Source organism: Oceaniferula flava, assembly GCF_016811075.1.
Taxonomy (GTDB): domain Bacteria; phylum Verrucomicrobiota; class Verrucomicrobiia; order Verrucomicrobiales; family Akkermansiaceae; genus Oceaniferula; species Oceaniferula flava.
Genome location: NZ_JAFBGL010000008.1, coordinates 57,672 through 115,191, shown reverse-complemented (window position 1 = coordinate 115,191; position 57,520 = coordinate 57,672). Strand labels below are relative to the sequence as shown.

Genomic DNA, 57,520 nt, shown 5'->3' with positions numbered 1-57,520 from the left:
ACCTGACCGATGAGCCAGACGAGGCCGACTAACAATAGTCCGATGATCAGAATGGCAAGACCTGTGAGTGCGCGCCAGAGGGTGCGGCGTTGGAATGAAGATGGGTAACGAGAGTTCACGGAAAGCTGGATAGGTTGATCTTGGCCGCTGGGCGGATAGGTTTCGTTAGGGGATGATCTGAAAATAATGATTTGCGGAGGAAATGCGATGGTAAAATCGTGATCGGATTGGAACGCGGGTCGCGGACTGTTAGGCCGTGATTTTCAATCCAATGACTCCGGCGAGCACCATGGCGAGACAGATCATGCGTCCGGCGTTGAGCGATTCCTCAAAAAAGCAAACTCCCCAGATCACGGTTCCAATGATGCCGATCCCCACCCAGACGGCGTAGGCGGTTCCAATTGGGATGGATTTCATCGCCACCGAGAGCAGGCCCACGCTTCCGAACATGATGGTCAAGGTGAGCGCCGTGATCCACGGACGCGTGAATCCCTCGGTGTATTTTAGGCCAACAGCCCAGCCGATTTCTAACATGCCTGCCAAAATGAGGATGATCCAGTTCATGGGGTGGGTTTTACTCGTGATGATCGATACGGTTGATAATTGGGTTGAAAACTATCAGTCGGGCATGACTTGTCCAAGGTGAAAAATGAAGCGTCAGCCGAGGAAGTGGCATTTGACGTTTCGGTGGGTTCTGTCTATCAATGCCAGCATGAACGAGGTCGCAGCTGCAGAGAAAATTCTCGATACCATGCTTACCAAGCTTGGCTTCCAGGTGGAGTATGAACAGACGTCCACTGAGGATGGTCCTTGTCTGAATATCCTGACCGACCAAGGGGCGCATCTGATTGGGAAAAATGGCAGTCGTCTCGAGGACCTGCAGTATTTGATGAACCGGATCCTGAACCGGCATTATCCGGAGGCAGCACGGGTCAAGGTGGATTGCGACCACTACCGAGCGCAGCAGGAGACCGAACTGGTGGAGACCGCGCGCGACACCGCGCACCAGGTGCTCGAGGATGGGAAACCGCGCCGTCTGCAGCCGCTCAACGCCTACTATCGTCGGATCGCGCACAATGCCATGGCGGACATCGAAGGCATCAAGACGAGCTCGCCGAAAGCCAGCGCACGCTATAAACGCATCCAGATCGAAAAGATCTGATCCGAAGCGCCCAACCTTCGCTTTTTTATGAAAACACACCGTCTCGTGATGCCGGGAGATTTGAACCAGTATGGGTTCCTCTTCGGTGGCAAGCTGCTTAGCTGGATCGATGAAGCCTGCTGGATCGCCGCCTCCATGGACTATCCGGGGCATCGATTTGTCACCATTGCGATGGACAAGGTGGAATTCCACCACGGCGTCAGCGAGGGGGTGATCTTGGAGATCGACTGCCAACGGAGCAAAATCGGCACCACTTCCGTCAGCTACCAAGTCTCGGTCATTCGAGGCAGTGGCGATGACCCGACGGAGATCTTTTCCACCTGTGTCACTTTTGTGAACGTGGATGAAACCGGCCAGAAACAGCCGATTAAATAACATTATGAATCGCATCGAAGTCGTAGACATCATTCTCGCCCTGGAACTCTCGGAAGACCAGCAGGCGTGGCGCAAGAAAATCGCCCGCAAACTGCGAGTGCATCCCAAGCAGATTGTGGAAATGCGGCTGCGCAAGCACTCGATCGATGCGCGCCAGCGTGACATCAAGGTGCAGCTCCGCATCGAAGTCGGCATTGGTATGGAGCTGGAGCCAGAGCCAGAATATCAGGCGAATTACACCGCGGTGGCGGAGTCGGCGAAGCGCATCATCATCGTCGGCTGCGGCCCGGCCGGCATGTTCGCCGCCTTACGGGCCATTGAGTTGGGCTGCAAACCGGTTGTGCTGGAGCGGGGGAAAGACGCTTCGGCGCGTCGCTTCGACCTCGGACCGATCATGCGTCAGGGCAAGGTGATCGAGGACTCGAACTACTGCTTCGGCGAAGGTGGGGCGGGAACCTACTCGGACGGCAAGCTCTACACCCGCGCGACCAAGCGAGGCCCTGTGCACGATGTCTACCAGACACTGGTCGCCCACGGTGCTCCGGCACGCATTCTCACCGATGCTCATCCGCACATTGGCTCGAATCTCTTGCCCAATGTGGTGATGGCCATGCGCAAAAGCATCATCGATGCCGGAGGGGAAGTGCACTTTGGCGCCAAGGTGGTGGAGTTTCTCAAGGATGAAAACGACCGACTTCGAGGGGTCGGCACCGCGGATGGTCGGGAGTTCACCGGTCATGCCGTGATCCTGGCCACGGGCCATAGTGCTCGTGACATCTACTCTCTGCTGGCGAAGCAAAAGGTGCTGCTGGAGAAGAAGACTTTTGCCGTCGGCGTGCGCATCGAGCATCCGCAGCCATTGATCGATAGCATCCAGTATCACTACCAGCGCGGCACCGAGCGGCCGCGGATCCTGCCTGCGGCGAGATACCGGCTTGCCTGTAAAATTGGTGGTCGGGGAGTGCATTCGTTTTGCATGTGTCCCGGCGGCTTTATTGTGCCTGCAGCCACGGAAAACGATGAGGTGGTGGTCAATGGCATGTCCCTGGCGCGCCGCGACTCACCCTTTGCCAACAGCGGCATGGTGGTCAGCGTAGATCCCGAGGACACCGCGGACTTCGATTGCGAGCACGGCATTCTCTCGGGGATTGCATTTCAGAAATGGATGGAAGTTCTGGCATCGAAAACCGGTGGAGGCGTGCAGAAGGCTCCCGGCCAGCGTGTCACCGACTTCCTCAACGAAAAAATCTCGGCCAGCTTGCCGGATACCAGCTATTTCCCGGGTCTCACCTCGGCGCCGCTGCACGAGATCATGCCCAAGTTCATTGCCAGCCGGATGCAGACCGGACTTAAAAAGTTCGGCAAAGGCATGCGGGGATATATCACCGAGGAGGCGGGTCTGCTGGGCTTCGAGACTCGCACCAGTAGCCCTTTGAGAATTCCTCGTAACGAAGGCGATCTGCAGCATCCGGAACTCGAGGGCCTCTACCCCTGTGGCGAAGGTGCCGGCTATGCTGGCGGTATCATTTCGGCCGCGCTCGATGGCATGAAGTGTGCCGAAGCGGCGGCATCCTAGCATGGTGCGACTCCCCACAAGCTAGGGCGCGCAGCGTCCTCTGTGGGGAACTGTGTCCGGGGATCTCACCTTGCAGACACACCGATGCGGATGCAGTTGGATGAGGTGCTTCAATGGCTTTAGCCTTCGGAAGAAACGATCCTGAATGTGGATCGTGGTGGGAGACTCAAGGGTCTCACGAGTGGGAGGAAAAGTAGCCCTACCAGGACTCGAACCTGGAAATGCGGAATCAAAATCCGGTGTGTTACCAATTACACTATAGGGCTCTTGGAGCAGGGCGGGTGATTCGGTTGAAATCGTTTCTCCCTGCGGACGGCGGAGTCTCTACGCTGACTCGTGATTCTTTGCAATAGCGAAATGATTAAAAAATGCATCTTTCTTCACGATGGAGGCGTGAAATACTCGAATAATCAGCATTAGGGTGTTCATTTTGTGAGGGTAAGCGAGGGTCGCTTCGTGGGTGTGAAAAAATCATTTTTTTTGCCTCATAGTCAGCTCAGGCAAAGGAAATCTCTTAATTGGCGTCGGAAGAAAAGCGTGACAAAGCATCGCCGACTACCTATCAATAAGGGCAGTTCGACGAGAACCGCTTCACCCTGCATTGATAATTACGATTTCGACCTCGTTGCGTCGTCACATCATCCTCCATCTCATTATGACTCTTAAGAATCCACTGCTGTTAGTTCTGATTTCCGCGACCACGATGTTTGTCGCCTGTTCGGCCAAGGAAAAGGCCCCGAAGAAAACGACCACGAACAATCCGAGCTACCGCACAGCAGCCCAGAAAGCGCCAGCTTTGCGCAATCCGAACATCAATTTGCCTAGCAGCTTGCCTGGTGGAGTAGGGGTCACACATTCGCGAGGACGCACTACCTTGCCCTACGTCGCCATGACTTATGACGATGGCCCGCACCCGCAGAACACACCACGCTTGCTCGACATGCTGCGCAAACGCAACATCAAGGCCACATTTTACGTGATCGGTCGCAGCGTGAACCTTTACCCGCAAATTACTCGCCGCATCGTGGCTGAGGGTCATGAGATCGGGAACCACACCTGGACTCACCCCAAACTGACCGCACTGAGCGACAGTGCTGTGCGCAGTGAGCTCAATCGCACACGCGATGCCATCATTGCCAGCACCGGCGTGAAGCCACGCACAATGCGTCCTCCCTACGGAGCGCTACGCCAGGATCAACGAGCTTGGATTTACAAAGAATACGGCTACCCCACCATCCTGTGGAGTGTCGATCCAGAAGACTGGAGACGCCCGGGTGTTTCCGTGGTCACCTCACGCATCGTCAACAATACCCGCAATGGTGGCATTGTGTTGGCGCACGATCTTCACAAACCTACCGTTGATGCCATGCCCGGCACCTTGGACGGCCTGCTTCGCAAAGGCTTCAAATTCGTCACTGTTTCCCAGCTGCTGGCGCTTAACCCCTCCACGGCTGCAACTCGCTAAGGCGGTTGCTCCGTGCCTGAACCTCCCTGTCACAAGTCCGGTTGTTGCCTGCCTTGTTATTCTGAAGTTTCCATAGACGACTATGTTTGGAGAAGAGTATTTCAAAACCCGCAAACGTCTCACCGACGTTGTTCTGCGTGTGCTTGAACTGGCCGAAAAAACCGGCGCCGAGAAAACAGACCTGCTGGAAAATGACATCACCAAGGGACTCAGCAATCCCTTCCTTTTCGTCGTCTGCGGCGAGGTCAATGCGGGCAAATCAACTTTGCTAAACGGCTTGTTTGGCGCTGATGTCTGCAAGACCAATGTGCTGCCCGAGACCGATCGGGTGCAGTGGTATCGCTACAAAGAGCAAAACGAGGACAAGCTGATCACACCTATTCTCGAGGAACGCTATCGAGCGGTCGACTTCCTCATGGATTTCAACCTGGTGGACACCCCCGGAACGAACTCCGTGGTGGAAGGTCACCAGAAGATCACCGATCGCTTTCTGCCGGTCTCTGATTTGATCTTTTGGGTTTTCCCAGCGAGTAATCCATGGGGAGCTTCAACCTGGGATTTCATTTCCAAGCAGCCGCCCGAGATGCTGGAGAAATCGATTTTCATCATCCAGCAGGCTGACCTGCGCGATGAGAAAGATCTGGATGTCATCCTCGGCCACATGCGCGACTTGTCGCAAAAACGCATCGGACTGGTGCCGCCAATTTTCCCGGTTTCAGGTAAACTGGCCATGCAGGCGAAGCTTGATCAGCCATTTGGCGACGGGCTTTGGCGCGAAAGTGGATACCCGGCGCTGGAAAAACATATCTCTGAAATTGTCACCGATTCGCCGGCACGCCGCAAGGTGCTCGGCAGTGTACGCGATGCCGCCACCACGGTGCTGCGTAACATCGAGGATATGATCGAGCTACGCACCCGCCTGCTCGAGGAAAACGAGAGCTTTCTCCGCGAAATTGAAACTGAGGTGGACAAGGAGCGCGTTTCGCAATCGTCCGATTTCTCCATCAAGTTCGCCGGTATGCGCGAGGTGTTCACCTCCCAGAGCGAAGAAATCAAGGCCTTGATCCAGCGCCAGCTGGCAGTGGGTCCCACCCTGCAGAGCTTCTTCTCGGCAGAGAACATTCCTAAAAAAATCGAAGCATCCTTGGTGGATTCGGTGAAAACAGCGGTGGAACAACAAGCCAGTGATGACGGCAAGCACCTCGTGGAAGAATGCCGCAAGCACTGGGAGACCGTGCGCCCTCGCGTGCTCGAAAAATTATCAATCCCGCTGCGCAGCTTTGAAGAAGAAACCGGTGGCTTCGGCGAGACCCGTGAACGTTTCATCACTCGCATGGGACGTGCCGCACGCCAGGCGGTGGTGAATTTGAAAATCCGTGGTGGTCTGGACATGCAGCTGGCAAACCGACGAGCCCATTTGAAAAAATGGCTCTACATGGTGCTGATTTTCCTCATGGCCTCCGGGGTGACTGGCGCGATGAAAATCCCACCGGACCCCTACATGGCGCTCGGCCTGCTTGCCTTCTCGGTGATCTTTTTCATCGGCTTCATCATCCGTGCCAAGAGCACGCGACAGGAAATCCTGCAGTCGTTCGCGGAGCGACTCGATGACGCCAAGATCCCATTTGCCGATGCCCTCGGTGGCGACTACCGCGACGGGGTGCGTGATTTTTACATCGAATACGGTAGCTTGCTGGAAAGCGTGCGCCGTCACATCGCCAATGCCAAGCTGGAGCTCCAGCCGAATTTGGAACAGTGGAACTCCTTGTTCCTTGAACTCAAAGAAATCGAGCAAGACCTTTAACCGATCAAGCGCCCCCGGTGAGCGGGGAGCGCAACGATCCATTCAATATTATATGCGCCGAAGAGGAAGAGAAGGGGAAGCCCGAGAAAATAAACACGTGCGTCGATCCGGACGACACGATGCAAGATCCGAGTCACCACAAGGCGGCGGAAAACGGGGGAAATCCAGACCGGAAGAAGATCTTTACGAGATTCTTGAGCAGCACGAGTCGCCGCTCATTCTTATCCTTGATTGCGTCCAGGATCCGCACAATCTGGGCGCCATTCTGCGCACTGCAGATGGCGCGGGGGCTGTGGCCGTGGTCGCACCCAAGGATAAATCCGCAGGAATCACCGATACCGTGCGCCGCATTTCGGTGGGGGCGGCTGACAGTGTGCCATTCATCCAAGTCACCAACCTGGCACGCACTATGCGCAAACTTCAGGAACAGGGCGTCTGGTTGATCGGCACCAGTGATGCCGGAGAAGGCACGCTCTACGAAGCCAAGCTCACCGGTCCTTTGGGGATCGTGATGGGGGCTGAAGGGACGGGGATGCGCCGACTTACCGAAGACTGCTGTGATTTTCTCATCAAGATCCCAATGGCCGGCAGCGTCGAGTGTTTGAACGTTAGCGTAGCCACTGCCGTTTGCCTCTATGAGGCGGTTCGGCAGCGCTCGCTGGAAGTTTAGAGAGAGCCGTGGGCTCAGGAGATGGTGGCCACTTCGACATTGAGGTCGTCACTGAGGCCTTCAATTGCTGAAATCAGCGCGTCGTCATCGGTGCTGTCTGGCAGACAGACGGTGCCTGAAGCGTGGAAAATCGGGTGCCCGGACATCGCGGCACTTTCGATCGCGGTGTTAAGTTCTTCGATGTTCGCCCCGGCTTTGGAGATCACCTTGGCCAGCTGGGTGACGATGCCGGGACGATCGTTGCCGAAGATATCGACCTTCAGGCAGCGGGTGTAAGGGTAGTCGGAGAGGTCGCCTTCGTTGTGGCAGGACACCTGAATGCCTTCCTCGCTGAGGATTTGCAGGTGTTTTTCGAGCTCCTTGGCCGCGTCTGGGCTATCGCAGCTGACGCGGACGATGCCGGCAAACTGCCCGCCAAGACGTGCCATGCGACTTTCCAGCCAGTTGCCACCACCGCTGGTGACAATGCCTGAGATACGACTCATAATGCCCGGACGATCGTGGGCGCAAACGGTGAGAACTATTGATGTTGCCATGATTCCGTCACTATGAACGGAAGGCTGAAAAGATGCAAGCTAGAGCTGGGTCACCAACTGTTATTTTACAATCACAGGAGTGCCAATTTGTGCATTTTCGTAAAACTTGCGTGCCATGTGGTCCGGCAGGCGAACACAACCATGCGATGCGGCGTAGCCAGGGATATAACCGGTGTGCATACCGATGGCTCCGTTGAAGCGGAGGAAGTTGAACATCGGGGCGCGGACGAAGACTTCGCCCGGACCGGCGCGGTGCTTGCGGGTATCGGCATCGTCATTGACCACCTGCCCGGTAGCGACGTTTTTGATCACCCCGTAGAGGGACGATCGGTGATCGACATCTTTTTCCGTCACCTTGAAGCTGCCGGCTGGCGTGTGGCGACCTTCGGTGCCGGTGGAAATGGGGGTCATGCCCACCAATTTGGGACCACGGTAGAAATAGGCTTTCTGCTCGGCGCGGTGGATTACAATCTTGGGAGGCCCTTGCACTCCGTCGCCATCCCAGTATCCCTTCACTAGCTCTGGATTGTTGCCCGCGTTGTCCGGTTGCACCTGCTTGGCACGCTGGCCGTATCCTGCGAGGTATTGGCTGGTTCCGCCTCCTGCTGGGTAGGGTGCGCATTGGCTCAGAAAAGCAACGGCGATTCCGGTGATGACAAGGGTGAGGATGGTGGAAATTTTCATGGTCGGTGACAGCGAGTAGTGGCTTCTGGTGACGGTAGCGTCAGTAACAATGAGATTTGTGCAAGGCATGGTCTTGTCACAATCTTGTTGTGGTTTTATCGACGGGTCAAGCTGAGTGCTATGCGAACATCTTGCTTTTTTCTATCCAGTCGCCCCAAGATACGGCATTCGCTGCCAAATCTTTCTTATTGCACCCTTCTGGCTTCAGAGGTATCGAAACGCACAGCCAATCCGGCTGCTAACTCATTCTACTACTACCATGCCTAACTACGATTATCGTTGCGAGAAATGCGGAAATGTCTTCGAAGTTTTTCAAAAGATGAGCGATGCTAAACTTGAAACCTGTCCGGAGCCCGATTGCGATGGCGCAGTCAAGCGACTCCTCGGCACGGGCGCGGGTGTGATTTTCAAGGGCAGCGGGTTTTACCAAACAGACTACCGCAGTGATTCCTATAAAAAAGGTGCCAGCAAAGACGGTGGCGGGGCCGCCAGTAAGCCCAAGTCTTCCGGTGGACATTCTTGTGGCAGTGGCTGCGGGTGCTGATCGCTATTTAGCAGCTCTACGATCTAATTTGACAATCAGGCACACTCCTTCGGTGAGTGTGCCTTTTTTATATGCAGTGGTCAGCAATCTAAGCTTTGGCTCTCAAGCCTGTGCGATCTCATTGAGCGATTGCAGCCAGGCGAGGTCTGGTGCGTGTAGCTTGGCTTCGCGGTGGGATGAGGCATCGGCGAGGCAAGTGGCATAGACGTCTGAGATTGCTTGTGCTGTCAGCTTCAACTTTAGAGCTTCTCCGGGCGTGTCGAGCTGGCTGCTGCATGGTAATTGCGGGTCGTGGTGAGGATCCTCCGAGGCCAGTGATTCTTCTAACAATGCGAGGGTGTGATCCACGACGATCTCCGGCTGGATCCTCTTCAGCTCTTTGGTGGCTTGAACGATCGCTTGTTGTTGATCTTTCTCGACCTTCCGTGTCCGCAGCCAGTCGCTGACGTGGTTGAGGCCGTGTTTTGAAAGTTTGGAACTCAGCGAGGGTAGGATCGCTTTGGCGGCAATACCTACTCCTAACAGGGGGTTCACCACTGCCACCACACCGCCGATAACCACCAGGCCTCCGGTGATGAGGTTGGATTGTTTGTCGATCTCGTCGGCCATGAGGTCGAGCCGATCCGCCAAGGGGGCGGAGAAATCCATTGAAGACTTGTTCTCTTTGCTCAGCTGCTCGGTGATCAGCGCTTCGAGCGTCTCCGCAGTTCCTTCGGCAGGAAGGTGGAAAATGCGAGCTTTTGGCAGGGCGTTTTCAGGACCCACACCGATCGGCAAGACGCGCCGGGTCACCAGCGCATAGGCGCAGGGGCTCAGGCGGTAGGGGACGAGAAAATAATGGCTCTCGTCGCGATCAGTGAGCTCGGATGTCTCCTGCGCGAGCACGGAAGCCACCAGCGGCAGCGAGCCGATGCGACTGCGGAAATAACCGATGCCGTCGTCTGCCACTTTTTTAGCTGCTTCTGCCAAATCGGTGGCCGTGCTCACCACGGGATCGAAGATCTGTTTCATGCCGGATGGCTTGGTGCTAACGACTAGAAGGGGCGGGCATAGCCGTTGCAGCGATTGTGCCAGCCTGGGGTCCAGCGTTTCTCACCTCGGGCGGGAGGCGAGTTGCGGACGCGGCGATCGAGACAGCGTTTGGCGGCGGCAGCAAACTCGGCGGCTGCCGGTTGTCCGGCGGGCACGTTCTTCATGTCCATCAGCACCCACATCAGTCCCCAGCCTTGGCCCTTGTAAGTTTCGCGTGGGTTGGTGCCGTCGCCCTTGAAGTTGACGTAATCGACCAAGGCGTAAATGCCATTCGAGGTGGTGGCCACCTTGTTGTAGTTCGCCTGAATGCGGGCGCGCTGCGCAGCGGGAGCGGCCTTCATGATTTTCGGTAGGGCTGCGCGAGATTTATAGGCAATGAACTCGGTCTGCACATTGACATTGGTAGCCAACCATTGGCGGAGTCCGGTGAGGCGCGGGCCATTGAAGTCGCGCTGGAAAGCTGCTTTGTTAGGCCATGGACAATCGGGGGCATAAGCGACAGCTGGCAGACGGTGACCACGGGCAGTGGCGTAGCGGACAAACTCAGGAAATGTCTCGGTCCACCGACCATTGAAGCCTTTGGGATACCAGATGAAGTGACCGATTCCGAGGGAGGGGAACTCTTCACCATCGTTCCAGTGGGTCAGGCCTGTGACCTTGCCGGCCGACTCGTTTTGCCAGATGCGTTTTCCTATCGCTGCTTTCTGCGCAGCTGTGAGCCGGACCGAAGCGGCTGCCGGGACTGGTGCTGCGGCGGAAACTGGCGGGGCGACACTGGGCGAGCATGCGATAAGCGTGGCCGAGAGAGAAAGAATGGTTAGCGAGGTATAAACTTGCATGATGCCGCCACGATACGCTCAAATGCGCCTGTTCCAAGAAGTTTTCCATGCCAATCATTGTCAAATATCTAATCACTGCCGCCATGGTGGTGCTGGTTTCCGAGTTTGCTAAACGCAGCGATAAGTTAGGCGCTCTGATCGCCGCCTTGCCGTTGGTTACGGTGCTGGCAATGACCTGGATGTTTTTCGAAATGAAAGGCGTGGAGCAGACAGAAAAAATTGCCAATCACGCGTGGTATACATTCTGGTATGTGATTCCCACCCTACCGATGTTCTTGCTGATGCCGTGGATGCTGCGTCGTGGTGTGCACTATGGCTGGACCCTACTCGCCGCATGTGTGCTGACGGCGGTGCTCTTTGTTCTCACCGCTTGGCTGATGAAGCGCTTTGGGATCGAGCTCATGTAGCCTCAGTGTGCGTAAAAAAAAGACCTCCTACCCGCATGATGCAGGGAGGAGGTCTGAAAAGATAGTTGCTTAAAGCGTTCAGTGAACGATGTGCACTGGAGTGCCGACTTTGGTCTTGGAGAAGATCGTTTGCACTGCAGGTTTGGGCATCCGGATGCAGCCGTTTGAGCCTGGGTAGCGATGCACGTAAGCGCTGTAGTGCATGCCGACGCCACCATTGGTCAAGCGCATCCAATAGGGCAGCGCGGAGCCCACATAGCGATCGTAGCGACCACGGTATTTCCGTCGGTCGCCACGGTAAACCTTACGTCCGTTGCGGTAGAGAGATCCGAAGATCGTAGAGCGTTTGGTGACGATTTTTTCTTTGATGGCAAACACTCCTGCGGGCGTGCGCTTTCCGGCTTTACCGGTGCAGCAAGGAAGGTCCATGGCGACCAGGTTCTGCACGCCGTCGGTGACCAGAAGTTGAGCACGCTGATCGGAAAGGTCGATTCTGACGCTGGTGTTGCTGCTGTTGGCCTTCGCCAGCACTTCCTCATTGCGATAGACCTCGTGGTTTTTCCGATAGTCGGTGCGCTGGGAAAATAACTGGTGTTGTTTCTGGGCTAGATTGGAGCTGGATGAACAGCTAACCATCAAGGTAGCCAAGGCCCCGAGAAGGCCGAGGGAAAGCAGGCGTTTCATGCGATTGTAGGGGGGAGCAGAAAACGACTAGCGCACGATGCTGACGCGGGTGCCAATGCGGGTTTTGTCAAACACCGTGGAGACCACCTTGTAGTAGGTGCGGATGCAACCGTGTGATGCGGGGTGACGTGGCACGTTGCCCTTGTGCATGCCGATGCCATCCCAAGTCAGACGCATCCAATAAGGCATCGCGGCACCCACATACTTTCCTCCTTCAGGAACCTTGTCCTTGCGGCTGTCAGCATTGGATTTAACCAAGTTGCCCTCGGCATCATAGATTTTTCCATAGGTGGTGGAGCGCTTGTCCGATTTAATTCTTTCCACAATGCGGAAGTTTCCTGTGGGCGTTGGGTAGTCGGAGCGACCCGTGGCGACTGGGTAATCCATCGCCAGTTCAGTGCCATTCATCAAGTAGCCACGCTGATCGGAGAGATCGATGCGGATGCTCGCATTTGAGGAATTGGTGCGGGCCAAGACGGCTTCGTTTTTATAAACTCCGTAATTACGCGGATAACCCTTTTGCGCTTTGAAGTGCTTGTAGCTCCCTGGCTGGTAGGGGTTCACATGGACCGCACGAAGAGGTTTCGTTTGATTGGGGTTAGGTGTGCTAGGATCAGAACAACTGGAAAGAAAAACTGAAATAGCAAGGGCTGGTAGAATGTAGGTAACTAGTTTCATGCGATAGAGTGGGGCGATCGAATGTGATGCATTACAGGAAACTAACGACACAGGCAAGCACAGTTTAAAACAGCTCATAGCGGCCGAAATGATGAATCTTATTCATGTGATGCAGGTTTGCAGTTGGTGGACCATGTATTGATTCAGTCAATGTTTCTCGAAGAAGAGTCGATTTGATCGAATCGCTATTTTCATTTGTTATGCGCAGCATGCGAACAATGACAAGCAAGGTGAGTGATGAGGTTCCGGCGATTGAAGGTGAGCCGACGAGAAGGAATTGGTTCTCGTTCTGGAGTCTGTTCACGCTACAGACGCAAAATGCATTTAATGATAAGGCCGCGCAGTTCTTACTGATTCCCCTGGGTGGCGTGCTGATGGCCACGGTGCCTGGCGCAGGTGGACTCGAATACATGCTGGGAGCCTTGATTGTGCTGCCGTTCATCTTGTTTGCCCCGCTTTCCGGCTGGGTTTCCGATCGTTACAGCAAAACTTCCGTGATCCGTGCCGCGATTATGCTTCAGTTCGTGGTTCTGGCATGGATCGGCTTAGCCGTCTGGCAGCGAAACTTGTGGATGGCCGTGGCTGGTTTCTTTATGCTCTCGGTAGAGTCGGTGATTCTTAGTCCGGCGAAACGTGGCATCGTGAAAGAACTGGTGGGTAGCAGTCGACTCGGTTTTGCCAGTGGTGTCTTGGAAATGTCGGTCGTTCTGGCTGTCTGTGCCGGCCAGATTTTATCAGGTTGGTGGTTTGATATTCGCTTGGAAGGTTATGAAAAAACATCGCCTGGTGAAATCGCCAACGGCTGGAATGCGGCCTTTTTCCCTCTGATGTTAGTTGCGGCCGCCGCGCTGCCTACGATCGCCGTGTCATTCGGAATCGAGAAAATCCCGGCGATGGGTCGGCGCAAATTTGAAAAGCGGATTTTCTGGGAGCATTTTGCCCAGCTCAAAGAGCTTTGGGTCGATCGAAGAATCCGTCTCAGCGCGGCAGGAGCTGCATTTTTCTGGGGCTTCGCCGGTTTCTTGAACCTTGCGGCCATCCAGATGGGCAAGGAGATGACTGGAGGAGGAGTTGGCTTCGGCACAGACATCGCCTTGCTCATGCTAGCTGCCAGCGGCGGGATTACTCTCGGAGGTGTGTTGGCATCTTTAATCTGCAGGAAGCAAATTGAGCTCGGACTCGTTCCGGTAGGTGGCGCGATCATGATCGTTGGTTCGCTGGCCTTGGCCGTGACGCCAATCAGCTCGATTTGGATTAAGGTGTGGTTGACCCTGGCGGGTGCCGGTGGCGCAATCTTGCTGGTTCCCCTGAATGCCTACCTGCAGGATGTTTGTCCGCCGGAGAAACGAGGCACCATCATCGCCGGAGTGAACTTGCTCGACTGTATGGCCGGAATGGTTGCGGTGCTACTGCAGGGAGTGCTGGCGAAGACAGGTGCCCCTTATTTTTTGCAGTTCACGCTGCTTGCTGCTATCGCCTTGGTCGCTACGAGTTATGCGGCGCGCATTTTACCCCAGCACCTCGTGCGCATGGTGGTGTTAGGTTTATTCCGGATGTTCTATCGTGTGCGGGTGCTGAATGCCGACCGGATACCGAAAGAGGGTGGCGTGCTTCTCACGCCGAATCATGTTAGTTACGTCGATGCCTTCATACTCTCCTGTGCTAGCCCTCGGAAGGTGCGGTTCCTAATGTTTGACGAATACTTCTCGCACCCATGGATCGGGCGGTTTGTGCGGCTGTTCGATACCGTGCCTATTTCCCAAAAACGCTCCAAGGAAGCAGTGCGGATCGCGGCAGAAGCGCTTGAGCAGGGGGACTTGGTGTGTATTTTTCCCGAGGGACAGCTCTCGCGCACCGGTTGCATGAACGAGTTCAAACGTGGCTTTGAAATGATCGCGCGGAAAGCAAACCGTCCTGTCCTGCCTGCTGTCATGGACGGTCTGTGGGGATCTATTTTCTCCTTCGAACGGAAACGGTTCATCTACAAAAAGCCCTACTGCTTGCGCTATGGAGTGACGGTGAATTTCGGCGAAATCATTGCGCCGGAAGTGGCGACCGCAGATCAGGTGCGCAACTCAGTGGCGGCACTACGAGCCGAGGCGTTCCCCGAGCGAGCCCCCATGGAAAACCCCATGTCGGTGATTGGAAATCCGGTGACTATACTCGCGGCAGACCCTGAAGTGTTAGGCGAATACCAGGCTGCGGTCGACGAGCTGAGACGAAGATCTCGATCAGAGCAAACGCAGATTGTGGCCAATGCGGTGCAGGTTGGTGATGTCAACGCTATTGGTCGGGGTCAGACGGTCATGATGGAGTGGACCGGCCTGGCCAGCTGCCGCGAGGTTGTCGCGATTGCTTTAGCTCAGTATCATGACCTCAAACTCATCTTGGTGGGGGCTGATGTCACGGCTGCGGCGGTGAAACAGTTGACCGATCAGTATGGCATCGAAGCTTACGTCGGAGGGCAAGCGCTCGCTGCCGCCTGTGTTCAAGCAGGGCTGGAACGCCGATGTTATGATTTCTCAGCCGACATCTTGTTAGGCACGCAATCTCTGCCGTGTCTGGCGGTGAAACAACGGGTGATTGCCATGTCCATGCCTCACCCTGTGGCGGTGACAACGACTAATCAACATCAGGAAGGCTATCGTGATCAAACCTGGGGTCGACTCCTGCCTGCCTTCGCTTGGGAATCCCATGAATCGAGCATCGAGCTGACGGGTGCTAGTATCGATGGGTCGCTTGAGGTGTCAGGAGTTAGGCTGGATCAGGAAGGTTTTGTGGAGCAGACTTTGCTCTCGATCGAGGAAGCTTGATCTAGCCTCTTTCGCACCCTAACAAAATGCGTATATTACAAATCATTACTCGCATGGACTCCATTGGCGGAGCCCAGCGACATGTCGTGGAGCTCTGCCAGGCGGCCCGTGCTGCTGGCCACGAGGTGCATCTGGCCTACGGGGGAAGCTGCGCATTGAGTTTTCAAGAAACCGAAGGAATCGAGCTGCATCCGATCGGAGCCATGCTCCGAGAGATCTCCCCGCTCAAGGACTGGGCGGCAATGAAGGAGCTGTTGGATTTGATGAAAAAGATCCACCCCGATCTGGTGGCCACCCATTCCACCAAGGCCGGGATTTTAGGCCGACTCGCTGCCGCTCGCGCCAAAGTTTGCAATCTGCACACGGTGCACGGCTGGTCGGTCAGCTTCTCTGGCAATGCATTCAAGAGACTGATCTATCGACAAATCGAAAGTCGCGTCCACCGCCTGGCCGATGGAATCATCTGCGTCTGTAAATACGACCACGCACATGCACTCAAGCTGGGGTTCGATCCGGAAAAGCTGCGTGTGATCTACAATGGCCGCCCCTATAGCTCGGTTCAGGCTAATATAAAAACAGATAACTTTGAAGAACCTGTTAGGATAGTATCTATCGGTCGCATGGCGTGGCCCAAGCAACCGGAGCAGCTGTTGCGCTACCTCACGGTGGATCGTGAATCACGGCTTGATCTATTAGGCGATGGTCCGCGTGAAGAGGAAGTGAAGAACTATGCCAAAGAGCTGGGCGTTAGCGATCGGGTCACCTTCCACGGCCATGTCGATCAGATCGACCCCATTCTAGCGCAGGCAGATATTTTCGCCTTGGTGTCTGATTGGGAAGGCTTTCCGATGTCCACTCTGGAAGCGATGGCAGTGGGGCTGCCGACGGTGGTTTCTCGAGTAGGAGGTGCGGCTGAAGCGATTGATGAAGGGGTCACGGGCTTCACTATTGCTCGTGGAGATGAACAGGCCCTGCATAGTTGCTTGAAAAAACTGGTAGCTGCGCCAGACCTTCGTCGAGATCTAGGCCGTGCAGCGCGTGAACTTTACAATCGGAAGTTTAAACTTTCTGCCATGGTGACAGAAACGCTGGAGTTCTATCAGGAATGTCTGTCAGGTAGCTCGCCCAGCAGCTCCGAATGAGCTCTGCCGAATTTAAGTGAGTGATATCCATTTCATCCGCTCAGCTGTGTCGGGAGATTATTGTGTGGAGGGCACAGGCATTCACTCATGTGTTAGGTGATCAGATCTTGGAACGAATCATTTCGAAATCTTGCTACGGAAGTTCCTGAAAGAGGCCACGTGAGCGCTGTTTCGTCGTGTTAGAGGTGTTCAGTTTGTCGACCTCAATCCGCAAGAAGGTAAACAGGTTTTAAAACTTAGTTAAATGAAAAATATATAAATAGTGAGGATGGGCCGATTATTAGCTTGAAAATAATATAAAAATTCATATTCCTAGGAGCTGAAACGACTGTTTGTGGACTTTTTACAGAGAAAAAACACAAATGAGCGTCTTTTTATTAAATTTATTAACAAGGCTTAAATTTTGGAAACTGTCAGTACAGCACCACTTGTTTCTGGGTCACCAGCTCCCAGGAGGTCTGTATTTGCCCTACTGTTACGCTGTATCACGACCATTGCCGGTCTCAGTTTAGCCGCCAAGGGCTTGGGTTTCCTGAGAGATGCAGCAGCAGCTGCCATTTTTGGCACCAGTGATGCGATGGATGCCTATGTGCTCGCTCTTTCCGTGCCTACTTTGTTAGCCGGTCTTCTAGGAGCAGCCATGCCGACAGCGATCATCCCTGCCTATGCGTTGGCGAAAAGAAAAGGCGGCAGCGAATCTGCCGTCGCTGTTGTAGCGAACGGAATCTTCCTTCAAGCCATGGTGGCTACAGGGATTTGCTTGCTGCTGGCTCTGCTATCCCAACCCTTGATGCAGGTGGTAGCCGGTGAATTTGGCGGAGAGAAAATGCAACTCTGTAGGAATCTGTTCCTTCTGCTACTTCTTTTTTCCATACTCTACAGCATCGGCAATGCAGCCACTGCAGGGCTACAAGCGGAGAAACGCTTTGCACTCGGCGCCTTGGCTCCTGCCATAGTGCCTTTGGTGGCTCTTGTTAGCTTACTTCTTTTTCATGCGTCGTTCGGTATCTATGCCATGGCTTTTGGCTTGGTTCTGGGTTCACTCGTTTATCTGGTAGTCCTCTCAAAAGGTCTGCTGAAAGAGTTTGGATCCAGTTGTTTCATTCCGAAGTTCCAAGGTCACGGCTGCGGACAATTACTGCGTGACTCCAGTTTACTGTTGATAGGCGGAGCCGTTTTCGGCGGCTGTGTGATGATTGATGTCAGTATCGCGTCGCGTCTGGAACCCGGAACCGTAGCGACCTTTGGTTACGCCGATAAGGTCATCGGGATTGTGCTCTCTTTGGCCGGAGTGGCCCTAGGTCAGTCGCTTTTACCCTATCTTGCCGATCTCAGTGCGGCGAATGATTTACCCGGGCTGAGAAAGATGGGGTGGAAGATTTCTTGGGCGGTAATCGCAGTGACAATTCCAATGGTTTTGGCGCTCTGGTTCTCTGCCGATCTAGTGACTCAACTGCTCTTCCAGCGTGGTGAATTTGATAGTTCAGCCACCGCTCGTGTCGCAGACGCCTTGCGCTGGGGAAGTCTGCAATTTCCCGCGGCTGCACTCGGTATCGTGGCTTCCAAAATGGTCGTTTCCATGGGGGGAGTGAGGTATATGTGCGTGGTTTCGACCATTGCCTTGATCGCTAATTTCTTCCTCGACGTCGCTCTGGCACCGCATTTCGGCCTCGCCGGTATCCTCATCGCTACAGCCATTGTGCACGCACTTTCCGCGGGGCTGCTCTTTTTGAAAACCCTTAGATCATGAACTCATCACTCTTCCAGCTTGAGGCTATTGATAGAGCCTATGCACGCTTCGCAAGCATTAGCTGTGCGCGTGTTATCGTAGGTCGCTTGAATGAGAAGTTTTGGTCGATCTCCTTTTTCTCTCTCGCCGTGTTTGCTTCTTGGTTGGCATTCCAGCTCACCCCATCGGCCGATGCCACGCCTCCGTCTTTAATTATTCAGGTGCTGACTTGTCTGACCTTTGCCACCGGTTTTACAGCGTCCGCTCATGTGCTCGGAGCCACGAGCCATCTGGTGACCAGGAAGGTGACATTGTTAGTGGTGAAATTGGTTTTCTGCACCTGTATCGCAGCCTTGGCGGTCAATGTAGTGGTGAGCTTTATTTTGTATCAGCCTGTTGGTCGCTATGTCATGGCCATTGCGATGGGAGGCACAGCTCTGTTCGCATGTTTATTACGCTCTGCGACCTGGATGTTCAGCGCTGCTTACATGCCTAAAATCAGTTTGGTCGGGGATGAGAAGTTCTGTGAGGAAAGTAGCGAGCTACTGAAAAAGAAGAACCTGCCTTTAAAAATTCAAACCTTCAGCTTGCGGCAGGATTGCCAGGTATCGCCGTCTTTCCTCTGTGATTTCGACGCTTCCAGCTATCCAGTTTCTATCCATCGACTGTGTCAGCGCCTGAATGATTCGGAGGCCGATCATATCGTCTACCAGCCAGCACACTGGGAGGTGTTAGAACAACCTCTCGTAGAAGCCTTGGCCTCCGGGAAAACCGTATCGCCATTTTCCCAATACGTGGAGGAGCATTACCAAACTATGCCCACCTGGGAGATTCCCAACTCTGGCTTGTTCAGTAAATCCTTCGCCAATTCTTCACCCAGCTTTCTGATGGCTAAACGATTATGTGATGTGGCACTAGCCATTGTTGGGCTGATCTGCGCCATGCCCTTGCTCGCCATCGCTGCTGTGATGATCAAATTGGAAGATGGTGGCCCAGTCTTCTACAACCAACAACGTGTGGGTCGCTACGGTAAAACTTTCACGATTTATAAACTGCGCTCTATGTGCACCAACTCGGAAGCTTCAGGTGCCAAATGGGCCAGTAAGGGGGATTCCAGAATTACACGTATCGGTAAAATTATCCGGCGCACACGCGTCGACGAACTACCACAGTTTTTGAATATTCTGCTCGGCGACATGAGCTTCATTGGTCCGCGTCCCGAACGCCCGGAGTTTACCGAATCGCTCGATGTTGAACTGGCACATTACAATCTCCGGCACCTTTTGAAGCCCGGACTAACAGGATGGGCTCAAATTAATTACCCTTACGGTGACAGCATCGAAGATGCCAAGCAGAAGCTGACCTACGATCTCTACTACGTGAAATACGCCACTCTGGCGCTCGATCTGCAAATTACCCTGCGCACTATCGGTGCCGCTATGCAGGGAGCTCGCTGAGTCGAGCACAACTAAGTTCCAAGCCATGACTAACCTTCCACAGATCACAAACGCTACCAGCTCCGCCAATGGCGATGAGCCAGGGCCAAGCGTGTGGTGGGTTTGGCTCGCGACAGCTACTTTCTGTGCGCTAACAGTTCCATATGCCACGAACTTCATTCAATGGGCGAACGACTTTGGAGTATTGCCCATTCGCCCGGCGATCTACCTGGTCTTGGCATCTGTAGCTTGTCTGGTCGTAACCTTTGGGCGTCGGCCAGATTTGACGGTCACCAGCTTATTGATTTTGTCGTTCCAGCTGATTTACATTTTCGAGAGCGTTGTATTACACCGCTACGACCATCCATCCGGACGCTATTACCCGATGATGACTCACGGAGCTATGTTCGTAGGAATTTTCAGCATCGCTTGGTTTCTCGGCGTCAGTCATCGATTAAGTGCTCTGCCTATGAAAATGGCCGCGGCGAGTATTGTGGTGATTTGCTCGCTGGCAAACATTGCAGAGTGGTTTGGTGTCCATGAGTTCACCATCGTGGTTGGTCGGGCCGCCGGTTTTCATGGCGACCCTAACAATGCATCGATCGCCATCGTGCTAGCCTTGGCGGTATTCTTATCCTACTCGAAAAATATCTGGGTTTCTTTCGCGATGATCGCTCTCAGCTTTATCGCGGTTGCCATCACTCTGAGCCGGTCCGGTATGATTGCCGAGGTTCTGGTGAGTGTGGCTTTTCTCGTTAGTGCTTATCGGCGTCAACCTGCTGCAGTGCTTCAGGCTCTTGCCGTGACTGTGCCTATTGTGATTCTTGGTATCGGTTTTTTGATCTCTCAGATGTCCACCGAGACTCTCCGAGAGTCGGATGTTCAAGATCGATTGGGGGCTTTGTTAGGAAAAGATTCAGGGAAGATGGCTTCCGGCGAGCGAATGAAAGACCTCAGCGACGGACTGCGTGCTATTCGTGAACAACCCGTGTTTGGCTACGGCGTGGGCACCGGCACGGGCAAATGGCAGCCACATAATCAACTGGTGGCCGTGTGGATCGATGGTGGCATCATCTTCGCCGGGCTCTATCTGGCAATCTTGGCCTCCATGGCCTTGAAATGCCTGATGGCTGGTGGGCGAGGGGGACTGTGCTTGCTCGCTGTGGTCATTTTCATCCCTTTTAGCCAGCTGCTTCACACCTCGATGGCCTATTGGACCACGTGCATCGTATTCATCAATCTAACATCTACCCGCTTCATCACCTTGCAGTGGTCGGGTAGCTCGGCAGTGGGGCAGACCGTGTCCGATCCTTCACCTTCAACCTCTCAGACCAGTCATGCCTGATATCGTTCATCTCTGTTATCCGGGTGTTGGTGGACAGGCTGCTGTCGCCACAGGGCTTGCCATTGAGGGGAGTCGTGCAGGCGTCTCTCATGGTGTTGTTTTCTATGGGATTGAAACCACTGCGCCGCAATATCTGCAGCTTTGTGATGCGCATGACATCGAGCACATGACGATTGTTAAACAGCCTGGATTCGGGTTGTCGGCACGACGCCAGCTTGCACAAACGATCCGCAGCATGGCTCCGAGCATCGTGGTTTCCCATCACCACGATACTGCAGTAACGGTGTCGGCATTGACCTTGTTAGGTTGTAGCGATGACCGCCCACTCAGAATCTTTGTGGAGCACCATTCGAATGCTCTGAAAAGCAAGAAGGATTGGTTGTTGTCGACCCTCGCTCACCGCAGCTGCGACCAAACAGTTTTCCTCACAGAGGCTTATCGTCGTGAGGTACATGCTAAAATCGGGAGGTGGTTGGATTTTGAAAAAACAACTGTCATCGCGAACGGCCTTGATCTCTCATTCTATCAGCCTGTTGATCATGGCTGTGACACGTCTGTCATTGGGATGCAGGGGCGGATGGACACAGGGAAGGATTTTGAATCCCTGATCCGTGCCTTCGCCATAATTGCAAAAGGTCATCAATCGCTCAGACTCGAATTAATCGGCGATGGGCCTCATCGTGATCGACTGGAAAAGCTGTGCCGTGATTTGAGCATCGAGGCTCGTGTCAACTTCACCGGTTTCCTTAAACATGAAGAACTCATCGCACATATGTCCGAGTGGCAGATCGCTGTTCTCATGACGGATGGTGAGACCTTAAGCATGGCGATTTTGGAAATCTGGGCCTTGGCTCTGCCATTGGTATCCACTCGGGTAGCCGGGGTTCAAGACCTGGTGAATGACGGCGTTGATGCTCTGCTTGTTAACCCTGCAGACGTGGCGGCCCTTGGCGAAACACTGCTAAAACTCATCCAAGAATCGGACTTAGCAAAATCCCTAGGCCTTGCAGGTCGCGACAGAGTTCTTGTGGAGTTCAATCGTCAGCAAATCTGGCAACAATACGTCGAACTCTCTTCGCGCGTAGCTCCACGGCTCAGCCACCATCTCTCGACATGTGTCCACGACTCTAGAATTTCCTAACAATCCTCCCGAACTTCATTTTACCCCCCATAGAAATGACATCGAATACACGAAAAATACTCCAATCAGGGCTGACGGCCTTGAGCGCTTGCGGCCTAACAAGGTGGTGTCGCAAGAAACAAACCGGCGCATGCATCCTGATGTATCACGGTTTTTCCAATGGTAAGCATCGAGGCCTTGAGAATCATTCTCGCTTACATCTCGACATCAAAGGGTTTCGCCACACCGCGAAGGTTCTAAAAAAACATTACAACGTCATCCCGCTACAACTGCTCGCAGACATGATGGCCGCAGGGCAAACTATTCCGCCTAACACAGTGGTTCTCACGTTCGATGATGGTTACGCATCGAACTACCATTTGGCACTCCCAGTTCTGGAAGAAATGGGTCTGCACGCCACGGTTTTTGCCTCCACGGGCTTCATCGAAGGTGAGATGTATCAGTGGCCGGACCGTATTGAATACGCGATCGATCATTGTCCTTCCGAAACCTTAAAACTGAATTTCCCCGGCTTGCCAGAGGAGTTGAGTTTGAAAAACATTGAACAACGTAAACAGGCACTCCTTCTTCTCGACCCTGCGTTAAAGAAAATCCCTCAAGGGAGACATCTGGAAAGTATCGATCACATTGAACAAGCTGCTGGTGTTGCCTTGGCTGATGATCCTAATCCTGCGGATATCTATCGGCCACTGACTTGGGATCAGCTGCGTGAGTTGGAAAAATCGAAATACGCGAGCATCGGTGCACATACTCATGTCCATGCCATTCTTGGGCACTGCCCGCCCAGCTTTGCTCGCCAAGACATGCGACGCTGCACCGAGCTATTGAAAGAAAAAGGAGGCGTTGAGAACCCAACATTTGCTTACCCCAATGGGCAACCGGGTGATTATAACCAAGAAACCAGAGAGATCCTTAAGGACCTCGGGTATTCCGTCGCATTGACCACAGTGATGGAGTTTAACCCATCTGATCAAGATTTGCTAACGCTCAAACGCATGGGGACTCCGAGAAACGGGTATCAGGCAGACACGATTTGTTCGGGTTTGATGCATCGCGTCAAGCCTCCGCTGGTCGATGCCTGTCGCAAATTTATTCCAATCAATGCCTAACATGACTACTGGAGATACATATTCTCAACCACTTGTTCGGCCCAAGGTCCTGCACCTGCTCGTGGGTGTTTTGCCTGGTGGCATGGAGACTTTAATGGTGAATTTGCTCTGCGAACAAAGCCAATCCAATCGATGTGAAAACGTGGTGGCTGTATTGCATTCAGGCGATATCGAAGGTTCTTTAAAACCGACTATCGAGTCGGTGGCTGAGTTTCATGATTTTGAGGCCAAGTCGTTTTTCTCCATTGATTTCGTCAAAAAATTCAAAAAGCTACTTCATGAAACCCAGCCTGACGTCGTTCATTGTTGGAGTTACGATGCTGGAATCGTAGCTGGTGCAATCGCTCGGTATGCCTATGGCATTAAAGTTTGCTGGGCGATTCACTCGATGGATCTGCCCTCGCGCCAAGAATACAGTCGCTGGAGGTTTTTGCTAATGAAGACCACTGTCGCTATCGCATCGCGCCTGGTTCCTGACACAATCATCTCATGCTCTGACAAGGCTTCTGCTGCACATGCTCGGTTCGGTTTTCCTCTCCAACGTTGTCAGACCGTTGACAATGGAATTGATACCAATCGCTATAATATCCGGCCAGAGTTGCGGAGCGAAGTTCGCCGGCAGTTAGGGATTGCCGGTTCCTCTCAGGTAGTGGGTTTTGTCGGGCGTTCTCACCCCGTGAAACGCTTGGAGGATTTCTTCGCCGTTGCTTCCTTGTTGATGCAAAAACGAGCCGATTTGCACTTGCTTGTGCTGGGCTTCACCACAGACGAACTCTACCCCGCGGCGCGTGAAAGGTATGAGCAACTACCTGACCAATCTCGGATACATTTCCTAGGGCGTCAGCCCAATACAGAACTATATCTGCCCGCTATGGATGTTACGGTGCTGACATCGGAGTCAGAAGCCTTGCCAATGGTGCTAATGGAGTCGCTGGCCTGTGGTATTCCATGTGTCAGCACCGATGTGGGTGCTACCCGCAGGGTGGTAGGAAAGCACGGGCAGTGTGTTCCGCCCAAACAACCTGAACAATTTGCCTCAGCTGTCTTTGACATGCTCGATTCTAACCTTTCTCCCGAGAAAGCTAGAGAGCACGTGTTGGAACATTTCTCGATTGCCGTGGCATCGAGACGATATGTCGGATGCTACCAGAATCTAGCCAAGACCTCCGCAATGCCACCACTGGCAGAGTCGATTCAACCACCACGCAAAAAGGTCCTGCACTTGGTAAACGACGTTGGTTACGGCGGCGCCCAGGTGCTGTTGAAACGCCTCAGCATCGGTTTGAAGCAGCAGGGATTTGATCAGACTGTTGTGTCGGTTCTGCCAATCGAAACAATCGGCAAACTAGCTCCCGAGTTCGAGCAAGCAGGTATTCCTGTGCGCAGTTTGAATATGGATGGACCACTTCAAGGGCTGTCTGGTTTGGTTAAACTTGGGCGTATATTACGCGATGAACAGCCTGATTTAGTGCAGACATGGATGTTTCACTCCGCCCTCATTGGTGAGTTCGCGCGACTCTTTACTTTGAAGAAAATCAAAACCCTCTGGAGTATTCATCACACCTATCTGGGTAAGGAATCCTCGAAAATGGGGACGCGTGTGATTCATCGTTGTCTGGCTTGGGCCTCAGCGGCACTACCCGAGAATATTATTTACTGTTCCAAAGCCGGATTGGATTTGCATCACGCTAGTGGCTTTGCTCCTGCCAAATCAGAGCTGATTTTCAACGGCACGGACACCGAGGTTTACCGACCCAATCAAGCTGCCAACGATCAACTCAGAGCCGAGCTGAACATTCCTGTCGGTGCTCCCGTGGTCGGTATGGCCGGGCGTTATCATCCACAAAAAGATTTTGCCAATTTGTTACGAGCATTCGCGAAGGTGCAGAAGGTTATCCCACAAGCGCACCTGTTAGCTTGTGGTCCCGAAGTGACTCGAGATACCGATGCCCTGCGCGAGTTAGCCGATGCGTGTCCTCATTCGGAGCAAGTTCATCTCATCGGTCCTCGCCGCGACATGGTAAATATATACCCGACACTTGACCTTGGTGTGCTCAGCTCTTGTGAAGGGGAAGCCTTTCCTCTGGTGCTGGGTGAAGCGATGGCATGCGAAGTTCCTTGTGTGGCCACCGATGTGGGGGATTCAGCACTGATCATTGGCGACACCGGAAAAATTGTGCCGCCCCGTGACTCGACAGCGTTAGCCAAGGAAATAGTTTCTATGCTCCAACTTTCGGATAACTCCTACCGCTTTCTGGCACAGCGTGCCAGAAAGCGGGTGCAGGAACACTTTGGTCTGCACACTTACATTGATGCTCATGCTTCCCTCTATCATCAATTGTTAGGATTGTTTGTGCCTGCAGAAGAAACACGAGCAGCACTGCCACTCCTTTCGAAGAGCTCCACAAGAGCCTTTGCAAAACCCATCACAAGTAAACATTCAGCCGCCTGAGCTGAGCCTTTTCTGGAGCGAATATCACCATGACCCATCAATCACCATTGTTTCCAACACGCTGTGGCATCTTCTTTCTGATGATGATCTGTGGCCTTGCTTGGTCGCCTGTGATGGGGGCAAAGGTCTGGACGGCCTCTGCGATGTCGCGCGTGAAAATCGACCAGCCAATACCGAAAACAACATCCGCAGCGATCAACCTTCACGCATGCCGTAACGAGTGGGAGTCGGCCCAGGTGATCGTAACCGATACTGTTGATCGACTCACTGAGTTGAGCTTTGAAATAGGAAACTTTCGTGGTCCCAACGGAGCAACTCTTCCAGCGCCGACCGTCTATCAGCAATATGACGTGCGCATCCGCCAGAGCTCGCCACAAGCGCCCTTGTCGTCTGGGCTTTATCCCGACGCATTGGTGCCCATGTCACCTGGAGATAATCCGAACGTATCATCATTCCATGGCCTGCAAGGTCAGGCTAACCTCCGATGGTGGATTGATTTCCGTATCCCCACCCAGCAGCAGCCGGGGGAATATGTAGGGGTGATTGATTTCATAGTAAAGACTACCGGGGAATCGATAGGGAGTGCTACGATCACAGTGAATGTCAGTCCTGAGACCTTGCCTCAGAAACCGACACTTAAGTCTTACTTCGGACTGGAGGAACATCGTGTCGCACAAATTCACGGGCTGGACCGTGAGGCTGATGGACTGAAACTGACGAAAGTCATGGATCGGTATTATCAACTGCTCATTCAAAGCCGAGTTCAGCCGGGAATTATTTTCGCATCCAGCCCACCTCTGGGTCCTAACAATAAGATCGTTTGGGATACTCCGGCCAGTGAGTCGTTGCCTGCCCCTGCTGCGGTAATTGATCAGTATTTTTCCAATGCTGGAAAATTAAACTGTCTGCATTTACCGATGTGGGCCGACTATCCATTTTCAAAACCTCTTGGCAAGGACCGAGACCAAGCGGTTGCTTACCTGGCCGATCTTGCGAAGCGTTGTCGAGCAATTGCACCGGATGCGGATTTACTATTCAGCGTCGGACAAATCGATGAACCTAACAGTGCAAATGCCTACAAGCTTGTCCGTCAGTGGTCGGCATTCGTGCATGAGGCGGCCTTGTTCGCTGCGACTCCGATTCAGATGTTTGTCACCGAACAACCTGAGCCGGAGGAAAGAGAGTGGGGGACACTCGTCGGATCCGTGGATGTTTGGTCCCCTCAGGTGATGTTGGTTTGGGAAGATCTCGAAAGCAACATGGGGAACCAAATGATTCGGAAACGTATTCAAGCTGGCGACCAAGTCTGGTGCTATCCAGCGCTCGCCCAGTTTCGTGATCGTTGGCAGAAGGAAGTTGGTGCTACTGATATGCTGCACTCGGCTTATCCGCCGGTGTGGTTGACTGATTACCCTGCGGTGAATTACCGCATCCTTCCTTGGCTCTGCGCGTCTGAAAAACTAACGGGGGTCCATTACTGGAACACCATCGCTTGGCCAGAAGCTACCGATCCATGGCAAGATGCTGGAAGTTTTCTGATTGATAACAAAACGTTCAATGGCGACGGACTTTTGATCTATCCACCAGCTCCTTCGCGTTTGGTTGGGGCGGAGAAAGCTGCAGCTATGCAACCAAGCCCATCGATTCGCTTAAAATGGATCCGTGATGGCATGGAGGATTACGAGCATTTGCAGCTTCTCCAAAAACATCACCCTGAGCTGGCTCGGTCGGTTCTTTCCACAATAGCCAGAGGTTTTGCCGACTGGGAAACAGAGCCTGAAGCCATTGCACGTGCCCGGCGGATCATCACTCAGCACCTCGCTGAACATCCACCCTGAGGTCCCTTGATAGAACACTCCTTATCCTCACCGGTTCTCCCAAAGGCCGGTCTGATCAAAACCCCTAACTAGTTAACCTATTCCCCTCCAACGCATGAAAATCACAACTATAAAAGACACGCTGCCAGCTGAACAAGTGGCGCCCGAAACCCTACAGAAAATTAACAACCGCGACCGCTTTGAGCTGCCTGAAAGAACACTAAGCAGCACTACGAAAATCACTCTGCAGCCTATTCAGGCACGTTCGGAGTTCACCGACCTTGAAACTGAGTGGGATGACTTTTTGCTTAGGACGCAGACCCCCAGTCCTTTCCTTAGCTGGGATTATATTGACGTATGGTGGGATGTATATGGTGATAAAGGGTTTGATGTGCAGCTCTACATCGCTCGCGATGAGGCGGGCAAACTCATCGGAGCCGCGCCTTTGATGATTTCTCAAAAAGGAGCCTTCTCGGGAGCTCGTAGTAAGTTTCGTCATCTGTCATTTATCGGCGGAGTGGGGGACTTGTTAGGTGAGTCGCTGGAGCTACCAGCCATCAAAGGATACGAAGTTGCCTTGGGGGAAGCCACCGCCGAACTGATCAGGGCGCAGCTACATGGCCAGTGGGACGTGCTGTATTTCTATCTGGTTCCCCATGATTCAAGATCGACAAACACCATGCTTCGAGGGCTCGCCAAAAGTGGTGTTGGGATCAAGACGGTATCCTCCCTTCCTTCACCATGCACACCGATCTCAGATACTTGGGATGCGAGCTACAAAAACCGCTCGAAAAAAATGAAGGAGAATATTCGCAAACTGTATAACAATCCACGAGGTCAGTATGCACACGATCGTCATGTGGTTGGTCAGGACATCGAATTCGAACCAGCATACGAAGAACTCGTCCGGCTTGCAGAAGCTCGCTGGGGAAATGATTCGCTTGCGGCTTTTCATACTCCTGAATTTGTCGATTTTCACTGGAAGTTAGCCCCGCGTTTACTGGCTAAGGGACAATTGATGTTCGGCCTCTTAAGGAAGGAAAATGAATACGCCGGCGCGGTGTATGACTTTATTTTTAACGATAAAAAATGGACCTATTCCATGCCTTGGGACCCAGCTTATGCCAAGAGTCGTATCGGGGTTTCGCTTAATCTTTGGTCGGTCGCAGATGCTCACGACCGTGGCCTAAAAGAGGTGGATTTCCTCCCCGGGGAATCTGGCATCAAGGATCGTTTAGCCAAGTATCAACGAACTCTCAATACTTACGAAGCTGCATGTCCACATAGTATGGGCGGCACTCTTTTCTCACTCGCGCGCGGCATTGATAGGATGCTTAAGCACAAAGACAAACCTTCTAACATTACGAGCCATGAATAATTCACACTCATCAGCCTCTGACCAAGTCGTTTTGGTTGGAAATCAGAATAACGCGCTGTCAACCAATGATGAGCGTTATGCGATCCAGACGCCTTCCATGCAGGGGCCAGGACTCGCGGGTCACCGTGAAGTCAAACGAGCCGTCTTTAGTGTTGAGGAACTGTTCAGTTACGTTCGCAAATATGGAATCGTAGCTGCAATCGTCGGTCTTCTGTTAGGCGTTGGTCTCTACACCTTTGTGCAAACACGCACTCCGGTTTTTGAGTCGACCTCCATCGTTCTGTTGAATCAGGGGAATGGCAAACAGCTGAACTTGGAAACGATCCGACCCGAAGAGCAGTCGGAATACACTCTACCGCAGTTGGTCAATAATTTGAAGAATGAGATCAGCTCGGATAAATTCAGACTCAGCTTTTTCGGAGCTGTGGATGATCACCTACGCGACCGAATCATCGGTGTGAGAAGTGAAAGTGAGCAGGGACTGAACGATCAAGCTATCTTCCTTGATCGCGTTAGCAAACAGATCGCTATCGAGGTCTTAAAAGATTCCCACATGGTTTCGGTGACGGCAAAGAGTCAGGACAATCAACTTGCCGCGGAATTAGCAAATGCCTACGTGGCGCATTTCTGTGACTACACCCGACAAGAAGAAATGGAGAACACCCGTAAAGTAGCTGATTTCCTGCAATCAAAAGCCAGTGACCTTCTCGTGCGCGTCAAGCAACTCGAAGCTGAATTGCTTGCGTTTAGAGAAAAAGAGGGAATCAGTGCCGGTCAGGCTGATTCTGAATTCGCTGCCAATCAGGTGAATAACCTCAATACTCAACTGGTAGAGGCGAAGTTGAATCGTGAAAAAATAGCTGAAACGTTAGACATCATCGACTCCGCAGGGAAAGACCCTGAGGACCTACTCAAGGTGCCTTTGCTCGCCGAAAACGCTGTGCTCGCTGAGGCCTATGCTGAGCTGAATGAAGCGCGTAGTGAAGTCGGCACCTTATCGATCGATTTTGGTAAAATGCACCCGCGTATGATTGTCGCAGTGAATAAGGAGCAGGATGCCCTGGAAAACCTGCAAAAGCTGGTCGGTCAGATGGTGGGGTCGCTGCAACGTCAACTTAAGACGAGCACAAGCAAGGTGGTCAGTCTGGAAACGAAAGTCAAAGTTGCCAAAAACGAACTGACTCTCGCAGGAAACAAATCGGTGGGGCAAGAGCTCAAGGAAGAACAGCTGAAGTCGGGGCGTGAGCTCTACAACAGCCTGATCCGCCAGAAAAACGAGGCTGATATTGCGCTGCAGTTCAGTGGTGTCGATCGTGTCCGCATCACCGAACAAGCGCTACCGCAACGTGATCCTATTTTCCCTCGTAAACCACTCTCAGCAGTTTTGGGACTGGTGGCATTCGGTGGTTGTTTCTTCGGAATTCCGCTAACACTCGGATTGGGGAAACGTGTGATCGAACTGGCTCAGCCAGCGACCACGGAAGAGGAGGCTCCTGCCATCGAGCAGACGGCTGAACAGGTGCCTGCCATGGCTCCCAACTCTCACCATGCCTTGCCAAGCTTCCCTCAAAGCAATCAGACGTCCGAAGCCTTGAACTATCCGACCTTGGTCACCTTCCCACGAGGTGACGCCAGCCAGTCGCGCGATTGGGTAAGGCACGCCAGCGACCCGGCTGTAAGATCCGGAGTGGAGCTGAATGCTTATCTGACACGTCTCATCAGCGAGCCTAACCAAGCACGCGGGCTGATTCTAACAAGTAATCATTACAACCCCGCTAAAACACTCTCTGCGGCAGCACTTGCGCTGGCAGCGAGTCGGCGTGGTCTGCGCACTTTGTTAGTGAGTAGCGAGAAGCTCACTCCATCGATGTCGCCCGAGCAAACACAATACCGAGATGGAGCACTGCAAAAAACCGCCGATGAGCTCCTGGCACCATTCCATACCGAGCAGCAAGGTCTGTTCTTTGTCACGGATGATGCCTGGAAGCGCATTCCCAGCCTCTGTCTGGAAACCTTGACCAACGCCCATCACTGTGTCGATTTACTGATTCTCGATGCGCCACTGGTTTCGGCCGAGTCGGAGCTAGCGATACTTTCCGGCTTTGCTTCAAACATCGTCTTGGTCCGAAACAGCAGCGAAGATTACCATCACAGCGAACAGCAAAAACGCTTCCAGCGGATTCTGCCAGCGTGCACGGTGACGGGGGAATTTCTGATCGAAGGTTAGATTCAGTCCTTAGTCCAGATGCGCGTGTTTAAATCTAACATATGAACGATACCATAGATCCAGCTCATTTGATTCGCAAAAGTCTGCATCTGCGAGAGATTGCCAGCGGCTAGGTTCATCTTCGGCTCAAACCAGTTCTCGGACTTGGGCACGGTGAGGTGCAGCTTGGACTCGTGCAGCGCCAAGCGGATATCTACGCCGTAGGCCTGTCTCAACTTGAGTAGTCGCTCCTGCATATCGGGAGTGAGGATGTAGCGCGCCTCCACTTGGTCACCACCGTGGACCACAAAGGCGCGTTCGAAGTCCGGGTTTTCCAAGCGCACCAAGTCGGAGTTTAAATTTTGCACTTTTCGGCCTAACCACCCGAAGGTGCTCTCTGCGAAGTCCGGTTTGATCGTGACCCAGCTTTGAAAGTCTTTGTTGAAATCGGCGATGAAGATCAGCCCTTGAAAAATTGTATGCCAGCTCGTTTGGGTGTGCCCCTTGCTGTTGGTGCTCTGTTTTTTTTCTTCCGCATGAATTTCTGAAAAAGAGATTTCCGTTTTGTCAACGTGGCCGAAAAAAAGGTCTTCGCAGCGATAGCGATCGATCCTCCTCGCATAGAGTCCGGTATTTTCAAAGCCAATTTGGGAAATGCCACGTGTCGGTGCGTAGTTGACCCTCGGTTGTAAAAGTTGTGTTAGGCCTCCGATGACTTGTTCCTTGTAAGTCGCATTGTAGCGCTTGGCATGTCCGGAGATGAACTGCAAGTAGACGATATAGCCATAGATCAATCCTGCAACGAGAGGGAAGAATGCGAGGATGCTGAGATCGCTATGAGGGGAGCTGGCGACTTGCTTCGACACCACAAGAGTCAGCAGACTGACGGCCACAGCGATCAGTGCCACCATGACGATGCGTATGTGTCCTCGGCGGATACGTGCCAGCCTCTTTTGTCTGTCCTGTTCGAGAGATGTTAGCACAGGCGCCAGCGCGTCCGCCAACACCCGGGCATCGGCAGGGAGTTGTTGCAGTCGGTTAATAGGTGGGGGGCTTTCAGACATGGATTGATTGCGCGGACCGTTCGGCAGGCGCGGTGATGAAATGTTCGCGACGTTGAAAGCCGAACAAGCCAGCGACCAAACTGGATGGGAACATATCGACTCCGTTGTTGTAATCCATCACCGAGGCATTGTAGGCGCGTCGAGCCGCTGCGATCTGAGCTTCAATCTCGGTGAGATTGCGCTGAAGATTGAGAAATGCTTTATCGGATTTCAGTTCCGGATAGCTCTCGGCCACGGCGACCAAGCGGGGCAGTTGGGTATCGAGTTGTGCCTCGTGAGCGAAGCGCTGAGCGGAGGCGTCATGACTGCTGACCGCCGCATGGCGAGCTTGGATAATGTCCGCGAACAGATCGCGTTCATGCCGAGCGAAGGCTTTGACCGAGCTCACTAGGTTAGGCACCAGGTCCCAACGTTTTTTCAGCTGCACATCGATACTGGCGTAGGCGTAATCCACCGCGTTGCGGCGATTGATATGGCCATTGTATATCAGTGCCAGGACAAGCAATCCGGCAGCCAAGCAAACGACAAAAAATAAAAGGGTTCCATCCACCCCTGTTTTCTAGCAAAGCAGGGAGGATGGAACCACTATAAGATCGAAAGAAATTTATAGTCTCAGAAACGTTGAGACTAGCGCTTGCGGCGGCCGATGGCCAAGAGCCCTCCAGCAACAAGCAGGAGCGCAGAAGAAGGTTCTGGGACAGCGTTCACAAGGGCGGCGTCCGCCACAGGGCTTTCCAGGCCGAGACCGTCTTCATCGCGCAGTTCGAGCACAATCGTGCCATTGGCATCGGGCATGACCTGACCGAGGATTTCGAAATTGAAATCTTCGTTGTTCTCGTCGGCTTCCACGTAGTCGTCGGTAGAGGCCAGTTTATGCGAGACCGTAACATCGATGCTGGTGCTGCCAATGATCTGATAGTTCGCCGCGGCGGTATGGTTGCCGCCGGGGTAGACCAAGTTCCAAGTGGCTGCGACATCATACACCTGCGTCGTGTCGAGGCCGGTGAAGGTCCATGACAGATAGGTATTAGGTGCATCGATGACAAAAGGGCTGACGATAACGCTACCGTTGAAGCCTTTTCCTGCGGTGGTTGTTTGTTCGTATCCGTTGGCTTCATGGTCGGTGAAACCGGCGTCGACGTTGTCAATGACCGTAGCGGCATGGCTAGACAGGGAGAAGGAGATAAGGGCTGCTGTGCCCAAATGGCTGGCTTTGAATTTCATAGTCGCCAATCAACTGATTAGAAACCGTTAGATCAACCTGAATGGCGCCGATACGAAATTTGCCGCAACATGAGGGAAATTGACCATCTAGATGGAGCTTTCACAAAAGCGATCGACCACGCGACTGATCGGATCAGACGCGTCAACCTGACACTCTGTTAGCCAGCTTTCTTTACCGAACCAGGTGCGTTGTCGTTTGGCATATTGTCGGGTGGCGGCGGCGATGCGTTCGGCGCACTCGTCGCGGCTCAAGTCGCCTGCCAAGTAGGAGCGGATCTGTGGCACTCCGATGGCTTTTTCACAGGTGATAGAGGTGTCGATGAGTGCGGCAACTTCTTCGATGGCTCCGCTGTCTAACATGATCTCCGCACGGCGGTTGATCCGCTGGCGAAGGGTTTCACGGTCCCAGAGGAGGTAGGCACCACGGAGGTCTTTTTCGATGGCTTCACCTGCCTTTTTCCAATCGCTTTTCACCTCGGACATCTTCCGCCCCGAGAGCAGGCAGATTTCCAGGGCCCGGATCACATAGCGGCGGTTTTTCAAATTGGTCATCGCGGCGCCTTCGGGGTCGAGCTCGCTGAGTCGCCTGACCAGTTCGGCATCCGACTCCTTATCCAATTCGGCCCGAAGTAACTCGTCTCCAGAGGGCACTGGGGAGGGGCCGTGGGTGAGAAACTTGAGATACATGCCTGAGCCACCGGTTACGATGGGCACTTTCTCCCGCGACTGGATGTCAGCGATCACCGGCAGGGCCATCTCGCGGTAGCGCATGGCATCGCAGGTCTCCGAGGGATCGAGCACGCCGTAAAGATGGTGCACGGCCTGACTGAGTTCAGCGGCATCCGGGGCGGCGGAGATGATTTCCAGTCCCCGGTAGAGTTGGTAGGCATCGGCATTGACGATCTCACCATCGAGTCGCTGGGCGAGTTCGATGGCGAAGGCCGATTTGCCAGAAGCGGTGGGGCCGCAGATGTAGATGGGATCAGGAATGATGAATGAGGATGGGATGGGCACCCAAAAAACCCGCTTGGAGGGTGACTCGCAAGCGGGTTTTTGAAGAAGTGTGAGCTTGGAGCGATTACTCGGCAGCTTCGCTGTCAGATTTTACCGGCTCGTCGCTGGATTCAGCGGGGGCGGCGTCTGATTTTGGTGAGCGTGGTTGGTCGTTCTTAGGCTTGGGTTTTGAATTGGCTCCGTTGACCACGAGCACGCGGCCCATGAACGGTTGGTCGTGCAGCACCTCGACGGCGCGCTTGGCCTCGTCCACGCTGAGCATTTCCAAGAAGCCGTAGCCTTTGGAGCGGTGAGTGTGACGGTTGTAGACAATTTCCACCTTACGCACGGTGCCGACGCCCTTGAAGAGATCCTCGAGGTCGTGTTCGGTAGCATCGTAGGAGAGGTTGCCGAGGTAGAGGCGAGGAGTTTCCACTGGGAAATCACCCTCGACTGGTTTGGCTGGGATTGGACCTTTGGGTTTCGCCCCCTTACCGTTTTTATTGCGGGCGTCGCGGGTGTTGTTCTTGGCTGCCTTTTTCTCAGGGGCAGGTGTGGCGGTCGATTGACGACGTGGTGGACGGGTCGGAGCCTTGTAGAGACCGAAGAATTTGAGGATTTTCTCCCAGAGCGTCAGTGGCACTGGTTTTGGTGTGCGGCGGCGTTGACCACCTCCACTTTGGCGTCCTTGCTGGCCGCCCGATTTTTTCTGTCCCTGCGGACGGTTGCTGCGCTGGCCTTGGTTGCCGCCACGATTATTTGAGTTGTCGCCGTTGTTATTACGATTCCGGTTACGGTTACGATTTCTGTTGCGATTTCTGTTACGATTTGGGTTTTGACCGCCCTGGCGGCCTTGCCCCCCTTCGTTGCGGGGCTTGGTGTTGTTTTCTTGAGACATTATAATAAGTCGTTGATGGTTTTGATAAGCGCGCCGGCAGGCTGGCAATGGTGTTCGCCATCATGTTGAGCATGGATGGTGCGGTCTGATCCGCGGGTATTGCTGCGCCCTGGGCGCGGAGCTGTGAGTCAGGCCACCTGATAGCAGATTCCAAATCCGCCGCCGTCACTTCAAATAGACTGTTCGGGGCGGGGAAAGAGGCACGTTGCCCACAAGTCCCAGGAGTCAACCGAGCGGTTGACGGGCGGGAGCTTCCGAGGGGCAGAAGCGGATACGCGTGCATCTCCATAGGGAATGATAAAATAAGGTGGCTGCCGCAGGGAACCTAGTCGCGAAAGCCGAAATGACAAGGACAGATTCCGCTATTGTCAGATGTAAAGACTTAGGTAGAGTCGCCCCCCGAACGACCAGTGAACCATTCTATGATCAAGCATTTGCACCTTCTCATCCTCGGATTCGCCGCGATGGCGACATCTTTGCTCAGCGCGGCAGAAAGCTACCTTGTGATGGAGGCGCACAGTGGTCGGGTGCTTCTCGCGCATAACTCGGAAGCCAAGCGTCCCGTTGCCAGTCTGACCAAAATAGCCACGGCCAAGGTCCTGCTCGATTGGGCGGAAGCATCCAATGCCAGCCTGGCCACCCTCGCGGTGGTGCCCAACAGCGCCATGGCACCCGGCGGAGCCAATCCGATGGGGCTGGCACCCGGAGATCGGATTTCCCTGAGAGATGCGGCATACTCCGCATTGCTTGGCTCCGATAACGTGGCCGCGATGACCATTGCCGATCATGTGGGCCGGGCGCTGCTCGCACACCGTCGGCGCACTGGCGACCCCCAACAGGCTTTTGTCGCCGAGATGAATCAGCTGGCCAAGGCTCTCGAGATGAAACGCACCCGTTTTGCCAATCCACACGGCTTGGAGCTGCCGCGTCAGCGCGCTTACTCATCCGCCGCGGACATTGCCCGGCTCTGTGTCTACGCCATGCGCGATACCGGTTTCCAATTTTACGTGAAACAGAAGACCCGCCAGATCTCGGTGACCAAATCAGACGGACGTCATCTGTCCTACGAAGTGGCCAACACCAACACGCTGCTCGGTAAACAAGGCGTGAACGGGATCAAAACCGGACTAACCACCGCCGCGGGCCAGTGTCTGGCTACCAATTCCCACCGTTCTCCCGTAGTAACCAAACTCGATGCCACGCGGTCGCAAATTCGCAAGCGTGATCTGATCGTGGTGGTGCTCGGCAGTGCCGACCGCTTTGGCCGAACCAGTCAGCTGATCCCCCAAGGTTGGGCCGCTTACGATGCCTGGGCTGCCCAAGGCTATATCCAATCGGCCCACAAACGTGAATTCATCATCGTGCCCAAACTTCCATAAAAAACCTCAAAAACCCTATCTTATCTAAAGTTCATGAACGACCCATTACTGAAACTGCTGCAACGCAAAGCCCGTTACACCAATGAAGAACTCGCCGAGGCGCTCAGCCTGACTCCGGCGGAGGTTAGCCAACAGATTGCCGCCTGGGAAGAGGACGGCACCATTCGCGGTTACCAAGCAGTGATCGACGATGAGAAAACGGCCGATTTCGGTGTCTCCGCCTTTATCGAAGTCAAGGTCACGCCCGAGCGCGGTGGCGGCTTTGACCGACTCGCCAAGCGGGTGGCTCGTTTTGATCAAGTGGATTCCTGCTATCTCGCCAGCGGCGGCTACGATCTGATGGTGGTGGTCGAAGGCAAAGACCTGCGTGAAGTGGCCCAGTTTGTGTCGGAAAAACTCAGCTCACTCGACGGTGTGCTGTCGACCGCTACCCACTTCCGTCTCAAGGCCTACAAGGAAAAGGGGTTCATTTTCGAGTCCGAAGAGCCGGAAGGTCGTTTGCCTGTCACGCCCTAATCAACTTTGCTCATGGACTATTCAGACAAAATCTCCCACCAGGTTGCTTCTATTCCTCGCTCCGGCATCCGCGATTTCTTTGAACTCGTGCAGGGCCGCGATGATGTTATCTCCCTCGGAGTGGGGGAGCCTGACTTTGCTACACCATGGCACATTCGTGAGGCGGCGATCTACTCATTGGAAAAAGGCCACACCAGCTACACCTCGAACCTCGGTCTGCCGAGCCTGCGGAAGGCCATCGGCAAGTATGTGAAGGATTTTTTCCGCATCGACTACAAGGCATCCTCGGAGGTGCTGGTCACTGTGGGGGTCTCGGAGGCCATCGATCTCGCCCTGCGCGCCTTGCTCAACCCGGGCGACGAGGTGATCTTCCACTCACCTTGTTATGTTTCCTATTTGCCAAGCATCAGTCTGGCCTATGGCGTGCCGGTGGATGTGGCTACCAAAAAAGAAGATGGCTTTGCGCTCAAAGCGGAGATGCTGGAGGCTGCTATCACGCCCAAAACACGGGTGCTGATGCTCAATTTTCCCACCAACCCCACAGGCGCAGTCACGCCGCCAGAGGAGTTGGAGAAGATCGCCGCCCTGTGCATCAAACACGATTTGATTGTCATCAGCGATGAGATCTACTGCGAACTTCGTTACGATGGTGCCGACCACGTCTCCATCGCTTCGCTGCCCGGCATGAAGGAACGCACGATTCTGCTTCATGGCTTCTCCAAGGCCTTTGCCATGACCGGATTCCGTCTCGGCTACGCCTGCGCGCCCGAGCCCTTAATCGAGGCGATGATGAAAATCCATCAATATGCCATGCTCTGTGCTCCGATCACCAGTCAAGCTGCCGCTCTGGAGGCTCTGGAAAATGGCGAGGCTGCGATGCTGGAAATGCGCGAGAGCTACCACCAGCGCCGCGACTTCCTGGTGAAACGGCTGAACGAAATCGGCCTCGAATGCCATTCTCCCGGTGGGGCGTTCTATGTCTTCCCGGACATCAGTAAAACCGGGCTGACTAGTCAGGAGTTCGCCATGCGGTTGCTCGAAGCGGAAGACGTGGCGGCAGTGCCGGGGGATGCCTTCGGTGAGGCCGGTGAGGGCTTCTTGCGTTGCTGTTACGCCACCTCATTCGAGGAGCTGAAAACGGCGATGCTGAGGATGGAACGCTTTGTCCAAACTCTGTAACATTCCGAGCGCGCGACCATGGATATTCAGCAGCTGAAAACCGACCGCACGGTGGCCCACGTGGCTCCCTTGGCGGTGTTCATGCTGCTTTTGGTCCCTTACCAGCTCACCGGATGGCCCGAGTGGAATCATCCGGACGCTCCCTGGTGGCGACATTACCCGGCGCAGTGGATGTATCCTATTCAGTCATTGATTGCGATAGGATTGCTTCTATTTTTCCGTAAAAACTATGAGTTGAAATGGAGTCGGCATGTGTGGCTGGGTGCGTTGATGGGGGCGATTGGAATTGGCTTCTGGATCCTGCCCACCCAAATTCACAGCTGGATGGGCCTGGAAGGAAAACAGGAGGGGATTCTGAAATATCTCGGCGTGATGCCTCGGACCGAAGGTTTCAATCCGCAAGACCTGGCCGACAAGTTTGGCGGCAATGAAGCGGTTTACTGGACCTCGTTGATTCTACGTTTTTTCCGTGCCGTGGTGGTCGTGGCACTGGTCGAGGAGATCTTCTGGCGAGGGTTTCTGATGCGCTTCCTGCTCGATCCGGATCGCGACTACTGGAAGGTGCCCTTTGGCAAACCGGCGTGGATTTCCTACCTGGTCACCACCGGTGCCTTCATGCTGGTGCATCAGCCGGTGGATTACTTGGGTGCGATCATTTTTGGCTCGTTGATGTATTGGCTCGCTGTCCGGACCAAGAGTCTGACGGCCTGCGTGGTGATGCACGGAGTGGCGAATCTGATCATGGGCTGGTATGCCCTGCACTTTGCCAAATACGGCCTGTGGTAGTCGTCCGTCCCATTTTCCCACACTCCTTGCTGTATTTGCGCAGCAAACTTGTCTAAGAAACCTCGCATCAACCTATGAAGATTGGAATAGCTCAGCTCAACGCCGTTGTGGGGGATTTCCCCGGCAACGCCAAACGGATCATGGCCGCTTACCGCGAGTGCCTGGAAAAGGGTGCCGAGATTGTGATCGTGCCTGAGCTGGCACTGGTCGGCTACCCGCCACGGGACCTGCTGTTCAAGTCGCAGTTTGTGCCGAAGTGCCTGCAGGCGCTGGACTATCTGGCCGATGAAGTCGGTGAGGTGCCGATGCTGGTGGGATACGTTGATTTCTGCGAGCCTGAGACCGTAGGTAAACCCTTCCGCAATGCCGCCGCCTTCCTCCATGAAGGCAAGGTGAAGCACAAGATCTGGAAAACCCTGCTGCCATCGTATGATGTCTTCGATGAGCGACGGTATTTTGAGCCCGGCGAGTGCTGCGACCCTATCGAGTGGAACGGTCAGCGCCTGGGCATCACTATTTGCGAGGATATTTGGACCGAAGACTATCTCTACCGTCCACTGTATGAACGCGACCCGGCCGAGGAGCTGAAGGGCAAGGGGATCGATGTGATTCTCAACCTCAGCGCCTCGCCATTCAGTCAGGGGAAACCGCAACGTCGCTGGGAAATGCTGGCCGAAGTGGCCAAGGAGGCGGAAGTGCCGGTGGTGTATTGCAATTGCATCGGTGGCAATGATCAGCTGATTTTTGATGGCAATTCCCTGGCGGTGGACGCACAAGGACGACCTCTCGCAGCTCTCTCTGCCTTCGCCGAGGAGTGTCGGGTGGTGGATCTCGCCCAGACTGGTAGCGACGAGCACCAACCGGCAGACACCTGCGAGGAAGAGGAAAACTACCAAGCACTGGTGCTCGGCCTGCGCGATTATGCTCACAAGTGCGGCTTTACCACCGCTTGCCTCGGGCTGAGCGGAGGGATCGACTCCGCGCTCACCGCCGCGCTTGCCTGCGATGCGCTGGGGGCGGAAAATGTCCACGGGCTGACGATGCCCAGCCAATTTTCCTCCGGTGGCAGTGTCGATCACTCGGTCGAGCTGGCTAAAGCTTTGGGAATGACCTGCGACACGGTGCCGATTGCCGAGACCTTCGAGCAGGTCAAGTCGGCCATGGCTCCGGTTTTTGGAGACCAACCAGAAGACGTGACCGAGGAGAACATGCAGGCGCGGATCCGTGGTCTATTTCTAATGTCACTCTCGAATAAATCGGGTCGATTGCTCCTGACCACCGGCAATAAAAGTGAACTCGCGGTGGGCTACTGCACGATGTATGGCGACATGTGTGGCGGTCTGGCCGTGATCAGCGATTTGCCGAAGATGCAGGTCTACGCACTCTCACGCTGGATCAACCGCGATAAGGAAATCATCCCTTGGGATACCATTGAAAAGCCGCCGAGCGCCGAGCTTCGTCCCGACCAAAAAGATCAGGACACGCTGCCACCATACGAGACCTTGGACGCCATCCTCGAGCTTTACGTCGAGCAACATCTCTCCGCCGCCGAGATCATTGACGGTCACGGTTTCGATGAAAACCTTGTCCGCTGGGTGCAACGTCGGGTAGACTTGAACGAGTGGAAGAGATTTCAGGCTGCTCCAGGCCTTAGGGTCACTTCCAAAGCCTTCGGCATGGGGCGCCGCATGCCCATTGTGCAGCGCTTCAGCGACTAGTCGCGCCCCTTATCCGAATCACCCCTTTTTCCGCTACCCACATGAAGAATACGGATGCTCGCAAAATCCTCGGACTTGATCCAGGGGACGACCCTCGCTCGTTCATCCCGACCTTTGAGGAGACGGTTGCCTACAAGAAGGACCTGATGGAAAATGCTCCCAGCCCCGAGCTCAGATATCGTTATGAGCAAGAGCTGCTGGAATACACCGCCGCCGTCAAGGTAGTGGCGGGAAGGAAACGCCTCCGTCCCAATACCGATTTTGTGGTAGTGCTGATGCTCATCGGCGCGCTCAGTGCCTGTGGCTGGTGGGGGTATAATTGGTATCAACGCCAGTGGAATATCGACGCCGAGCTGAAACAACGCACTACCTACTTATCCAGCCTTGGACGGGCAGCAGTGAGTAAACGCAAATGGTCCGAGGCGGAATCCGCCTATAAGGAAATCCTCACCCTGGAGCCTGGCTCTTCAGTCGCTGTGGAGGGTATGGAGTCGATCCGCCTTGGTAAGCTCGAGGAACGCAACCAGCAGTTGTTCTACTCGCTGGGCGAAAGCCAAGCGGCGCTTGAGGCCGAACGCTGGGACGAAGCGGAGCGGCTGGCGTTGTCGGTGTTGAAAATTGATCCGGAAAATACCACTGCCAAGACGAAGTTGGAATTGATCGCCGCTGGTAGACACGAGCACGATGTGGCGCTGAAAATGGAAGCTGTCACCGCCGCTGTGGATGCCGGTAAGATGGCAGAAGCGCGCCAAGCCATTGCCGAGCTACGCAAAATCGATCCGAAGAATCAACAGCTGCCAGATTTTGTTCGAAAGGTGGATCGGGTCAGTGCCACCATCCGAGCGAATCAGGCGAAGGCACTGTCCTTGATGGAAAAAGCCAAGAAGCTCGATACTGGCGAGTTTAACGCCGAGGCGATGGCTTACTTGGTGGAAGCTCGCAAGTTAGACCCAAGCAACAGCGAAATCTCCAACCTACACAGCAAGATGAGCGCCTACACCCGCGCTATCAAAGTTCCGGGTGACTACGCCACGATTGCCGCCGCCCTCGAAGGGGCCCGACCACGCGATCTGATCCGCATTTCTCCCGGCACCTACAAGGAATCGCTCGAGATTCACCAACCGGTGCGACTTGAGGGATCCGCCGATGGAAAAACAATTCTGCAGATGCCTGCGGATCAAGCATCTCTGATCACCATTCACCCAACAGCCAAAGGCAGCCTGATCAGTGGCTTAACCTTGGTGCATGAAGGGTTCGACCACGGAGGCGATCGCTTTTCCGGCATCACCGTTATGGCTCAGGACGTTACTCTTGCCGCCTGCAGTGTTACCCATTCCGCTGGCCACGGTATTGCGGTGTTTGATGGTGCGAAAGCCACAATTACCAGCTGCGAAATCAGCGAATGCGGCTGGGATGGAATTTCTGTCTATGGTCAAGACAGCCAAGTGACCCTGCGCAACACCCAGAGCACGAACAATATTCAACACGGATTGGCGTTCTGGCAGGGGGGGGGGGGCGTCGTCAGCAAGTGTAAGATGACCCAGAACGGGCTCTGCGGTATCCTCGCAATGAGCCCGGCGGTGCAGGTGACCATTGCGGGCAGTATTTGTTCGAAAAACCGCGAAGCCGGCATCCTCATTTCCGATGGAGCCAAGGCGCTGGTGCAGGCGAATCGCTGCGATGGTAATCTGCTCAGCGGCATCGTCGTTCGCGGAGAAAAAACCAGTGCGGATGTTACCAATAACGTGGCTATGGGCAATCAGGAGTCGGGAATCCTGACTCATCTTGGAGTGACGATTGGTAAGTTTGAGAAAAACGATGCCCGCTCCAATGGAAGCCGGCAGATCTGGCGCGATGCCTCGCTGAGCAGCACCTCGCCACAAGAATAAAAGCAACCCGACCAACCCCAGCCGCAGCCATGAAATCGAAACCCGGTGAGGATGGCCGCAGCCGTAAAAAACCGCGGGTGCGTTTGCTCTCGGTCTTGCTTGAGAACCGACGCCTCGGCTGGGCCATGCTGATTGGGGGGCTGGTTTACTTCGGCCTTTCCAGTTTGGGTATCCGGGTGGCTACCTGCCCGGTTCGAGAACTCAGCGATTGGCGATGTCCGGGCTGTGGACTGACCACTAGCACCAAATTGCTCCTGCAAGGTCGCTGGGACGGGGCTTTCAATGCTCATTGGTTTGCACCGGTCTTTATGCTCTTTTGGGTCTCTGTAGCCGTGGGGTTGATCTTACCGGAGCCGCGCCGCGGGCAATTTCTCAATTGGGTGCGAACCAGCGAGCGGGTGACCCAGTGGCCGTTGGTTTTGGGGATCCTCTTACTCATTTATGCATTGACTCGGAACATAATTTCAAACTAGGGTTTAAAAAGCGCCGTATAACAGGACTGTTTCTTGCTGAACGGAGCATTTATAATAACCTCACAAACCACTATTCATCATGTCCTTCCTGTTTATTTTAGCTATTATCACTGGCTTGGCCTCCTTGGCTTGCTGGATCATGACCCTTATTAAGATGTTCCAAAACGAGAACATCGGCCTCGCCATCCTCGGTATCATCTGCCCTCTGTGGGCCTTCATTTGGGGCTGGATGAATGCGAAAAAGCATAACCATCAGAAAATCATGCTGATCTGGAGCATCTGCTGGGTACTGGGCATCATCTTCAATGTCGCTGCCGGTGGCGCGAGTGCTTCTGTCAATGTGGGTTAAGCCCACGGACCGCACCTTTATTTCCAATCAACCTTCACTCCGCGATCCGGGGTGAAGGTTTTTTGTGTCTGGTGCTGACAGTGGCTGGCTGGATCAGGCATTTTCTCTTGCAGGGAGGGGGAGTCTGGCTATTTTCCCGCGCACAGGAAACAGGCAACGCCCCATCCGGGCATGACAGTTTCCTGACATCATCCAATCATCTATCAAAAAACACCATGTCTACAGCTACAGAAGAACATACCCACTCATTCCAGGCGGAGGTCCGTCAGCTCCTCGACATCGTCATCCACTCACTTTACACCGATAAGGAAATCTTTGTCCGCGAGCTGGTTTCCAATGCTTCCGATGCGTTGGAAAAAATGCGCCTGAAGTCGCTCACCGAAAAAGATGTTTTCAAGGCCGACCGTGAACTGGCGATCGAAATCACCACCGATGAAGAAGCCAAGACGCTGACGATTTCCGACAGCGGCATCGGCATGAACAAGGACGAACTGGTCGAGAACCTCGGCACCATCGCTCACTCAGGCACCAAGGCATTCCTTGAGAAAATGAAAGAGCAAGGGGACAATAATGCCGATGTCATCGGTCAGTTCGGTGTCGGTTTCTACTCCGCCTTCATGGCCGCTTATAAAGTGGAAGTGCACACCCATTCCTGGGAAAACGGCACGGATGGTCACACCTGGAGCAGTGACGGCGCCACCGGTTACAGCATCGATGAAAATTCCGACGCCAAACGCGGCTGCTCAATCGTCGTCTACCTGAAAGACGACATGGAAGAGTTCTCCCAGGAAGCCCGCATCAAAGGGATCCTTGAGAAATACTCCAATTTTGTTTCCTTCCCAATCAAACTCAACGGCGAGCACATCAACACCGTCGAGGCGCTTTGGCTGAAAAGTAAATCTGAAATCACCGAGGAGCAATACAACGAGTTCTACAAGTTCACCGCTCACGCCTTCGATGATCCTCGCTACACCATGCACTTCAGTGCGGACGCGCCTCTGACCATCAACGCACTGCTGTTCACACCGACGGAAAACACCGAGCAATTTGGCATGGGCCAGATGGAAGCCGGGGTGTCGCTCTACTGCCGCAAGGTGCTGATCGATGCCAAACCGGAAAAGCTGCTGCCTGAGTGGCTGCGCTTCCTTCGCGGTGTCATCGACAGCGAAGACCTGCCGCTGAACATCTCTCGCGAATCAATGCAGGACAGCGCTCTGGTGCAGAAACTCAACGGACTGATCACCAAACGCTACCTCAAGTTCCTCGAGAAAGAGGCCAAGAACAACAGCGAGGACTACCTGGATTTCTACAAGAAGTTCAGCCGTTTCCTGAAAGAAGGGATCGCCACCAGCTATGAGCACCAGGCTCAACTCGCCGGGCTGTTACGTTTCGAGAGTTCGCTGGAAGAGGCTGGAAAGCTGACCTCCTTCGCGGAATACATCGATCGCGCCAAGGACGAGCAAGAGAACATCTACTACCTCACCGGCATGTCACGCGACGCCATCGAGAGCGGTCCATACCTCGAAGCCTTCAAGGCCCGCGGTCTGGAGGTGTGCTTCTTCACCGAGCCAGTCGATCAATACGTCATGGAGGCACTGCCTGAGTTCAAAGGCAAGAAACTGGTTTCTGCCGACCGTGGCGAAATCGACCTCGAAGACGTCGCCACCGAAGGCGAAGAGCTCGACGAGAAATCCGCAGAGAAACTGATCGAATTCCTCGAGAAGGAACTTGGTGAACGCGTCGAAAAAGTGGAGGCCTCCGGTCGACTGATCGATAGCCCGGTCGCCGCCCTGACTCCCAAAGATGCGCCCAACGCCCAAATGCGTGCGATGATGCAGTCGATGGGACAAGACATGCCCGCTACCAAAGCGACTCTGGAAATCAACCCTCGCCATGAGGTAATTCACGGACTGGCCAAGCTGGTGGATTCAGATGAAGACACTGCCAAACTAGTGGCTCAGCAGCTGACCGATAACGCGCTGCTTGCCGCCGGTCTGCTGGAAAACCCACACCAGATGGCCAAACGCATGAACCAGCTGATCGAGAAGCTGGTGAAGTAAGCGTCTCAGGATCAAGCATTCTTACACTCAAAACGGCCATGTTCACGAGGAACACGGCCGTTTTTTGTGGGGGTATTGAGTAAATTTAAGCGGAGAGGGGGCCTCAGTCGCATGATTGCACTGACGTTTGCGCCCAGTGGTTACTTTTTCTTTTTCTTCGACGTCATCGCCGAGATTCGGAGGGCCTCGTAGGTATTGGTGCCTACTTTTTTCCCGTAATTAGCGACACGTGAGGCAACAATCGTGGTCATTCCTACCTTGAGGTCGGAGAATTCGGCCTTTTTGTTGTCGATTTTGATCACCACGCGGTCGGAGGCGATGTAAGTCTTACGATTGACCACAAATTCGGTGGTTTCCTTGTTGATGGAGGTAATGACATTCGTAGCTGGCTTTTTCTTTTTACCACCTTTTTGGGCTTCCAGTTCACCAGCAGAACACAGGCATACGGCGATAACTATGAAGCAGTTCAGAAAGAAGCGGAATGATGTAAGTTGCGAAACTCGAGGGGTTAAGGTCATATTAGGGACAACTTAAGTTACTGGTATTCGCATTCAAACTCATAAGAATCATGAGTCTGACATGATTGGTTGATTGGTTGATTGGTTGATTGGTTGATTGGTTGATTGGTTGATTGGTTGATTGGTTGATTGGTTGATTGGACGGATCTGACGGCTGAGCGGCTGAGCGGCTAGCGTCATTTGTTTAATCATTTTAGCAGCGCAGTGTGTGCATTCGGAGTGATCTTTAGCAACAGCTCTGGAATAGCGACAAAAACTAGCCGTTGGTGAAGCCTGGCGGAACCACCGGACCTGATGCCTGACGCGGCGAGCGCCGGAGGAGCGACAGAATGTTCGCCCCATGACCAACTCAACCATTAATCATTTATCACGGATCTGGGCAGGCACTTGCGCTGGTGGGGCTCAATCGAGAGGTTGACTGGTTCCGTTTGCGGCTGTGTAATTGTGCATGCGTATTCGTCATCAATTAACAACTTCGCACAATACATGTAATACGTGGTCTGGTATATGTCTTCTGAAGAGCTTGCTGATACCCTCTGATAGCGCGAGACGGTCTTAATACATCACACGGAGAGTTCTCAGGCCCCATGCCAGACGTGTTATGGCTACAGCGCGTAGTTGGCGGAAATCACCGGCAACAATTTTTCATGAACCTTTGATAGGCCTGCGACCATTAAGCGGTCGTTGAACATGTCATAGGGTTTGCCTTGATGATTGGTCACTACGATCCCGTTTTCAGCCATCATCAGCATGCCGGCTGCGATGTCATAAGGCTGGAGATCAGTTTCCCAGAATCCTTGCTGCCAGCCCATGGCCAAGTTGGCAACATCGAGCGCTGCGCTGCCCGATCTGCGGATACCTCTGCCAAGTGTGAGAACCTGGGGTGCGGCTTGGAAAAACTGTTCAGCAACGTCGGCGGAACGATATGGAAAGCCGGTGGAGAACAAGGCGTCTTTGGCTTCGATCTCCGGATGGGTTGGCTTGGTCGGCTCGCCATTGTAACACACCCCCTGCCTTCGGACGCTGGAATAGACCTCGCCGGTAGCCGGTTTATAGATGACTCCGAGGATAGTTTTGCCGGCTTCCACCAAGGCGACCGAAATGGAAAACTGATCGAGTCCACTGAGGTAGTTGGTGGTGCCGTCGAGCGGATCGACAATCCATACCAGCTCCTGGCTACCGGACTTGCCACTTTCCTCGCCGTAGAACCCAGCGTTATCAACGAGTGGCAATAATCCTTGCGAGAGCATGTTCTCCGACTCGACATCGACGAAGGACACGGTCTCACGCACCGCCTTCATATCACTGGCATCATCCGGCATTTTGCGGAAGTGGCTGAGTTGAAAATCTCCGACACGGCGGACGAGATCGATACAACTGGTGAGGGTCGCTGAAAGGTCGTTCATGGGCGTGAGTGTGCTCAAACCATCGTTGCAGCTAAAGCATGAAATCCCCGCTGCGGGACTGAATATTCTACCTGTGTAGAAGACTGATTGTTTTCCCAAAAATTGATGTTTGAGGCACTGGTTAATCGTCCTCCGGAGTGGCCGGACAGATCATGCCTGCTACCATTTCATGATCTGTGTGTGGAGGAGGCGTTGCGTGGTCATCCTCTTGCCCCTGTTCACTGATTGGTGGAACCATGCCGACCAATGGAGGCTCTGGGTCTGAGCACGAAGCCAAGGCGAGCGAGGCAATTCCTGAGCCCAATGCCAGAGGCTTGGCCATACCAGAGCCAATGCGGAATGCACCACAGAGTTTGCCTCCATGGTCCACGCGGAGCGCAGCAATTTGCTGTGCAGACATGCCCGTGAGATTGTGCACGTGGGTGCAGCATTTCTCGCAGTGGCGCATTTTTTCATCGCCTGACATGCTGTGCCAATTTTCTTGGCATGGCTCAGGAATATAATCGTGGGGCTTAGGTAGACGGTTGCTCATGATTTCTAATGTCGTTGACTTTTACTATGCCATGTCCCCTCAGCTGTGTCGCGCTCCAAATGCTAAAAAAACCACATTCGATAAATTGACTCGTCATTGACCGGCGATCGACTACTATTTCAGCTTTCTTAACATATTCCCCTGCATCATGTCTGACGAAAAGTCTCAAGAAGCTGCCGATCCGGCGCAACGTCTGTTTTCTCTGGATGCTCTCCGCGGCTTTGAGATGTTCTGGATTATTGGGGGTTCGGGTTTTGTTCTAGCATTGGCAAATCTGCTAGACGTGGACGATTTCTGGCTTCGAGAGTTATCGGTTCAATTGACTCATGTTCAATGGGAAGGGTTCCATTTTTACGATTTAATTTTCCCGTTGTTTATCTTCCTCGCTGGCATGGCAGTGCCCTATTCAATATTGGCCAAGCTGGACAATGGTGTATCGGCTTGGCGCTTACAGGTTAAGATTCTCATCCGATCGATGATGTTGATTTTGATCGGGCTGAGTTTTAGCGCTCTCAGTTTTCAACCCGATCACATCCGTTTTTACAACGTGCTCTGGCTGATTGGAATGAGTTATTTGATCGGTGCCAGCATCACCCTGCACGTGGAATCGTGGCAAATGCGGTTGGTGATTTTCGTGACTGTGCTCGTCTTCTATCACCTGATTCTGATGTATCTTCCCTATCCTGGAAAAGGACAGCAGATGACGCAGGAAAATAATCTGGCAGCCTGGCTCGATCGCAATCTCATCAGCACCGCGTTGTATCGGGAAAATTATGACCCGGAAGGCAGTATTCGTATTTTACCCGCAGGAATGCTCTGTCTGTTAGGCGCTTTGGCTGGTGAGTGGGTGCGGGGGTATGGCCGGGCCAGATTGCGCTGTGGTCTTGAGCTGATTGCGGCAGGACTGTTGTGTCTCGGTCTTGGCTGGCTGTGGAGTCAGCTAATCCCCATCGTCAAGGATCTCTGGTCGCCTTCATTCATTCTCTGCTCGGCAGGCTGGTCTTTCCTGTGTTTTGCCGCCTTCTACATCACCATGGATGTTGCCAGACAGCGTTGGCTGGGGTGGTTCTTTATCCCGATCGGGATGAACGCCATTCTGATTTATGCCAGCCAATGGTATGTGCCGTGGAAAAATATTCGTGACTTTGTTTTCCGTGGTTTGGCCCGCAGTCAAAGCGATACGGATGTGCAGCAGCTCATCCTGCTCGGCGGACTGGTTCTGGTGCAGTGGCTGGTGCTCTATTGGCTGTATAGGAAAAAGGCTTTTCTCAGTGTGTGACTGATAAAATGAAGTATCGGACAGGCTTTTTCTCCGAGATCCAGGTTTTGTGACATCTCTTTTGATCTTTGGGCTTAAAATGTGATGGCTGCGCGTTAGAATTCGGCATCGATCAGTCCAACCATTCACCGACGGTCTCTGTGGTTATGCCCTGTTACAATGCGGCATCAACCGTGTCGCGCGCCATCCAGAGCATTCTTGATCAGACCCTGACGGACTGGGAGCTGATTGTTGTCGACGATGGATCGGATGACGATTCCGCTGCCATCGTCAAAGCGCTGGTTCAGCAGCACCCGGAGAAGATCCGACTGGTGCGCAAAGATCATAGCGGTGTGGTGGAAACTTCGAATCTAGGTTATCGCTTGGCACGTGGTCGCTACATCGCACGCATGGATGCCGACGATGTCTCGCTGCCTCAACGATTGGAAAAGCAGGTCGCCGTCCTGAACGCATCGACCACACTGGGTATGGTTTCTTGTCTGGTGCGCTTTGCGGGCGATCCCACCAGTGCCGGCGGTTACGCCCATCATGTTGCTTGGGCCAACCGGCAAGTGTCAGCGGAAGACATTCGTCTCAGCCGCTTCATCGATCTCCCCACGCCTCACCCCACCCTGATGCTTCGGCGAAATTTGTTAGGTGGGGATTTGGCTTATCGCGACGGCGATTTTCCCGAGGATTATGAATGGTTTCTCCGCTGGCTCGATAGAGGCATCCAGGTGGCGAAGGTGCCTGAGGTGCTGTTCGAATGGCACGATCCACCGACGCGGCTGTCGCGCAACGATCGTCGCTATGACATGGCCGCATTCCATCGCTGCAAGGCCCCCTACCTTGCCAAAGCGATTGCCCGCGCGGGCTGCGATCAGCGGGAGCTTTGGATCGCCGGTGCGGGTCGACCCGCCAGGAAATGTGCCGCCCCCCTCGAACAGGCGTGGCAGCGAGCGGCTGGGTTCATCGATATCGACCCGCGGAAAATTGGACGCTCGTTGCACGGTCGACCCGTCGTTTCCTTAGATTCCCCACCACCTGCCGAGCAAGCGGTGATCGTGGCTTACGTGGCGAGCCGTGGTGCGGGTGATGTCATTCGCAATGCCTTGTTAGGCTTGGGCCGCATCGAGGGCGTCGACTTCTGGATCGCGGCTTAGCAAGCAGTCTTCGAAATTCCAACAGAGATTCCTAGATCTCCAATTTTGGCGCTGCAGACTGATTACTTCAGGGCCTTCACCCAGAGACTCATGTGAATGTGGCCACGACTGGCCTCATAGTCCCAGACCATTCCAGGAAGTCCGCATTTGAAGTCCCAACGTCCGCCATCGATACTACGTTTTTCAGGGCTTTGATTATAGTAAGCCACCCGTGATTTCTCCCACCCACCGCGCTCGGCGTGCAGGGCGTTGATACGTTTTTGGACGGGAGTCGTGAAAATGCTGAGGCGCTGGTTCCAGGCTGATTGCAAAGCCGCTTGGGCATCGGCGTTGAGCGAGGAAAACATCACCCCTTCATCCATCGACATGAGCCGGCTGGCGATGGCTCCCTTGTCGGCAATCAGCGCCTTGGGATCGGCTATTTTTTTCCAAACATCTAACAAGGCAAGCTCGTCATCTTTCCATAAGGTTGCTGGATTAGCCCCTAAGAGGATCGGTCCGAACTCCTTGGTTTCTCCCTCGGCGACTTCCAAATGCACCACGGTGAGGTGGTGTTCGGCAATGCGGAAGGCGAAGTCACCTTGCTGGCGTGGATCGCCAAAGCAGGTGATCCAGTATTTTGCCAGTCCATCAGGGCCATCTTGCTTGGCCACCCGGTTTGCCATCTTCCAGCCATGGTCGGAGAGCACCATGCGCAGCGCTTTCTCCATCGCGGCACGTTGTTGGGCGTTCAGCTTGGAGATCTCCACGCCTGGCCGTTTTCCTCCGGTGTATTGCCGTTGCAGTCTGTTTTTATCATCGTCCAGCGGAAGTAAACAGGCCTTGGCCTGCTGCGCGTCGAGCAGGTTGAGAAACTCGCCAACATTTTTCCGGAAGGCCGATTCAAATTCCCCCGCCCTGAGCGCAGCCGGTGTCAGGAGCAGGGCGATGAACAAGAGAAGGGATGTGGTTTTCATAACAACCCACTGAAGCAGAATTCACTCTGCCCGACCAGTTGGATTTTTATTCACCACCTACCCCTACATCTCGGAGCCTGGCATTTCTTCGCGGATTTGCTCAGTGCTGTGCGGGCTCAGTCCGGCTTCGGCGGCCCAGCGTGGCCAATCTTTGATTGCGTCTAACACCTGGTCGATCACTAGATCGATATTGCGCACACTTTGGGATTCGCCCAGACGTTTGAGGTCGAGTCGACCCACGTTGACACTTTTGCCATTCACCGAAGCGGCACGCATACCGCTGACCAGTGGGTTGGAGGTGCGGGTCAGATCGTAGGCCGGTGAGACTTCCCACTGGCCGTCTTTCTTCATCAAAAAGGCATGGTTCTTGCCGTGGTCGTCGTCGTTGCCAGCGAGGACATTGAAACAGGCGCGGCGGAAGATTTCCTCCACTTCTTTTTCACTGCCGGTGAGCACCCGAGTGAGATCCATCAGATCGCCGTATTCCAATCCATCGCGCACCAGGGTGTGGGTCAGTCCCGAGTAGGTGTGGATGTGACGGCGAGAGTTGCCTGGGCGGTCGAAGCGCTTGGATAAAAAGTGGCATGTCCCCTCGCCGGTTTCTAGCAGCTGGGTCTCCGCCATATTGATCCCCGCGGCACGGGCCATCTGGGAATAGGCATACTCTTCCCGACCGAGCTCATACTCAGGGTCGAGATCGAATTTTAACAACCAGCGATCGTATCCTTCGGGCAGGCTACCACCTCCGGCCACAGCCTTCGAGAAGTCGTGGTTGAATCCTAACAATACTTTCGGTTGTGCCCCTCCCGGTGACAGTCCGGAGCGGATCAGACCCGGAAGCATCTCCGCGGTCTCACCGTGAATAAACGAATGGGCATTGCTGACCAGTTCCGCCACTTCCACCGTCAGTTCCTCGCGAAAATCACCGCCGCTCATCGGTGGCTGATAGGCTAGCGCACCCATGGCATGGGCACCGGCACAGGCGAGCTTCTGCAAGGCGGTGACCTTGTTCCATGGGATGCCCTTGTCGCCAAAGTAACTCTTCATCATCTGCTCACCCCACCAGTCCGGAAGGCTGTCTGAAAAGAGCCCAAACAAGGGTCCGACATGTGGCGTGGGAGTGGTTACCGAGCCGCGTGTGGTGATCGGCAGGTAAACGGGCGATAGCTCGATGCCGCGCGACAACCATTCGGCATCGTATTCGAAAAACAATCGACCATCAACCGCCTCCGCCAGTTCTCCGATGACCTGCTGCTCGCCGCAGCCTAAGTAAAGCACTTCAATTCTCATGTTGGGTATATGGTTTCCCTGATCAGGGATTGGGTGATTGTTGGGTGGGCTTCTGACGGCGTGGGGCGCGCTTGCGCAGGGTGCGCTCGACCTCGTCCAGCGACTTGTAGCTACTGCGATCGGCAAACAAGCTGCGCAGCTCGCCGTCGATGTCCAGACAAACGGCCACTTTCGCCAGGCGCTGCAAGGACCCCTTGCCCTCGTGCTCCATCAGTTTGAGAGTGGAAACGCTGATGCCGGCGCGTTCGGCCAGCTGTTTTTGCGTCCAGCCCTTGGCCAAGCGTTGCGCCCGAAGACGACCGCCAATCGACCGGATGAGCGCATCCGGGTTGCGTAGTCTAAGAGCTTCTATTTTGTCCATCCCAAGGCAATTTGGCCCAGACGGTCAAAATAGCAACGATTATGTTATTTTGCCTGCTTTGATAGTCAATATCCAGAGCGCTTGCTTCCAGACTGGCATAACTGATCGTTCAAGCTTTTGCACAAGCGGTTTGTCAGCACGGCACTTTCGAGCTAAGGAGAGTGCATGCAAATTCAAACCGCCACATTCGAACTCAGCGCACCGGACTTCGAGGGCTGCCCGGAATCCGATCTGACCGAGTTCGCGTTCATCGGAAGATCCAACGTTGGAAAGTCGTCACTGCTGAATATGCTGACGCGCAAAAAGGATCTCGCGGTGGTCTCCAGTAAACCTGGTCGGACGCGTTTGATTAACTTTTTCCTCATCAACAGGAAATGGACCCTGGTGGATCTTCCCGGCTACGGCTACGCCAAGGCGGCTGGGCACGATCGGAAGAAGTTCCAGCAAATCGTCACCGACTACCTGCTCGAACGCCCGAACCTGAGCTGTGTCTTCGTGCTGATTGATTCCCGCCACTCCCCCCAGCGCATCGACCTGGAGTTCACCGGTTGGCTGGCCGAATCCGGCGTCCCCTTCGTGCTGGTCTTCACCAAGTCCGACAAAAGCAAACCGGGTGCAATCCAAGCCAACATTGAGCAATTTAAGGAGCAGATGGTGGAGTTCTTCGAGGGCGAGCCGCGGATCTTTATCTGCTCTTCGAAAACCGAAAGTGGTCGCGGCGACCTGCTGCAGTTCATCGATCAAGCTCTGCGCGCCGAGGGCTAAAAAAAAAAGCGTGGCTCGCTGAAAGAGAGCCACGCCTAGATTGAAAGTGAAGGGAAGATTTTTCCTAGTCGACAATGCCGAAGTCTGAGAGCGAGTCGAGAATTTCCTGACGCGCATTATTGATCTCGGGCATGGGTTTGCCTGTTAGTTGCTCGGCCGTTTTCTTGTAGAGCTCACTGGTAGCCATCAGGGCCTCGACGGGAACTTTGAAGGAATTACCCAGCTCTACGCGCTCCTCCATGCGCTCTTTGTTAAGCAAGACATCAGCTTCCGGCACAGCATCACAGAGGAACTTGCGGAACATTTCCTTGGAGTTCTCCACGATGTTGCCATCGGCGTAAGCATCCTTATCCCAGAAGCGGGAGGAATCGAGGGTGCCCACTTCATCAATGTAGATCATCGAGTGACCATCACCTGATGGGTTCGGAATGTAGCCGAATTCGAATTTGGTATCGACCAGCAGCTGACCAGCTTCGTCGGCCTGATCCGCGATGATGTTGAAACCTTCGGCAAGCAATTTCTCATAGTGAGAGACATCCTCAGGGCTGTGGAATTCGAAGGCCTGGTAGTTGTCGAGAATCTGGTCCCGAGTGACATCCACGTCGTCCTTCTCCGGCACGCCGGGAATGCCAGAGAGAATGCCCTTGGTTGATGGTGTGATCAGCAGCTCATCGAGTTTTTGACCATTTTCCAGTCCGTCTGGCAGTGGGATGCCGCAGATCTCGCGACCGCCGTTGGCGTAGCTGCGCCACATGCTGCCGGTGATATACTGGCGGGCGATGCCTTCGACCATGACCGGTTGTGCCTTTTGCACGATCCATACCAGCGGATGGGGCGACTCGAGAATGTGGTTACCTGCGAGGCCTGCTTTTTCAAATTCTTCGAACCAGTGTAGAGCGGTGGCATTGAGAGATGCCCCCTTGCCAGGCACACCTTGTAGCCCGTCCTCACCTTGCCAGATGATTTCGTAGGCCGAAATACGATCGCTGATCACCATCACCGCCAGCTGAGTGCCTGGGGAGACCTGATATCCGCGCTGCTCAATGATGCGGGCGCTATCTTCCATGGTGAGCCAATACACAGAACGGACCTTACCGCTGTGAACGTCACCTTCGTGCCGGATCGGCAGATCGTCTGTCTTTGCAATTGCGAGGTTTGATAAACTCATGGGCCTTTTTCTAGGTGTGGCCTGAGTGGTGGTCAATTCAAACTGACCAGTGTTAGGAAAACTCCATGTATCGACTGAGTTTGGCTCGACATTTCTAACGATAGGATTTCAAATCCAGACATGCGAGAAACCACCGACAGTATCAAAGCATTTCTCGAATTCATTGCCCTGCAATTCATTGAGCATCCGGAACAGGCTCAACTGCGAGTGGCTGAAGTCGATGGAGATCACGTGCGCTTTAGGCTCATTGTGGCTCAGACCGATGTTGCGATGCTGATCGGGCGCAATGGTTTTACCGCCAGTGCCATCCGTAATGTCATGAAGGCCGCAGCGCTGAAACACGGTGTGCACGCCAGCCTGCAGATCCACTCCCACGAGGAGGAACGCCAGCGCATGGCCGCGATCGAGGCCGGTGAAATTATCGACGATGGCCGTGAGTTTGAAGGCTAAAACATCGCTGCGCGCTAAGGTTTCCTCTTTCGCCACAGGTCCTTTCCGCGTATATTGAAAGCACGATGCGACGCAAGCGACTTCTCCACTACCTACGCTTGGTCATTGTGCTCGTCGTTGGCGTGCTTGTGGGCAGCGTGATCGGTGGGATCTACTACATCAATCAAACTGGAGTCAACGATCACTGGCGTGGACGAATTGCCCAAGAGCTGGAAAACATCGGCGTGATTGCCGACTTCGAGAGCCTCCGCATCGAGCCGACCCGTGGACTGGTCGCCGGAGGGGTGCGCGTCTATGCCGACGAGAGTCGGGAGGATATTCTGGCCACTCTGGAACACCTGGTGATCGATGTCGATAAAACCAAGCTCATGCGCGGTATTTTGCGGGTCAACAAGGTGTCCCTGAAAAAGGCGGAAATCTCCCTTCCCATCGATCCGGACGATCCGGAAGGTCCGCGTGTCATCATGAACGATCTGCGTGGTGATATGTTACTGCCGGATCGGAATACGGTGGAAGCCCGCTCGGTCTCCGGACTGGTTGCGGGTATTGAGCTGGAAATGGATGCCCGTATCTGGAGTAAACATCTGACTGGTCGCCAGCCCAAGCCATTGAAAGAAGTGCGCGTTGCGCGGATCAAGCTGATCGCCCGCATCATTCAAGAAATCCAACATTGGCACTGGCCACAGGGCGAGCCTCCGCTGCTGCAACTCTACCTCGAGGGCAATGTCGATAACCCGGATTCGGCCCGACTCGATTTCACCCTGACTGCCAATGAACTTGAGCGCGATGGCGTGGTTCTGAAGGACGTCCGCATCAGTGGCGACTACAAAAACAAAATGGTCACCTTGGATGAAATTAAGCTGAGCGACGGAGCAGGCAGGATTTCCGCCAAAGCAGATTTCCACCCGGCCACCCGCAGTGGTCGTTTCGAGGCGGACAGCAGCTTGCACGTGCAGATGCTGGCTCGGAAGTTGTTCGGACTCGATATCCTCACCCAGATCACCTTCTCCCGTCCGCCCAAGATTCATTGCACCGGCAGCATCGTTCTGGACGAACATTTCAAACCGGATGTCCAGGTCACCGGTCATGCCGAGATCGATAATTTCACCTGCCTCGGAGTCCCCTTCACCAAGCTGACCACCGATGTTTCCTCGCACGGATATGATCTTTTTCTCACCGACCTGAAAGCTAGCCATGCTCAGGGGGAACTAGAGGGCCGGGTCTTATTAAAAGACGAAACCGTCCGCTTCGAAGCGGAGTCGACGCTACCACCAGCCGCCTACCTCGCGTTCATCCGCGACTCGCCCATCGAGAAAGCGCTGGATCAGGCGGAGTTCCACTCGACCTCGAAAGTCCACATCACTGCGCAGGGCACGATCAACCGCAGCAACTTCACCGAGTGGGCGGCGTCCGGCCACGCCGACTTCCGCCATTTTTCCTACAAAGAAGTGCCGATGCACCAGCTCAGCGGTCAGTTCGACATGACCAACCTGCGCTCCAAGTTCAGCGACATCGAAGCGAACCTGGACTACAGCGATTATTGGTTGCGGCGGCGTCACGGTGGCCCCGCTTCGGCCCGCGCCACCGTGGATTCGATCACCATCGACCGAACCGAACAAACAGTGCGGCTTAAAAACATCCGCACCACCGCGTGGCCGGCACCAATTGTCAAGCTGTTCGCCAGTCGGGTCGCCAAGCATATCGAGACTTACCGATTCCACCGCCCGCCTCACCTGGTAGCCGATGGCACATTCGGACTGAAAAAAGGTGACGCACGCACCAACTTCCGCATCGATGCCAGATCACCGGGGAGCATGAATTATGATTTCCTCGGCAAGCCACTCACCCTTCAGCGCCTGCGTGGTCGCGTAAGGATTCGACACGACCGGGTAGAGGTCACCGGGCTGTCGTTTCACACCTTCCAAGGTCCAGCCAGCGGCAGCATCACCGTGCGCACCAATCAGAAAACTCCAAGTTATCAAGGTGAATTCCAATGGTCGCGTTTGCACCTGAAGGACATCGGTCAGCTCTACAAATTCAACAATGCCGAGCGTGGACTCTTGACGGGGCGACTCGATTTCACCGGCCAAGGAAATAACAT

The 57,520-nt window shown here is 54.1% G+C and carries 53 protein-coding genes and 1 tRNA gene (2 of these 54 only partly in view); 33 read left to right on the top strand and 21 right to left on the bottom strand.

Translation table 11 applies throughout. The annotated features are described in order from the left end of the window. Both JO972_RS12610 and JO972_RS12605 read right to left on the bottom strand, forming a co-directional pair. Positions 1 to 119: the start of an AI-2E family transporter gene (locus tag JO972_RS12610; protein WP_309490418.1), read on the bottom strand. It extends 1,243 nt beyond the left edge of the window; 119 of the gene's 1,362 nt are visible here — the first part of the coding sequence; it begins with the start codon at positions 117 to 119; its stop codon lies beyond the left edge, outside the window. Between the two features lie 130 nt (positions 120 to 249). Next, entirely contained in the window at positions 250 to 564 is a 315-nt protein-coding gene (locus JO972_RS12605; protein ID WP_309490417.1) for a DMT family transporter, read from the bottom strand. A 148-nt stretch (positions 565 to 712) separates the two neighbouring features. Between JO972_RS12605 and JO972_RS12600 the strand changes: the two genes are divergently transcribed. Genes JO972_RS12600 through JO972_RS12590 form a run of 3 tightly spaced genes read left to right on the top strand, consistent with a single transcriptional unit; the run spans position 713 to position 3,113 of the window. Next, positions 713 to 1,162 (top strand): Jag family protein, encoded by a 450-nt coding sequence (locus JO972_RS12600; protein ID WP_309490416.1) that lies wholly within the window; start codon positions 713 to 715, stop codon positions 1,160 to 1,162. Positions 1,163 to 1,189: 27 nt separating this feature from the next. Then, entirely contained in the window at positions 1,190 to 1,537 is a 348-nt protein-coding gene (locus tag JO972_RS12595) for an acyl-CoA thioesterase (RefSeq protein WP_309490415.1), read from the top strand. 4 nt (positions 1,538 to 1,541) lie between these two features. Then, positions 1,542 to 3,113, top strand: coding sequence for an NAD(P)/FAD-dependent oxidoreductase (locus JO972_RS12590; protein ID WP_309490414.1), 1,572 nt, complete (start codon positions 1,542 to 1,544; stop codon positions 3,111 to 3,113). Positions 3,114 to 3,307: 194 nt separating this feature from the next. Here the strand turns inward: JO972_RS12590 and JO972_RS12585 are convergent. Further along, a tRNA-Gln gene (locus tag JO972_RS12585) sits at positions 3,308 to 3,379 on the bottom strand. A gap of 389 nt (positions 3,380 to 3,768) precedes the next feature. Here JO972_RS12585 and JO972_RS12580 point away from each other — a divergent pair. From JO972_RS12580 to rlmB, 3 genes are all read left to right on the top strand, one after another. Then, positions 3,769 to 4,578, top strand: coding sequence for a polysaccharide deacetylase family protein (locus JO972_RS12580; protein ID WP_309490413.1), 810 nt, complete (start codon positions 3,769 to 3,771; stop codon positions 4,576 to 4,578). Between the two features lie 82 nt (positions 4,579 to 4,660). Beyond that, complete coding sequence (locus JO972_RS12575) at positions 4,661 to 6,382, top strand: dynamin family protein (RefSeq protein ID WP_309490412.1); 1,722 nt, start codon at positions 4,661 to 4,663, stop codon at positions 6,380 to 6,382. A 97-nt stretch (positions 6,383 to 6,479) separates the two neighbouring features. Then, positions 6,480 to 7,052, top strand: coding sequence for a 23S rRNA (guanosine(2251)-2'-O)-methyltransferase RlmB (gene rlmB, locus JO972_RS12570; RefSeq protein ID WP_309490411.1), 573 nt, complete (start codon positions 6,480 to 6,482; stop codon positions 7,050 to 7,052). A gap of 14 nt (positions 7,053 to 7,066) precedes the next feature. Here rlmB and JO972_RS12565 read toward each other — a convergent pair whose 3' ends face one another. After that, a complete protein-coding gene (locus JO972_RS12565) occupies positions 7,067 to 7,588 on the bottom strand; it encodes a glycine cleavage system transcriptional repressor (protein ID WP_309490410.1) in 522 nt (173 codons plus the stop codon). 60 nt (positions 7,589 to 7,648) lie between these two features. Next, positions 7,649 to 8,272, bottom strand: a complete 624-nt coding sequence (locus JO972_RS12560; protein WP_309490409.1) for a L,D-transpeptidase family protein — start codon at positions 8,270 to 8,272, stop codon at positions 7,649 to 7,651. A 259-nt stretch (positions 8,273 to 8,531) separates the two neighbouring features. Here JO972_RS12560 and JO972_RS12555 point away from each other — a divergent pair, with 259 nt between their 5' ends. Next, positions 8,532 to 8,816 carry an FmdB family zinc ribbon protein gene (locus tag JO972_RS12555; protein WP_309490408.1) on the top strand — a complete coding sequence of 95 codons (285 nt, stop codon included), beginning with the start codon at positions 8,532 to 8,534 and terminating at the stop codon, positions 8,814 to 8,816. A gap of 102 nt (positions 8,817 to 8,918) precedes the next feature. Here JO972_RS12555 and JO972_RS12550 read toward each other — a convergent pair whose 3' ends face one another. Together JO972_RS12550 and JO972_RS12545 are read right to left on the bottom strand one after the other, a co-directional pair. Continuing rightward, complete coding sequence (locus JO972_RS12550; protein ID WP_309490407.1) at positions 8,919 to 9,827, bottom strand: hypothetical protein; 909 nt, start codon at positions 9,825 to 9,827, stop codon at positions 8,919 to 8,921. 23 nt (positions 9,828 to 9,850) lie between these two features. Beyond that, the gene (locus JO972_RS12545; RefSeq protein ID WP_309490406.1) at positions 9,851 to 10,687 is read right to left on the bottom strand and encodes a hypothetical protein; all 837 of its coding nucleotides are present in this window, start codon (positions 10,685 to 10,687) and stop codon (positions 9,851 to 9,853) included. 47 nt (positions 10,688 to 10,734) lie between these two features. Here JO972_RS12545 and JO972_RS12540 point away from each other — a divergent pair, with 47 nt between their 5' ends. Further along, positions 10,735 to 11,094: a DUF3147 family protein gene (locus tag JO972_RS12540; protein ID WP_309490405.1), complete on the top strand. Its 360-nt coding sequence runs from the start codon at positions 10,735 to 10,737 to the stop codon at positions 11,092 to 11,094. Positions 11,095 to 11,172: 78 nt separating this feature from the next. On the opposite strand, the gene JO972_RS12535 is transcribed toward JO972_RS12540, so the two are convergent. Further along, complete coding sequence (locus tag JO972_RS12535) at positions 11,173 to 11,778, bottom strand: L,D-transpeptidase (RefSeq protein WP_309490404.1); 606 nt, start codon at positions 11,776 to 11,778, stop codon at positions 11,173 to 11,175. Positions 11,779 to 11,805: 27 nt separating this feature from the next. Next, on the bottom strand, positions 11,806 to 12,456 hold the full coding sequence (locus tag JO972_RS12530) for a L,D-transpeptidase (RefSeq protein ID WP_309490403.1): 651 nt from the start codon (positions 12,454 to 12,456) through the stop codon (positions 11,806 to 11,808). A gap of 209 nt (positions 12,457 to 12,665) precedes the next feature. Here JO972_RS12530 and JO972_RS12525 point away from each other — a divergent pair, with 209 nt between their 5' ends. The 11 genes from JO972_RS12525 (at position 12,666) to JO972_RS12475 (ending at position 31,045) form a co-directional block, all read left to right on the top strand. Beyond that, positions 12,666 to 15,269, top strand: coding sequence for an MFS transporter (locus tag JO972_RS12525; protein WP_309490402.1), 2,604 nt, complete (start codon positions 12,666 to 12,668; stop codon positions 15,267 to 15,269). A gap of 26 nt (positions 15,270 to 15,295) precedes the next feature. After that, positions 15,296 to 16,411, top strand: a complete 1,116-nt coding sequence (locus JO972_RS12520; protein ID WP_309490401.1) for a glycosyltransferase family 4 protein — start codon at positions 15,296 to 15,298, stop codon at positions 16,409 to 16,411. A gap of 403 nt (positions 16,412 to 16,814) precedes the next feature. Further along, entirely contained in the window at positions 16,815 to 18,161 is a 1,347-nt protein-coding gene (gene murJ, locus JO972_RS12515) for a murein biosynthesis integral membrane protein MurJ (RefSeq protein ID WP_309490400.1), read from the top strand. After that, positions 18,158 to 19,597, top strand: a complete 1,440-nt coding sequence (locus tag JO972_RS12510) for an exopolysaccharide biosynthesis polyprenyl glycosylphosphotransferase (RefSeq protein ID WP_309490399.1) — start codon at positions 18,158 to 18,160, stop codon at positions 19,595 to 19,597. The genes murJ and JO972_RS12510 overlap by 4 nt, the downstream gene beginning before the upstream one ends. Positions 19,598 to 19,622: 25 nt before the next feature. Further along, the gene (locus JO972_RS12505; protein WP_309490398.1) at positions 19,623 to 20,921 is read left to right on the top strand and encodes an O-antigen ligase family protein; all 1,299 of its coding nucleotides are present in this window, start codon (positions 19,623 to 19,625) and stop codon (positions 20,919 to 20,921) included. Beyond that, positions 20,914 to 22,062: a glycosyltransferase family 4 protein gene (locus JO972_RS12500; RefSeq protein ID WP_309490397.1), complete on the top strand. Its 1,149-nt coding sequence runs from the start codon at positions 20,914 to 20,916 to the stop codon at positions 22,060 to 22,062. Before JO972_RS12505 ends, JO972_RS12500 begins: the two co-directional genes overlap by 8 nt. 35 nt (positions 22,063 to 22,097) lie before the next feature. After that, positions 22,098 to 23,171 carry a polysaccharide deacetylase family protein gene (locus JO972_RS12495; protein WP_309490396.1) on the top strand — a complete coding sequence of 358 codons (1,074 nt, stop codon included), beginning with the start codon at positions 22,098 to 22,100 and terminating at the stop codon, positions 23,169 to 23,171. 1 nt (position 23,172) lies between these two features. Further along, on the top strand, positions 23,173 to 25,623 hold the full coding sequence (locus tag JO972_RS12490; RefSeq protein ID WP_309490395.1) for a glycosyltransferase: 2,451 nt from the start codon (positions 23,173 to 23,175) through the stop codon (positions 25,621 to 25,623). A 29-nt stretch (positions 25,624 to 25,652) separates the two neighbouring features. Continuing rightward, positions 25,653 to 27,461 (top strand): DUF4091 domain-containing protein, encoded by a 1,809-nt coding sequence (locus JO972_RS12485; protein ID WP_309490394.1) that lies wholly within the window; start codon positions 25,653 to 25,655, stop codon positions 27,459 to 27,461. A gap of 94 nt (positions 27,462 to 27,555) precedes the next feature. Continuing rightward, positions 27,556 to 28,818, top strand: coding sequence for a GNAT family N-acetyltransferase (locus JO972_RS12480; RefSeq protein WP_309490393.1), 1,263 nt, complete (start codon positions 27,556 to 27,558; stop codon positions 28,816 to 28,818). Further along, a complete protein-coding gene (locus JO972_RS12475) occupies positions 28,811 to 31,045 on the top strand; it encodes a GumC family protein (RefSeq protein WP_309490392.1) in 2,235 nt (744 codons plus the stop codon). The genes JO972_RS12480 and JO972_RS12475 overlap by 8 nt, the downstream gene beginning before the upstream one ends. A gap of 2 nt (positions 31,046 to 31,047) precedes the next feature. Here JO972_RS12475 and JO972_RS12470 read toward each other — a convergent pair whose 3' ends face one another. The 5 genes from JO972_RS12470 to JO972_RS12450 all read right to left on the bottom strand — a co-directional run bounded on the left by JO972_RS12470 (position 31,048) and on the right by JO972_RS12450 (position 35,203). Further along, the gene (locus JO972_RS12470; RefSeq protein ID WP_309490391.1) at positions 31,048 to 32,088 is read right to left on the bottom strand and encodes a DUF3137 domain-containing protein; all 1,041 of its coding nucleotides are present in this window, start codon (positions 32,086 to 32,088) and stop codon (positions 31,048 to 31,050) included. Continuing rightward, on the bottom strand, positions 32,081 to 32,605 hold the full coding sequence (locus tag JO972_RS12465) for a LemA family protein (RefSeq protein ID WP_309490390.1): 525 nt from the start codon (positions 32,603 to 32,605) through the stop codon (positions 32,081 to 32,083). The genes JO972_RS12470 and JO972_RS12465 overlap by 8 nt, the downstream gene beginning before the upstream one ends. Positions 32,606 to 32,715: 110 nt before the next feature. Further along, positions 32,716 to 33,312 carry a PEP-CTERM sorting domain-containing protein gene (locus tag JO972_RS12460; RefSeq protein ID WP_309490389.1) on the bottom strand — a complete coding sequence of 199 codons (597 nt, stop codon included), beginning with the start codon at positions 33,310 to 33,312 and terminating at the stop codon, positions 32,716 to 32,718. A gap of 87 nt (positions 33,313 to 33,399) precedes the next feature. Beyond that, positions 33,400 to 34,326: a tRNA (adenosine(37)-N6)-dimethylallyltransferase MiaA gene (gene miaA, locus JO972_RS12455; protein WP_309490388.1), complete on the bottom strand. Its 927-nt coding sequence runs from the start codon at positions 34,324 to 34,326 to the stop codon at positions 33,400 to 33,402. 64 nt (positions 34,327 to 34,390) lie between these two features. After that, complete coding sequence (locus JO972_RS12450; protein ID WP_309490387.1) at positions 34,391 to 35,203, bottom strand: RNA recognition motif domain-containing protein; 813 nt, start codon at positions 35,201 to 35,203, stop codon at positions 34,391 to 34,393. A 422-nt stretch (positions 35,204 to 35,625) separates the two neighbouring features. Between JO972_RS12450 and JO972_RS12445 the strand changes: the two genes are divergently transcribed. The 9 genes from JO972_RS12445 to htpG all read left to right on the top strand — a co-directional run bounded on the left by JO972_RS12445 (position 35,626) and on the right by htpG (position 45,552). Continuing rightward, complete coding sequence (locus JO972_RS12445; protein WP_309490386.1) at positions 35,626 to 36,582, top strand: D-alanyl-D-alanine carboxypeptidase family protein; 957 nt, start codon at positions 35,626 to 35,628, stop codon at positions 36,580 to 36,582. A gap of 33 nt (positions 36,583 to 36,615) precedes the next feature. Beyond that, positions 36,616 to 37,098 carry an Lrp/AsnC family transcriptional regulator gene (locus tag JO972_RS12440; protein ID WP_309490385.1) on the top strand — a complete coding sequence of 161 codons (483 nt, stop codon included), beginning with the start codon at positions 36,616 to 36,618 and terminating at the stop codon, positions 37,096 to 37,098. 12 nt (positions 37,099 to 37,110) lie between these two features. Then, positions 37,111 to 38,277 carry an aminotransferase class I/II-fold pyridoxal phosphate-dependent enzyme gene (locus tag JO972_RS12435; protein ID WP_309490384.1) on the top strand — a complete coding sequence of 389 codons (1,167 nt, stop codon included), beginning with the start codon at positions 37,111 to 37,113 and terminating at the stop codon, positions 38,275 to 38,277. A gap of 18 nt (positions 38,278 to 38,295) precedes the next feature. Continuing rightward, complete coding sequence (locus tag JO972_RS12430; protein ID WP_309490383.1) at positions 38,296 to 39,063, top strand: CAAX prenyl protease-related protein; 768 nt, start codon at positions 38,296 to 38,298, stop codon at positions 39,061 to 39,063. 74 nt (positions 39,064 to 39,137) lie between these two features. After that, complete coding sequence (locus JO972_RS12425; protein ID WP_309490382.1) at positions 39,138 to 40,781, top strand: NAD+ synthase; 1,644 nt, start codon at positions 39,138 to 39,140, stop codon at positions 40,779 to 40,781. A 41-nt stretch (positions 40,782 to 40,822) separates the two neighbouring features. Then, the gene (locus JO972_RS12420; RefSeq protein ID WP_309490381.1) at positions 40,823 to 42,670 is read left to right on the top strand and encodes a right-handed parallel beta-helix repeat-containing protein; all 1,848 of its coding nucleotides are present in this window, start codon (positions 40,823 to 40,825) and stop codon (positions 42,668 to 42,670) included. Positions 42,671 to 42,699: 29 nt separating this feature from the next. Continuing rightward, positions 42,700 to 43,143 carry a DUF2752 domain-containing protein gene (locus JO972_RS12415; protein ID WP_309490380.1) on the top strand — a complete coding sequence of 148 codons (444 nt, stop codon included), beginning with the start codon at positions 42,700 to 42,702 and terminating at the stop codon, positions 43,141 to 43,143. A gap of 79 nt (positions 43,144 to 43,222) precedes the next feature. Beyond that, positions 43,223 to 43,492, top strand: a complete 270-nt coding sequence (locus JO972_RS12410; RefSeq protein WP_309490379.1) for a hypothetical protein — start codon at positions 43,223 to 43,225, stop codon at positions 43,490 to 43,492. A 215-nt stretch (positions 43,493 to 43,707) separates the two neighbouring features. Then, entirely contained in the window at positions 43,708 to 45,552 is a 1,845-nt protein-coding gene (htpG, locus tag JO972_RS12405; protein WP_309490378.1) for a molecular chaperone HtpG, read from the top strand. Positions 45,553 to 45,692: 140 nt separating this feature from the next. Here the strand turns inward: htpG and JO972_RS12400 are convergent, their stop codons facing one another. The 3 genes from JO972_RS12400 to JO972_RS12390 all read right to left on the bottom strand — a co-directional run bounded on the left by JO972_RS12400 (position 45,693) and on the right by JO972_RS12390 (position 48,008). Continuing rightward, positions 45,693 to 46,070, bottom strand: coding sequence for a hypothetical protein (locus JO972_RS12400; RefSeq protein ID WP_309490377.1), 378 nt, complete (start codon positions 46,068 to 46,070; stop codon positions 45,693 to 45,695). A 605-nt stretch (positions 46,071 to 46,675) separates the two neighbouring features. Next, entirely contained in the window at positions 46,676 to 47,476 is an 801-nt protein-coding gene (locus JO972_RS12395) for an inositol monophosphatase family protein (protein WP_309490376.1), read from the bottom strand. Between the two features lie 121 nt (positions 47,477 to 47,597). Further along, a complete protein-coding gene (locus JO972_RS12390) occupies positions 47,598 to 48,008 on the bottom strand; it encodes a hypothetical protein (protein ID WP_309490375.1) in 411 nt (136 codons plus the stop codon). A 148-nt stretch (positions 48,009 to 48,156) separates the two neighbouring features. On the opposite strand from JO972_RS12390, the gene JO972_RS12385 reads away from it, so the two are divergent. Then, on the top strand, positions 48,157 to 49,287 hold the full coding sequence (locus tag JO972_RS12385) for an acyltransferase family protein (protein WP_309490374.1): 1,131 nt from the start codon (positions 48,157 to 48,159) through the stop codon (positions 49,285 to 49,287). Between the two features lie 140 nt (positions 49,288 to 49,427). After that, a complete protein-coding gene (locus JO972_RS12380; protein WP_309490373.1) occupies positions 49,428 to 50,429 on the top strand; it encodes a glycosyltransferase family 2 protein in 1,002 nt (333 codons plus the stop codon). Between the two features lie 62 nt (positions 50,430 to 50,491). Here the strand turns inward: JO972_RS12380 and JO972_RS12375 are convergent, their stop codons facing one another. The 3 genes from JO972_RS12375 to JO972_RS12365 form a co-directional block, all read right to left on the bottom strand. Next, positions 50,492 to 51,385 carry a DUF3500 domain-containing protein gene (locus JO972_RS12375; RefSeq protein WP_309490372.1) on the bottom strand — a complete coding sequence of 298 codons (894 nt, stop codon included), beginning with the start codon at positions 51,383 to 51,385 and terminating at the stop codon, positions 50,492 to 50,494. A 63-nt stretch (positions 51,386 to 51,448) separates the two neighbouring features. Next, positions 51,449 to 52,675, bottom strand: a complete 1,227-nt coding sequence (locus JO972_RS12370) for a type II toxin-antitoxin system HipA family toxin (RefSeq protein WP_309490371.1) — start codon at positions 52,673 to 52,675, stop codon at positions 51,449 to 51,451. 22 nt (positions 52,676 to 52,697) lie between these two features. Then, a complete protein-coding gene (locus JO972_RS12365; RefSeq protein ID WP_309490370.1) occupies positions 52,698 to 53,036 on the bottom strand; it encodes a helix-turn-helix domain-containing protein in 339 nt (112 codons plus the stop codon). Between the two features lie 165 nt (positions 53,037 to 53,201). Between JO972_RS12365 and yihA the strand changes: the two genes are divergently transcribed. Then, on the top strand, positions 53,202 to 53,801 hold the full coding sequence (yihA, locus tag JO972_RS12360; RefSeq protein ID WP_309490369.1) for a ribosome biogenesis GTP-binding protein YihA/YsxC: 600 nt from the start codon (positions 53,202 to 53,204) through the stop codon (positions 53,799 to 53,801). 64 nt (positions 53,802 to 53,865) lie between these two features. Here the strand turns inward: yihA and purC are convergent, their stop codons facing one another. Next, complete coding sequence (gene purC / locus JO972_RS12355; protein WP_309490368.1) at positions 53,866 to 54,969, bottom strand: phosphoribosylaminoimidazolesuccinocarboxamide synthase; 1,104 nt, start codon at positions 54,967 to 54,969, stop codon at positions 53,866 to 53,868. Between the two features lie 120 nt (positions 54,970 to 55,089). Between purC and JO972_RS12350 the strand changes: the two genes are divergently transcribed. Both JO972_RS12350 and JO972_RS12345 read left to right on the top strand, forming a co-directional pair. Further along, positions 55,090 to 55,419 carry a KH domain-containing protein gene (locus tag JO972_RS12350; protein ID WP_309490367.1) on the top strand — a complete coding sequence of 110 codons (330 nt, stop codon included), beginning with the start codon at positions 55,090 to 55,092 and terminating at the stop codon, positions 55,417 to 55,419. Positions 55,420 to 55,484: 65 nt separating this feature from the next. Beyond that, on the top strand, positions 55,485 to 57,520 hold the 5' portion of the coding sequence (locus JO972_RS12345) for an AsmA-like C-terminal region-containing protein (protein ID WP_309490366.1). Its footprint extends 457 nt past the window's final position; the window shows 2,036 of its 2,493 coding nt (coding positions 1–2,036); it begins with the start codon at positions 55,485 to 55,487; its stop codon lies beyond the right edge, outside the window.

Bases quoted from the DNA above. Each gene is read 5' to 3' on its own strand.
- JO972_RS12605 (WP_309490417.1), bottom strand. From the start codon at position 564: ATGAACTGGATCATCCTCATTTTGGCAGGCATGTTAGAAATCGGCTGG.
- JO972_RS12600 (WP_309490416.1), top strand. From the start codon at position 713: ATGAACGAGGTCGCAGCTGCAGAGAAAATTCTCGATACCATGCTTACC.
- JO972_RS12595 (WP_309490415.1), top strand. From the start codon at position 1,190: ATGAAAACACACCGTCTCGTGATGCCGGGAGATTTGAACCAGTATGGG.
- JO972_RS12590 (WP_309490414.1), top strand. From the start codon at position 1,542: ATGAATCGCATCGAAGTCGTAGACATCATTCTCGCCCTGGAACTCTCG.
- JO972_RS12580 (WP_309490413.1), top strand. From the start codon at position 3,769: ATGACTCTTAAGAATCCACTGCTGTTAGTTCTGATTTCCGCGACCACG.
- JO972_RS12575 (WP_309490412.1), top strand. From the start codon at position 4,661: ATGTTTGGAGAAGAGTATTTCAAAACCCGCAAACGTCTCACCGACGTT.
- JO972_RS12565 (WP_309490410.1), bottom strand. From the start codon at position 7,588: ATGGCAACATCAATAGTTCTCACCGTTTGCGCCCACGATCGTCCGGGC.
- JO972_RS12560 (WP_309490409.1), bottom strand. From the start codon at position 8,272: ATGAAAATTTCCACCATCCTCACCCTTGTCATCACCGGAATCGCCGTT.
- JO972_RS12555 (WP_309490408.1), top strand. From the start codon at position 8,532: ATGCCTAACTACGATTATCGTTGCGAGAAATGCGGAAATGTCTTCGAA.
- JO972_RS12550 (WP_309490407.1), bottom strand. From the start codon at position 9,827: ATGAAACAGATCTTCGATCCCGTGGTGAGCACGGCCACCGATTTGGCA.
- JO972_RS12545 (WP_309490406.1), bottom strand. From the start codon at position 10,687: ATGCAAGTTTATACCTCGCTAACCATTCTTTCTCTCTCGGCCACGCTT.
- JO972_RS12540 (WP_309490405.1), top strand. From the start codon at position 10,735: ATGCCAATCATTGTCAAATATCTAATCACTGCCGCCATGGTGGTGCTG.
- JO972_RS12535 (WP_309490404.1), bottom strand. From the start codon at position 11,778: ATGAAACGCCTGCTTTCCCTCGGCCTTCTCGGGGCCTTGGCTACCTTG.
- JO972_RS12530 (WP_309490403.1), bottom strand. From the start codon at position 12,456: ATGAAACTAGTTACCTACATTCTACCAGCCCTTGCTATTTCAGTTTTT.
- JO972_RS12525 (WP_309490402.1), top strand. From the start codon at position 12,666: ATGCGAACAATGACAAGCAAGGTGAGTGATGAGGTTCCGGCGATTGAA.
- JO972_RS12520 (WP_309490401.1), top strand. From the start codon at position 15,296: ATGCGTATATTACAAATCATTACTCGCATGGACTCCATTGGCGGAGCC.
- JO972_RS12510 (WP_309490399.1), top strand. From the start codon at position 18,158: ATGAACTCATCACTCTTCCAGCTTGAGGCTATTGATAGAGCCTATGCA.
- JO972_RS12505 (WP_309490398.1), top strand. From the start codon at position 19,623: ATGACTAACCTTCCACAGATCACAAACGCTACCAGCTCCGCCAATGGC.
- JO972_RS12500 (WP_309490397.1), top strand. From the start codon at position 20,914: ATGCCTGATATCGTTCATCTCTGTTATCCGGGTGTTGGTGGACAGGCT.
- JO972_RS12495 (WP_309490396.1), top strand. From the start codon at position 22,098: ATGACATCGAATACACGAAAAATACTCCAATCAGGGCTGACGGCCTTG.
- JO972_RS12490 (WP_309490395.1), top strand. From the start codon at position 23,173: ATGACTACTGGAGATACATATTCTCAACCACTTGTTCGGCCCAAGGTC.
- JO972_RS12485 (WP_309490394.1), top strand. From the start codon at position 25,653: ATGACCCATCAATCACCATTGTTTCCAACACGCTGTGGCATCTTCTTT.
- JO972_RS12480 (WP_309490393.1), top strand. From the start codon at position 27,556: ATGAAAATCACAACTATAAAAGACACGCTGCCAGCTGAACAAGTGGCG.
- JO972_RS12475 (WP_309490392.1), top strand. From the start codon at position 28,811: ATGAATAATTCACACTCATCAGCCTCTGACCAAGTCGTTTTGGTTGGA.
- JO972_RS12470 (WP_309490391.1), bottom strand. From the start codon at position 32,088: ATGTCTGAAAGCCCCCCACCTATTAACCGACTGCAACAACTCCCTGCC.
- JO972_RS12460 (WP_309490389.1), bottom strand. From the start codon at position 33,312: ATGAAATTCAAAGCCAGCCATTTGGGCACAGCAGCCCTTATCTCCTTC.
- JO972_RS12450 (WP_309490387.1), bottom strand. From the start codon at position 35,203: ATGTCTCAAGAAAACAACACCAAGCCCCGCAACGAAGGGGGGCAAGGC.
- JO972_RS12445 (WP_309490386.1), top strand. From the start codon at position 35,626: ATGATCAAGCATTTGCACCTTCTCATCCTCGGATTCGCCGCGATGGCG.
- JO972_RS12440 (WP_309490385.1), top strand. From the start codon at position 36,616: ATGAACGACCCATTACTGAAACTGCTGCAACGCAAAGCCCGTTACACC.
- JO972_RS12435 (WP_309490384.1), top strand. From the start codon at position 37,111: ATGGACTATTCAGACAAAATCTCCCACCAGGTTGCTTCTATTCCTCGC.
- JO972_RS12430 (WP_309490383.1), top strand. From the start codon at position 38,296: ATGGATATTCAGCAGCTGAAAACCGACCGCACGGTGGCCCACGTGGCT.
- JO972_RS12425 (WP_309490382.1), top strand. From the start codon at position 39,138: ATGAAGATTGGAATAGCTCAGCTCAACGCCGTTGTGGGGGATTTCCCC.
- JO972_RS12420 (WP_309490381.1), top strand. From the start codon at position 40,823: ATGAAGAATACGGATGCTCGCAAAATCCTCGGACTTGATCCAGGGGAC.
- JO972_RS12415 (WP_309490380.1), top strand. From the start codon at position 42,700: ATGAAATCGAAACCCGGTGAGGATGGCCGCAGCCGTAAAAAACCGCGG.
- JO972_RS12410 (WP_309490379.1), top strand. From the start codon at position 43,223: ATGTCCTTCCTGTTTATTTTAGCTATTATCACTGGCTTGGCCTCCTTG.
- htpG (WP_309490378.1), top strand. From the start codon at position 43,708: ATGTCTACAGCTACAGAAGAACATACCCACTCATTCCAGGCGGAGGTC.
- JO972_RS12400 (WP_309490377.1), bottom strand. From the start codon at position 46,070: ATGACCTTAACCCCTCGAGTTTCGCAACTTACATCATTCCGCTTCTTT.
- JO972_RS12395 (WP_309490376.1), bottom strand. From the start codon at position 47,476: ATGAACGACCTTTCAGCGACCCTCACCAGTTGTATCGATCTCGTCCGC.
- JO972_RS12390 (WP_309490375.1), bottom strand. From the start codon at position 48,008: ATGAGCAACCGTCTACCTAAGCCCCACGATTATATTCCTGAGCCATGC.
- JO972_RS12385 (WP_309490374.1), top strand. From the start codon at position 48,157: ATGTCTGACGAAAAGTCTCAAGAAGCTGCCGATCCGGCGCAACGTCTG.
- JO972_RS12375 (WP_309490372.1), bottom strand. From the start codon at position 51,385: ATGAAAACCACATCCCTTCTCTTGTTCATCGCCCTGCTCCTGACACCG.
- JO972_RS12370 (WP_309490371.1), bottom strand. From the start codon at position 52,675: ATGAGAATTGAAGTGCTTTACTTAGGCTGCGGCGAGCAGCAGGTCATC.
- JO972_RS12365 (WP_309490370.1), bottom strand. From the start codon at position 53,036: ATGGACAAAATAGAAGCTCTTAGACTACGCAACCCGGATGCGCTCATC.
- yihA (WP_309490369.1), top strand. From the start codon at position 53,202: ATGCAAATTCAAACCGCCACATTCGAACTCAGCGCACCGGACTTCGAG.
- purC (WP_309490368.1), bottom strand. From the start codon at position 54,969: ATGAGTTTATCAAACCTCGCAATTGCAAAGACAGACGATCTGCCGATC.
- JO972_RS12350 (WP_309490367.1), top strand. From the start codon at position 55,090: ATGCGAGAAACCACCGACAGTATCAAAGCATTTCTCGAATTCATTGCC.